Genomic DNA, 52,890 nt, shown 5'->3' on the forward strand with positions numbered 1-52,890 from the left:
GCGGGCCAGTCCGCGTCGATCGCCGGCAGCGCCAGCATCGCCCGCTGCGCCGCCCGTGCGCGGCCGCGCACCACGGCGTCGGCGAGGACCGCCGTGAGGCCCTCCGCCAGCGAGTCGCCGTCGACCTGCCGGCCCAGCCCCAGCGACTCGATCCGCCCGGCGCTCGCGAACTGGTCGCCGAACTGCGGGAACGCGACCATCGGCACGCCGTGCCGGACCGCCTCGCGCACCGTGTTGTAGCCGCCGTGCGTCACGAGCGCATCGGTGACCTGCAGCAGCAGCGGCTGCGGCACCCACCGCTCGAGGTGCACGTGCGGGGCGGGCTCGACGTCGCACTCCAGGCCGCCGGTCGCGACGACGATCTCCGCATCCACCGCGTTCGCGGCCGTGACCAGCGCGCGCAGCCCGGCCGCGGGGTCCGCGGGCGGCCCGCCCGGCGGCGTCCGGCCGGAGTTCTGCATCATCGGCAGCGCCGTCCCCAGCGACGCGAGGACGAGGGGGCGGCCGTCGGGGAGCGCCGCCACCCACTCCGGCAGCCGGCCGCCGCGGTCCACCTCGTCGTCCTGGCGGAAGGCGAACGGCTCCGGCAGCCAGTCCGGGGCGAAGGAGAACGACGGCGGCATGCAGTCCAGCCGGCCGTACGGCGTGAGCGAGTCCGACGTCGGGCGGGGCAGCCCGAGCGCGGTCCGCCGCTCGTCGAGCAGCGGGCCCAGGTGCGCCGGATCGAGGACGTGGGCCGCTCCGGACGGGGCCGGCAGGTGCGGCACGCCTAGCTCCTCGGCGTACAGCAGGCCCGCGAACTCCCCGCCGTCGCGCAGCACGAGGTCCACCGGGCCGCACGCCGACCGCAGCGCCCGCACCTCGTCGACGAGGTGCTCGCCGCCGAACACCCGGGCCACGACGGCGGCCGGATCCGGGTCCGGCCCCAGCGCCTCGATCTGGGGGACGAAGCGTGCCGCGGCCTCGCTCATCGGCGTCAGGACCGGCTCGACCCGCGCCGGGGCGTCGTCGAACACCGACGCCAGGTCCGGCGGGCAGGCGACGACGACCTCGTGGTCGGTGCCCTCCAGCGCCCGGACGAACGGCAGGGCGGCCCGGGCGTGGGAGGGGGAGCCCGTGACGGTCGTGAGCATGCGCACGAAGATGGGGTGCCCCGTTGTCACGATCGCTCCCGCCGCACGTGACCGGGACCTCGTCGTCAACTCTGGTTGACACCAACGGTGTCGTCAACCTAGGTTGACACGGTGAGCGATGCGACGGCGGTGGCCGCGGCGGCGTCCAGTACGGACCCGGCCGTGGGCCTGGCGGCGGTGGCGGCCCTGCGCGGGCTGCAGGAGTCCCTGGAGGAACTGCAGGTGCGGTCGGCCCGCGACCAGGGGTGGTCCTGGCAGCAGATCGCCGACGCGTTGCGGATCAGTCGGCAGGCGGTGCACAAGAAGTACCGCCGCATCCTCGGGTAGACGGGAGACGGACGTGTTCGAGAGGTTCACCGAGGCGGCCCGGCGGGTCGTGGTCCTCGCGCAGGAGGAGGCCCGGCAGCGGCGGGCCGACCGGGTCGCCCCGGAGCATCTCCTCCTCGGCCTCCTGCGGTGCCCGGGGACGCCGGGCGCGGAGCTGCTGCGCGCCGCGGGGGTCGGGACCGAGGAGGTCGAACGCGGGCTCGCGTCGCCCGGTCCGCACGACGCCGCGGCGCTGGCCGCCCTCGGCATCGACCTGGACGCGGTGCGCCGGGCGGCCGAGCGGGCCTTCGGGCCGGGCGCGCTGGACCGTCCCCGTGGACAGTGGCGGGCCGGGCACATCCGGTTCGATCCGCAGGCGAAGAAGACGCTCGAGCTCGCCCTGCGCGAGGCGATCCGGCTCTCCGACCGCCACATCGGCTCCGAACACGTGCTGCTCGCTCTGCTGCACCCCGGGCACACCGCGGCGCGGCTCCTCGCGGACCACGGTGTGACGCTCGCGGCGACGCGCCTGGTCGTCGAGCAGCGTCCCGACCGCTGGGCGGGCTGACGTCAGCGCCGCAGGGCCCGCAGCGCCTCGAGGGTGTCGGTCTCGGACACCGGCTTGTCGTCGCGGTAGCGGACCACCCGGGCGAAGCGCAGGGCCACGCCCCCGGGGTAGCGCGTCGAGGTCTGCACCCCGTCGAGCTCGATCTCGACGACGATCTCCGGGCGCAGGTACACGGTGTAGGCGTCCCGGGAGGTCTCGTACCGCGGGAACGTCTCGGTCTGCCAGCGCAGGGTCTCGTCGGTCATGCCCTTGAAGGTCTTGCCGACCATGACGAACCCGCCGTCGGTGCGCGCGCCGAGGTGGATGTTGGACAACCAGCCCCGCCGTCGTCCGGAGCCCCACTCGCAGCCCAGGACGACGAGGTCGAAGGTGTGCGCGGGCTTGATCTTCTGCCACGACCTCCCGCGGCGGCCCGCGCTGTAGGTCGAGTCGAGCGCCTTGACCATCGAGCCCTCCTGGCCCGCGGCCAGCGCCTCGTCGATCGCCTCCGCCGCGCGCTCGGGCGTGGGCCGCACGACCGACGGGATCACCCGGTCGCCCACCACCTCCGCCAGTTCCCGACGGCGGGTCTCCAGCGGCTCGTCGACCAGGTCGCGGCCGTCGCGGTGCAGGATGTCGAAGTACCAGGGCTGCATGGCGCCGCTGCCCAGCCCCTTCATCGACTCCTGGAACGCCCGTGGCCGGCCGTCCTCGGCGACGGCGAGGGTCTCGCCGTCGAGCACGACGGTGTCGACCGGCAGGTCGCGGGTTAGCGCGACGATCTCCGGGACGGCCTCGGTGATCTCGTGGAGGGTGCGCGACCACACCCGCACCTCGTCGGCCTGCTTGTGCACCTGGATGCGGGCGCCGTCGAGCTTGTGCTCGACGACGATCTCGGTGCCCAGGTCGGCGAGCGTGTCGTCGAGCGAGTCGCCGGGCGAGGCGAGCATCGGGCGGACGGGTCGCATGACCTCGAGCCCGACCGCTGACAGCGCCGCCACCGGGTCGTCGCTGTTCAGCGCCGTCCGGGCGGTCTCCGGCAGCTGCCCGGAGAGCATGAACGCGCGCCGGACGACGTCGGCGGGGACCTCCGCCGCGGCGGCGACGGCCTCCACCATCAGGCCCTCGAGCGCGCCCTGCCGCAGTTCGCCCCCGAGCAGCCGGACCAGGAACCGGGCCTCGTCGGCGGTGGCGGCGCCGAGCAGGGCGGTGAGCTCCGCGGACCGTCGGGCGCCCACCCCGGTGCCCGACCCGGCCAGCTCCGCGAGCCGCTCCAGGGACGCCTCGACGTCGACGACGCCCAGCGACGGCTCCGCGGCCGGCTCGACCTCGACCCCGGACAGCGTGCGCCAGCCGATCCCGGTGCGGCCCTGGAGCATGAACCCGGCCAGCCACGCCGTCACCGGCGCGACCTCCTCGGGGTCCGCGTCGGTCAGGACCGCGGCGAGCGCCGCGGTCTTGGCCTTGCGGGACCGGGTCGCCCCGACCTCGCCCGAGGTCCCGACGACCCGGGAGAAGAGCATGACCGGTCCCTCCCCCGTCGCTCCGCTCGCCCTAGCTGTCCACCCGCGTCATGGCCAGCACGTCCAGCGCGGTGTCCAGCTGCTCCTGGGTGAGCTTGCCGTCGGCGACGTAGCCGTCGTCCTCGATGACCTCGCGGATCGTCTTCCGCTCCTTCATCGCCTTCTTCGCGATCTTCGCGGCCTCCTCGTAGCCGATGAGGCGGTTGAGCGGCGTGACGATCGCCGACGACGACTCGGCGTACCGGCGGCAGGCCTCCTCGTCGGCCTCGGTGCCCTCGAGGACGCGGTCGGCGAGCAGGCGGGCGGCGTTGGCGAGCAGCCGCGCCGACTCCAGGATGTTGCGGGCCATCACCGGCATCATGACGTTGAGCTCGAGGTTGCCCTGGGTGCCGGAGAAGGCGACGGTCGCGTCGTTGCCGATGACCTGGGCGCAGACCATCATCGTGGCCTCGCAGATCACCGGGTTGACCTTGCCGGGCATGATCGAGCTGCCCGGCTGCAGGTCCGGGATGCGGATCTCGGCGAGGCCCGCCGCGGGGCCGGACGACATCCAGCGGACGTCGTTCGCGATCTTGTAGAGGCTGACGGCGACGGTGCGCAGCGCGCCGGAGATCTCGACGAGGCCGTCGCGGGCGCCCTGGGCCTCGATGTGGTCGCGGGCCTCGGTGAGCTCCGGGATGCCGGTGGCCTGGCGCAGCTCCTCGACGACCTTGCCGCCGAAGCCCTCCGGGGTGTTGATCCCGGTGCCGACCGCGGTGCCGCCGATCGGCAGCTCGCCGAGCCGGGGGAGGGCGGAGCGCAGCCGCTCGGTGCCGTGGCTGCACTGGGTCGCCCAGCCGCCGGCCTCCTGGCCGAGAGTGATCGGCACGGCGTCCATGAGGTGCGTGCGGCCGGACTTGACCACGTGCTTCCAGTCCTGGGCCTTGCGGTTCAGCACCGCGGCGAGGTGGTCGATCCCGGGGATCGTGTCCCGGACGACGGCCTCGGTGGCCGCGAGGTGGATCGTCGTCGGGAAGACGTCGTTGCTGGACTGCGAGGCGTTGACGTGGTCGTTCGGGTGGACCTTCTGCCCGCTGGAGCGCGAGGCCAGCGTCGCGATGACCTCGTTGGCGTTCATGTTCGAGCTCGTGCCCGAGCCGGTCTGGAACACGTCGATCGGGAACTCGCCGTCGTGCGCCCCGGAGGCGACCTCGTCGGCCGCCGCGGCGACGGCGTCGGCGATGCCCGCGTCGAGCACGCCCAGCGACTTGTTGACCCGGGCGCACGCGCCCTTGACCAGTCCCAGCGCGCGGATCTGGGCGGGCTCGATCGGCCGGCCGGAGATCGGGAAGTTCTCCACCGCGCGCTGGGTCTGGGCCGCGTAGAGCGCCTCAGCGGGGACCTGGACCTCACCCATCGTGTCGTGCTCGGTCCGGTACTCCTGGGCGCCGTTGCTGCTCATGGTCGTCATTGTGCAGGCACCTACACCCAGGGCGACTCCTGCCCGCCCTCGTCCTCCCCGCCGAGGTCGAACGACGAGTACTCGCGCAGCTTGGACAGCCGGTGGTAGCCGTCGATGAGGCGCACCGTGCCGGACTTCGAGCGCATCACCAGCGACTGCGTGGTGGCCCCGCCGGCGCGGTAGTGCACGCCGCGCAGCAGGTCGCCGTCGGTGACGCCGGTCGCGCAGAAGAAGATGTTCTCGCCGCGGACGAGGTCGCTCGTGTGCAGGACCTGCTCCAGGTCGTGTCCCGCGGCCCGCGCCTTCTCGCGCTCCTCGTCGTCCTTCGGCCAGAGCCGGCCCTGGAACGACCCGCCGAGGCAGGTGATCGCGGACGCGGCGATGATGCCCTCCGGCGTGCCGCCGATCCCGAGCAGGATGTCCACGCCGCTCTCGTGGCGGGCCGCGGCGATCGCCCCGGCGACGTCGCCGTCGGAGATGAAGCGGATCCGGGCCCCGGCGTCGCGGATCTCCTGGACGAGCTGCTCGTGGCGGGGGCGGTCGAGGACGCAGACCGTGACGTCGGGGATGCCGCCGCCCTTGCGCTTCGCGATCGCGCGGAGGTTCTCCTTCACCGATTTCGTGATGTCGACGACGTCGGCGTACTCGGGCCCGACCGCGAGCTTCTCCATGTAGAAGACGGCCGACGGGTCGAACATCGCGCCCCGCTCGGCGACGGCGAGCACGGCGAGGGCGTTCGGCATGCCCTTGGCCATCAGCGTGGTGCCGTCCACCGGGTCGACCGCGACGTCGCACTCCGGGCCGTCCCCGTTCCCGACCTCCTCGCCGTTGAACAGCATGGGCGCCTCGTCCTTCTCGCCCTCGCCGATCACCACGACGCCCCGCATCGACACCGTGCCGATGAGCTTGCGCATCGCGTCCACGGCCGCGCCGTCGCCGCCGTTCTTGTCGCCGCGCCCGACGAACCGCCCGGCCGCCATCGCCGCCGCCTCGGTCACCCGGACGAGTTCGAGGGCCAGGTTGCGGTCCGGGGCCTCGGGACGGCGGGTGGGTGAACTCACCGGGCGCGCTCCTTCTTCCTACGGGGTCGGGGGCCGTCATCCTCCCAGATCAGGGCATGGTCCGGCGGGGCGTCGGGCGCCACTGGAACGATGGAGCGCATGAGTTCCCCGCGGTCCGACCGCATCGGAGGCATCGGTCCGTTCGCCGTCGGGACGATCGTGCTCGCGCTGGTCGTCCTCGCCCTCACCGGTCTGACCCGGGCCTGCTCGGTGTCGCCCCCGGGCGCGGTCGACCGCGCCTCGGTGCCCCGGGTCGACGTCGCCGAGGCCACCCGGGCGGCGTCCGGGTCGCTGCCGTTCCGTGTGCGCGGCCCGGCGATGCCCGCGGACTGGATCGCGCAGTCGACCGACACCCGCGACGTGCCGGGCGGGCGGGCGTTCCGGCTGGGCTGGCTCACGCCCGACGACGCGTTCGTCCGCCTCGTCCAGTCGAACGGCTCCGCCGAGGGCCTCGTCGCCTCGGAGGGGGGCGAGCCGCAGGCCGGGCCGCCGGTGAGCGCGGGCGACCTGACGTGGGCGACGTACCGCGGGCAGCGCGGCGAGCCGATCTGGGTGACCGACGTGGGCGGGGTGCGCTGGCTGGTGACCGGCAACGCCACGCCCGCCCGCTTCGTGCAGCTGATCACGGCGGCGAGGCAGGCGCCGTAGGTCCCGCGTCAGCTCTGGTCCGTCGCTGTCACCTGACGTGCGAACGGGGCCACTCACACCTCACCGCGGGGGCGGGCCCCAGCCGGGTTCGTCGCGGACGGCGTACTCACGTTCGGGCTGGTCGGCCAGCCACGCGTCGGTCGTCGCCGGTGCCGATCGCGGCAGGCCTTCCCGACGACGGGGCGGGACGGCCCCGGCTTCCGGCTCACCCGGTTCGGGGGCCGCCTCGGTGGGTGTCTCCTCCCGCCGTCGGGACGGGGCCGCGGCGGCGTCCGCGTGGGCGGCCGCCGCCACCCCCTCCCGGGCCAGGGAGTGCACGCTCTCCCGCATCGCGCGGGTCGACGCCGCACGCAGCTCCGCCGAGAACACCGGCAGCGGGGCGAAGCGGCCGAAGGTGTCGCGCAGGAAGTGCGCCAGCAGGGTCGCCGTGGACCGGGAGCGCCACATCGTCCAGCCCACGTAGAGGTCGCGGCCGTAGGGCTGCACGAGCAGCATCGCCCGCTCCGCGCGCTGCCGGAACAGCAGCACGGGCACCCCGGCGACCGTGCTCGGCGCCACCTCGGCCGGTGTCCGGCGGGCGCGGGCGGCGCGGGTGACCCAGTCGTAGGCGCCCCGGGCCGCGCCGGCGCGGTTCTCGAGCAGCCGGGAGTACTCGGCGATCGGCTCCTTGGCGGGCGCGAAGAACGCGGCGAGCCCCGCGAGGTAGAGCACGACGACCACGGCCAGCAGGACGTTCATCAGCAGCCGCCCGGTGATCGACGGGCTGGAGGTCGAGGCCAGGTAGTCCAGCAGCAGCCAGATCAGCAGCAGCACCGTCGGGGTGACCAGGAAGGCCAGCGCCCGCATGAGGTGCGGGGAGAGCATCCGCCAGGTGACGACGTCCTCGACGAGCACGTCCGGGTCGCGGTGGCGCCGGGTCTCGTCGTGGTAGCCGTCGTGGGCGTCCGCGATGGCGCGCTCCCAGTCCTCCTCCGGCCCCATGGGAGGTCAGTGTGCCGGACCGGGGGTGTCCTCCGACTCCGCCTCCCGGAGCACCGCGTCCACCTTCGCGCGCGCCCCCGCGAGGTGACGTTCGCACACCCGGGCCAGCGCCTCGCCCCGCTCCCACAGCGCCAGGGAGTCCTCCAGCGACAGGCCGCCGGCCTCGAGCTTCGCGACGACCTGGGCGAGCTCGTCGCGGGCCTGCTCGTAGCCGGGTTCGTCGTCGGCCATGGTCCCCTCCGCGAGCGTGTGCGATTCCTGACGTCCAGTGTCAGCGATGGTCCATCGCCATCACTCGGCGGCCTCCACCCGGGCGGTGACGGCGCCGTCGGCGAGCCGCACGCGCAGGAGGTCCCCGGGCTGCGCGTCCGCCGCGGCACGCAGGACCGGCGAGCCCACCTCGCCGCCCCGCTGCACGATCGCGTAGCCGCGGGTCAGGGTCGCGGCCGGGCCCAGGGCGGTCAGCGAGGCGCGGCGGTGGCGGATGTCGGCCTCCCGCTCGCGCAGGCCCCGATCGACGGTGCGTCGGGCCCGCTCGGTGAGCGCGGCGACCTCGCCCGCGCGGACGTCGATCGTGCGCAGCGGGTCGGCCAGCACCGGGCGGGCGCGCAGCCGGGCGATCAGGGCGTCCTCCCGCTCCACCCACGCGTGCAGGGCCCGCCGGGCGCGGGTGCGCAGCGCCGAGAGGTGGGCGGTCTCCTCGGCGAGGTCGGGGACGATGCGCTTGGCCGCGTCGGTGGGGGTCGCGGCGCGGACGTCCGCGACGTGGTCGACCAGCGGGGTGTCGGGTTCGTGGCCGATCGCGGTGACGACCGGGGTGCGGCAGCGGGCGATCCCGCGGCAGAGGGCCTCGTCGGAGAACGGCAGGAGGTCCTCGACGCTGCCGCCGCCGCGGGCGATGACGATGACGTCGACGGCGGGATCACGGTCGAGCGCGTCGAGGGCGTCGAGGATCTGCGGCACGGCCTGGACGCCCTGGGTCGCGGTGTTCTCCACCCGGAAGTGCACCGCGGGCCACCGGGTCGTCGCGACCGTGACGACGTCGTGCTCGGCGGCGCTGGCCCGGCCGGTGATCAGCCCGACGCAGCCCGGCAGCCGGGGGATCCGGCGCTTGCGGGCGGTGTCGAACAGTCCCTCGGCGGCGAGCAGCGCCCGGAGCCGCTCGATGCGGGCGAGCAGCTCCCCGACCCCGACGGCGCGCACCTCGTCGACGCGCAGCGAGAGCGTGCCCCGGCCGAAGAAGAAGGAGAACTTGCCGTGGACGACGACCCGCTGCCCCTCGGTGAGCGCCTTCTCCCGGACGAGCGGGGTGGGCGCTGTCAGCGAGAGCGAGACGTCGGCGGCCGGGTCGCGCAGCGTCAGGAACGCCGTCCCGGTGCGGGCCGTGAGCTGCGTGAGCTGCCCCTCGACCCACACCGGGCCGAGCCGGTCGATCCACTTCGAGACCTTCAGCGCGACCGTGCGCACCGGCCACGGCGACTCGGGGCTGGTGGCCGGCTCGGGAACCGCTGCGCTCACTGCTCCGCGGTGAGGGTGGCGATCCGGTTGGTCAGCATCGTCACGAACGGCGGCCGGTCGGCGTGGGCGGACTCCCACGCGAGCAGCTCGGTGAGGTCGTCGACCGACAGGGTGCGCAGCCGGGCGCGGAGCTGGGCGATCGTCATCGTCTCGTAGCCGGGCAGGGCGTCCGGGGTGGTGCCCGGGGTGCTCGGCGTGCTCGGGGCCTTCCCGACGGCGGCGATCGCGGGCCGGGAGTGGCCGTTGGTCGCGGCGCGGTCGACCGAGGCCGGCGTGGTGGACACGTCGTCGTCGAACCGGGCCCACGAGGGCGCGTCCTCGACCGGGCGGGCGCCCTCGAGCGCGGTGTCGCCCTTGATGGCCAGCTCGGTGACGACCTGCTGGGCACGCATCGACAGCTGGAGCACGGTGCTGACCGCGGTGATCGGCAGACCCACGATCGTCCGCGGGAGGGCCTGGACCTCCTCGACCGCGGTGACGACCAGTCCGGCGGCGACCCGCACCGGGAACGGGAGGGAACTCATGGCCCCAGCCTGCCAGGATCGTGCGGTCGTGTGCGAATCGCCACGGCCCCGTCGCACCGGCGCTGGTCACATCGCCGTCGGCCGCGCCCGACCTGGTCCGATCCGTACCCTCGGAGACATGTCCGTCACCTCGGGACCCGAGACCCTCGCCGCCACCGGCAAGGTGCTGCTGGCCAAGCCCCGCGGCTACTGCGCCGGGGTCGACCGCGCGGTGATCGCCGTCGAGAAGGCCCTCGAGACCTACGGCCCTCCGGTGTACGTGCGCAAGGAGATCGTCCACAACCGCCACGTCGTCACCACCCTGGCGGCCCGCGGGGCGGTGTTCGTCGAGGACACCGAGCAGGTGCCCGAGGGCGCGACGGTCGTGTTCTCCGCGCACGGCGTCTCGCCCGCGGTGCACGCCGAGGCGGCGCAGCGCGAGCTGAAGACGATCGACGCGACCTGCCCGCTGGTGACCAAGGTGCACCAGGAGGCGAAGCGCTTCGCCCGCGAGGACTACGACATCCTGCTGATCGGCCACGAGGGCCACGAGGAGGTCGAGGGCACCTCCGGGGAGGCCCCGCAGCACATCCAGGTCGTGGACGGCCCCGAGTCGGTCGCCGCGGTCGAGGTGCGCGACCCGGAGAAGGTGATCTGGCTCTCGCAGACCACCCTGTCGGTCGACGAGACGATGCAGACGGTCGCCGCCCTGCGCGAGCGGTTCCCGGCGCTGGCCGACCCGCCGTCGGACGACATCTGCTACGCGACCCAGAACCGGCAGGTCGCGGTCAAGGCGATGGCCCCGCAGTGCGATCTCGTGATCGTCGTGGGGTCGACCAACTCCTCGAACTCGGTGCGCCTGGTCGAGGTGGCGCTGCAGGCCGGGGCGAAGGACTCGCACCTGGTCGACCACGCCGGCGAGATCGACGAGGCGTGGCTCGCCGGAGTGGGCACGGTCGGCGTCACCAGCGGTGCGTCGGTGCCCGAGATCCTCGTCGGCGAGGTGCTGCACTGGCTGGCCGAGCGGGGCTTCGGCGAGGTCGAGGAGATCACCACCGCCAACGAGAAGCTGACGTTCTCGCTGCCGCGCGAGCTCAAGCGCGACATGCGGCCGGACGCGGTGCGCTGACGGAGCCGACTCCCTCGCCGAGTGCGACAGGACGCAGGTCCGGGAGCTCGATGAGCTGCGCGGTGCAGCACTCGGGCTCAGCGGGGCGGGCGCTCCGGGGGGCGCTCCCGGACCGGGTGGACGCCCGGCGGGCGGGGGCCGCCCCGACGCTCCTCGCGCAGCCGTTCCTCCCGCATCCGCTCCTCGCGGGCCGGGGGTTGCTCCTCGCGGCCGGCGCCCTTGAGCGGTGACCGGCGGGCCGCGGGCGCCGCAGAGGGTTCGGCACCGCCGCGGGCCAGCCGGTCGCGGTCGTCCTCGCGGTCCCGTTCCGGCCGGGCCTTCTCGGGGCGCTCCTTCGGCCGCTTGGTCTCCTGGCGCTCGCGACGGGCGCGCTCGCGCTCGGCGAGGTCGCGCTCGCGGCGCTCCCGGTCGGCGCGGTCACGCTCGGCCAGGTCCCGGTCGCGCTCCGCACGAGCCCGCTCCTGGGCCCGGCGACGGTCGCGCTCGGCCAGCTCGCGGCGGTCGGCCGCGTCCCGCCGGTCGGCGGCCTCGCGGCGCTCGGCGGCCTCCCGGCGGTCGGCCGCCTGCCGGCGGCGGCGGTCGCGGAACGACTCCTTCACCGTCCGCTCGTCCCGGTCCGCCGCTCCGCCCGCCGGCCCCGAGCGCACCGGGTCCCGACGCACGTCGGACTCGGGCGGACTCCAGCGCTGCACCTTGATCCGCAGGAACCCGATGACCACGCAGACCACCGTCGTGATCGCCATGGCCGGGAAGCCGTTGATCAGCGGCGCCCCGACGGCGAGCGCGGTGGAGACCGTGCCGCCCGAGCTCGGCAGCGACCCGGTCGCCGCGATGGCCACCGGGACCGACACCGCGAGCAGGAGCGGCGGCTGGACCATCGGCAGGAAGATGTCCCGCCGTTGCACGAGTACGGCCGCGAGGACGCACCCGGCGGGGTAGGCGGCGAGGAAGACGACCGCCAGGCTGCCGGTGCGGACCACGTCCGCGGCGACGCCGCCGGCCGTGAGGACCAGGGCGAGCACCAGGACCGCCCACCACCGCAGGCCCCGCACCCCCGGGAACGCCGAGGCCTCTCCCACCTCGCCGGGCCCGGACGTCGCCGCGCCGTCCCGCATGGTGGTCACCCGATCACGGTAGCGTCCGCGCCGCCGCCTCCCCGCGCCCGGCGCGACCGCGGGACCCGACCGCATCGGTGGAACATCGGGCGTGGACGACCGACCCGCCCGCCCGTCGCAGGTCAGCCCGTCAACCGACGCACCTCGCCCTCGACGCCTACGGCGTCCCCTCGCCCGTCGGCATCCGACGCCTCACCGGGCTCGCCCCCGAACTCCGGGGCGCCGGGCACCCGGGCGCGGCGGTCGACCTGCTCCACCTCGTCGATCGAGCCCCGGGTGACCGCGAGGTCGGAGAAGCGCCGGGCGGTCACCAGCACGCGCGACTCCAGCGAGCCCACCGTCTCGTTGTAGGCGCGCACCCCGGCGTCGAGGGAGCGCCCGAGCTTGCCGAGGTGCCCCCCGAGCGTGGCGAGCCGGGCGTGCAGCTCCCGGCCGAGCGCGTGGATCTCAGCGGCGTCGCGGGCGAGCGACTCCTGCCGCCACGCGTAGCCGACGGTGCGCAGCAGGGCGATCAGCGTGGTCGGCGTGGCCACCACCACGTCGGCGCCGAACGCGTGCTCGAGCAGCCCCGGGTCGGCCTCCAGCGCCGCCGACAGGAACACCTCGCCCGGCACGAACATCACCACGAACTCCGGCGTCGGGTCGAAGCTGCGCCAGTAGGCCTTGGCCGACAGGGCGTCGACGTGTGCCCGCAGCTGGCGGGCGTGCGCGGCCGTGCGCTCGCGCCGCGCCGCGTCGTCGGGGGCCTCCAGCGCCTCCAGGTACGCCGCGCAGGGGACCTTCGCGTCGACCACCACCTGCTTGCCCCCGGCGAGCCGCACCACCAGGTCGGGGCGCTGCGCCGCGCCCTGGTCGCCCGCGGTGGACTGCCGCGTGAAGTCGCAGTGCTCGACCATCCCGGCCAGGTGCACGACCCGCTCCAGCTGCATCTCGCCCCACCGCCCGCGCACGTGCGGCGTGCGCAACGCGGACGCGAGGGCCCGCGCCTCCCCCGCGACGCCCCGGGCGGAGTCGGCCACCGCGCCCATCTGCTCGCGCAGCCCCGCGAAGGCCGCCTCGCGCGCGCCCTCCGCGCTGCGCATCTGTCCCTCGAGCCGCGACAGGGTGGCGGACACCGGGTCGAGCAGCGAGGACACCGCCCGCTCCCGCTCGCGCATCCGCGCGTCGGCCAGCTGCGTGAACCGCTCCGAGTTCGCGGCGAGCGCGTCGGCGGACAGCGCCGCGAAGGACTCGCGCGCGGCCGAGCCCGCCCGCCGCTCCGCCTCGAGCTCCGCGCGGGCCGCGGACGCCGCCGCTCCCGAGCGCCGGGTTGCCTCCGCGATGGCGGCCTCCTGCCGCACGGCTGCGAACCGGGTGGCCACCAGGGCCCCGGCGAGCGCCCCGAGCAGCAGGCCCAGGAGCAGGCCCACCAGGACGCCGGTGATCGTCATGCCGCGCACGGTGGCACAGGGGTCCGACAGTCACGATCACTCCGCAGGTCAGGGCCAGTTGGCCTCCATCTCCAGCAGCTTCGCCTTGACCTCGATGCCCCACCGGTAGCCGCCGAGCGACCCGTCGCCCTTGCGGACCCGGTGGTCGGGCACGAACAGCCCGATCGCGTTCTGCTGGCACGCCTGCGCGGCCCCGCGCGGCGCCAGCGGTCGGCCGGCCAGTGTCGCCATCTCGGTGTAGGAGACCGGCGATCCCGCCGGGATCTCCCGCATCCGCGCCCACACCTCCTGCAGGAACACCCCGCCGTGCTGTCGGACGGGGACGGTCGCGGCCGGCTCCGGGTCGCCGTCGAGCCACGCCCGCACGGCCGCCGTCACCGGCCCGAGCTCGTCGCGCTCGACGATCTCGGCGGGCGCGAGGGTGGCGTGGACGAGGGGGAGGAGCCGCACGTCCGGCTCGGGCGTCCAGCCCGCGGCGAGGACGACGCCGTCGGCGTCCACGACCGCGGTGAACGGGCCGAACGGGGTGTCGAGGGTGGAACGAGATCCGATCACGGGAGTCTCCGCATCCGTCGTCGGGAAGGTGCCGTCAACCCCTCCGACGCACGCCCGCCCGCTCCGGATCCGACGAAATCCCTAGACTGGACCCCCGTGAGCTTGACCCTCGGCATCGTCGGCCTCCCCAACGTGGGCAAGTCGACGATGTTCAACGCCCTGACCCGCAACGACGTCCTCGCCGCGAACTACCCGTTCGCGACGATCGAGCCGAACGTCGGCGTCGTCCCGCTGCGCGACCCGCGCCTCGACCGGCTCGCCGCGATGTTCTCCTCGGAGAAGGTCGTGCCCGCCACGGTCAGCTTCGTGGACATCGCCGGCATCGTCGCGGGGGCCTCCGAGGGGGCGGGGCTGGGCAACAAGTTCCTCGCGAACATCCGCGAGGCGGACGCGATCTGTCAGGTCGTGCGGGTGTTCACCGACGACGACGTGGTGCACGTCGACGGCCGGGTCGACGCCGCCGCCGACATCGAGACGATCGCGACGGAGCTGGTCCTGGCCGACCTGCAGACCGTCGAGAAGGCCCTCCCGCGCCTGGAGAAGGAGGGGCGGACCAAGAAGGAGAACCGGCCCGCGCTGGAGGAGGCGCAGGCCGCGGCGGCGGTGCTCAACGAGGGCCGCACGCTCTTCTCGGCCGGGATGAACTCGCCGCTGCTGCGCGAGCTGAACCTGCTCACGGTGAAGCCGTTCCTCTACGTCTTCAACGCCGACGAGGGCGTGCTCACCGACGACGCGCGGCGCAAGGAGCTGGCCGAGCTCGTCGCGCCGGCCGAGGCGGTGTTCCTCGACGCGAAGGTCGAGCAGGAACTCCTCGAGCTCGACGACGAGTCGGCCCTGGAGCTGCTCGAGTCCATCGGCCAGCCCGAGCCGGGCCTCGACGCGCTGGCCCGTGCCGGCTTCCGCACGCTGGGTCTGCAGACCTACCTGACGGCGGGTCCGAAGGAGTCGCGCGCCTGGACGATCCCGATCGGCGCCACCGCGCCCGAGGCAGCCGGCGTCATCCACACCGACTTCCAGCGCGGCTTCATCAAGGCCGAGATCGTCTCCTACGACGACCTCGTCGCCGCCGGCTCCATGAACGCCGCCAAGACCGCGGGCAAGGTGCGCATGGAGGGCAAGGAGTACGTGATGCAGGACGGCGACGTGGTGGAGTTCCGCTTCAACGTCTAGCAGCAGAGCGTTCCAGCAGCTCACGGCGACGACGCTCTCGACGGCTCCACGGCTCGGCCCGAGGCGGCCACGCCGGCTCGCTTGGGAGAACCGACGTGGCCTGGGCCGACGTTCTACCCATGGGTGTCGGGCCGACCTGCGTCGTACGTACCCCGACGGCTGCCCCTGGTTAACCTCACTGGCCGCTCGTCCCGTCGTGCTTCCTCTGCAGTTCGTCGACGAGCCAGGTCGCCACGACGGAGAGCTTCATGTTCGTCTGCTGGGACGACTGCACCAGCATCGCGAACGCGCGCTCCTGAGGGACACCGAAGCGCTCCATCAGGATGCCCTTGGCCTGCCCGATGACGTCCCGGCTGTCGAGGGCGATGGTCAGTCCCTGGACGCGCTTGGCGCCGTGGAGCGCCAGTGCGGCCTGAGCGGCGAACAGTGCCCCGGTGTCCGCGCTTCCCTCGTTGAAGGCGTGCGGGGCCGAGGCGTACAGATTCAGCGCGCCGGCGCTGCCGCGGCTGGCGAAGAGCTGGAACGACAACAACGACCCGATGCCTCGCTCGAGCGCAGCCGGGGCGTAGCGCGGCCATCGGTCCTTCGCGTCGGCCATGTCGTCGATCAGGGTCCGCTGCTCGTGCCAGATCGAATCCAGGCACGGACCTTCGCCGATCTCGTTCTGGAACTGGTCGAGGTCGCTCACGACGTCGCTGCTCGGCGCGTAGGACTCCACCGTGCCGCTCCGCTCCACCAGCGAGATCCCGGCCTCCTCGACGTGCGGGATCGTCCGGATGGCCCCACGCACGATCAGGCGCAAGGTGTATTCGACACTCTCCTCGTCTCCCCGCTCCATCAGTCCGCGCGCTGCCTCGTCGAGCGCCTGCGCCAGGTCGGCCCCGACGCGCTCGCCGCTGTCGCCCGGTTCGTCGTCGGGCTCCTCGTGCTCTGCGCGCTCACGTGTAGACGCCACACGCACAGCATTACGCATGAAGCGAAGAGATCGGCACCCTCTCCTGCACGATCGCGAGGCGCCCGCTTCCGGACTACGCCGGGGTGCCGGATTCCGGGAGACTCCCGGCATGACCGAGTACCGGGTGCACCTCGTGACCGACCTCATGCGCCTCGACGAGGACGGGCTCGACGACCTCCTCCGGCGCCTCGCCGAGGTCGGCGGCGTGCCGTCGGCCCCGACCGGCGCGCTCGAGGTCACCGGCAGCACCGAGGCGCCGGACGCGCGGGCGGCGGTCGACGTGGTGGGCCGGGTCCTCGAGCACGCTCTGCACGCGATGAACCGCCCGTGCACCGTCGTCGGGGTGCAGGCCGGCGCGGTCGGCCCGCACGACTGACGGGCTCAGCGCCAGCCCAGCTCCGGGGCGAGGTGGGTCAGGACGCTCTCGACGACGTGGGCGTTGTAGTCCACGCCCAGCTGGTTGGGCACGGTGAGCAGCAGCGTGTCCGCGGCGGCGATGGCTTCGTCCTCGGCGAGCTCGGCGACGAGCTTGTCGGGCTCGCCAGCGTAGGTCTTGCCGAACCGCGCGTTGCCGCCGTCGAGGTGGCCGACCTGGTCGGTCGAGTGCCGCTCGCGCCAGAACAGCTGCTTGTCGAGGTCGGAGACGATCGGGAAGACGCTGCGGCTGACCGACACGCGGCCCTCACCCTCGTGGCCGGCGGCCGCCCGCGCGTCCCGGTAGCGCTGGATCTGCTCGGCCTGCAGCCGGTGGAACGGCACGCCGGTGTCCTCGGTGAGCAGCGTCGAACTCATGAGGTTCATGCCCTGCTCGCCGGCCCACTCGGCCGTCGCGCGGCTGCCGGCGCCCCACCAGATGCGCTCGCGCAGCCCCTCCGAGTACGGCTCGATCCGCAGCAGCCCGGGCGGGTTGGCGAACATCGGCCGCGGGTTCGGCTGCGCGAACCCCTCGCCCTTCAGGGCCTCGAGGAAGATGCGGGTGTGCTCGCGCGCCATGTCGGCGTCGGTCTGCCCCTCGGCGGGCGCGTACCCGAAGTAGCGGTACCCGTCGATGACCTGCTCGGGGGAGCCACGGCTGATGCCGAGCTGCAGGCGTCCACCCGCGATGAGGTCGGCCGCGCCGGCGTCCTCGGCCATGTACAGCGGGTTCTCGTAGCGCATGTCGATGATGCCGGTGCCCAGCTCGATGCGGCTGGTCCGCGCCCCGGCCGCCGCGAGCAGCGGGAACGGCGAGGCGAGCTGCTGGGCGAAGTGGTGCACCCGGAAGTAGGCGCCGTCGGCGCCCAGCTCCTCGGCCGCGACCGCGAGGTCGATGGACTGCAGCAGGGAGTCGCGGGCGGACCGCACCATCGAGTGCGACGACGGCGACCAGTGCCCGAAGGAGAGGAACCCGATCTTCTTCACGGTTGAAGCAACAACTCAGGTGGGGTGCTCATTCCCCGATGATTCCTGACGTCGGGGCGGGTCCTACCCGCATGATGCGCGCGGCGATGCCCGAGGACGTGGCGGCGGAACGGCTCGACCTGGCCGACCAGCTGGAGGACCTGACCGACGAGGAGTGGACGACCCCGTCGTTGTGCGCGGGCTGGACCGTCCACGACGTCGTCGCGCACCTGACGCTGTCGACCGGCCAGCCGCTCGTCCGGACCCTCCTCCGCATGATCCCGGCGCGCGGGGACTACGACGCGATCAACCGGTCCGACGCCGTCGAGCGCGCCCGCCGGTACACCCCGGCCGAGCTGATCGCGCAGCTCCGCGCCATGGCCCACGACGACCGCCGCTTCCCACTGGCCGGCGCGCTCGACCCGCTGAACGACCTGCTCGTGCACCGCCAGGACCTCGCGATCCCGCTCGGGCGGGCCGTGGACGCCCCGGCGGCACGGGCCGAGCCGTGCCTGGCCCACACCTGGTCGGCGCCGTTCGTCGGTGCGGCGAGGCGCTTCGCGGGTCTGCGGCTGGTCGCGACCGACGGCACGTGGACCGCGGGGGAGGGGCCCGAGCTGCGCGGCCCGTCGTCGGGAATGCTCCTGGCGCTCAACGGTCGCGTGGCCGGGCTGGACCGGCTGGACGGTCCGGGCCTCCAGGAGGCCAGGACCCGATACTGACCAGGTGTTCGCGGCGATCCACCACGTGCAGCTCGCGATGCCGGCCGGTCGGGAGGAGGAGGCCCGGGCGTTCTTCGTCGGGGCGCTCGGGATGACCGAGGTCGACAAGCCGCCGGTGCTCGCCGCCCGCGGCGGGGCGTGGTTCCGGGGCGGCGGCGTGGAGCTGCACCTGGGGGTGGAGGAGCCGTTCGCCCCCGCGCGGAAGGCCCACCCGGGCCTCGTGGTGGACGACATCGCCGAGGCGGCGCGACGGGTGGCGACGACGGGTCAGGACGTGGCGTGGGACAGCGACTTCCCGGGTTTCCGCCGCTTCTACGCGCACGACCCGTTCGGCAACCGGCTCGAGTTCCTGCAGCCGCTGTGAGCGGCGACCTGGGTGCCCTGCCCAAGGCCCACCTGCACGTCCACCTCATGGGTTCGATCCGCCCGTCGACGTACGCCGAGCTCGGCGGCGACCTCGCCTTCCCGCCGCGGTTTGAGTCGTGGGACGGGTTCGTCGCCGCCTACCGCGCGACGAAGGGGGTGCTGCGCAGTCCCGAGGACCTGCACCGGCTCGTCGTCGAGCTCGTGGAGGACTCGGCGGCCGACGGGGCGGTGTGGACCGAGGTGAGCATCTCCCCGTCGGGGCGGCACCGGGCGCTCACCGGCTCGGACGAGGCGACGATGGAGATCGTCTGCGACGCGGTCACGACGGCGGGGCCCGCGGCCGGGGTCGTCGTCGGGATCGACCGGGAGCGCGACGCCGCCGACCCGGACCGGATGGCGCTGCTGGCGGCGGCGTGGGCCGACCGCGGGGTGACCGGGCTCGGGGTCGCCGGGGACGAGACCGCCCCGGTCGCGCCGTTCGCCCGGGCGGCCGCGATCGCCCGTGACGCCGGCCTGCTGGTCGTGCCGCACGCCGGGGAGCTGTGCGGCCCGGAGTCGATCCGGGAGGACCTGCGCGTGCTGCGGCCCGACCGGCTGATGCACGGCGTCCGGGCGGTCGAGGACCCGGAGCTGGTCCGCGAGCTGGCGGGCCGCGGGATCACGCTCGACGTGGGGGTGAGCTCGAACGTCGCGCTCGGCGTCGCGCCGTCGGCCGCCGAGCACCCGTTGCCCGCACTCGTGCGCGCCGGGGTGCCCTGCTCCATGAACGCCGACGACACGCTGCTCTTCTCGACCACGCTCGCGCGCGAGTACGAGATCGCCCGAGACCTCGGCCTGTCCGACGACGAGCTCGCGGGGATCGCGCACGCCTCGATCGCCGGATCGGCCGCGCCCGCTGCGGTGCGGGACGCGGCACTGGCCGGCGTCCGGGCGTGGCGTGCTGCGGCGGCTCATGGTCCGTCGCGGCTGGTGTAGGTGTGTCCGGTGGGGGTGGTGGTCCGGACTTCGTGGGGGTGCTCGCCGAGGCCGTCGTCGATGAGGTCGGTGGACCAGCCGGGGAGTTCCTTGACCTGGTTGCCGCGCACACAGGTCCGGCGGCCGTTGCCGAGGCTGGTCGGCCCGCCGGCGGTCTTGCCGCGGATGTGGTCGGTGTGTCTCGCGGGGGCGCCGCAGTACGGGTCGCGGCAGCGGCCGTGGTCGCGGTAGTGGATCAGGGCGGCCAGGAACCCGTCGAACAACCGGCGGGTGGGGTCGCCGCCGACGAGGCGCCCGGAGCGGGGGTGGCTGAACAGCCGCCGCCACCACTTCTTTCCCTGGGTGGTGTTGAGCAGGTCCGCGACGATCCCACTGGGTAGCGGCCCATACCCGACGACCTCGCCGGTGGTGGGGCTGTCGGGGTCGGTCAGGGCGTCGAGGGGCAGCACGATCCCGACCTCGACGTTGACGTCCTCGGCGAAGGTCTGCCCGGTGACCCGCTCGACCAGGGTGTCCGCGACGATCTGATCCCGGCTGCGCCCGTCGGCGTCCCCACCGGCGATCAACGTGTCGGCGTGGCGGCGCAGCGCGGTGATGCACGCGACGCCCTGCTCGACCGGCAGCAGCCCGGACAGCACGCTCATGGTGTCCGGCGCGGGGCCCAGCGTGACCCGCCGCTGTTTGCGGGCGGTCCGCCCGCGGTCGGTGAACCCGGCCGGGTCCGCCTCGTACGCGAGCCGCTTGATGGTCGCCTCGGCCTGGAATCGGCTCTGCGCCTCGATCCCCGCCTCGGTGACCTGCTGGTCGACGTGTCGGCGGTGTTCGGGGTCGAGGTGGCTGGTCCAGGACACCACCAGCTCCGCGACCCGCTCCGACACCCGACCCGCCACCAACAACGCCCGCGTGCACGGCAGGTCGTCGGCCAACGCCTGCGCGACCCCCAACCGCCGAGAGCCCACTGTCGGGGAGACGTGGCAGGCCAGGGCGATCTGGTCGGCGATGCCCTTGCCGAGGTCGCGGGGGTCGAGTTCGTGGACGGCGACCAGGTCGGCCTGGGCCTCCACGTGGGCTTTGGCGAAGGCGACCATCTCGGTGTGCTGGGCGGCCGCCAGCGCGGCGCGGGCCTGTTCGAGCAGCGCGATCCGGTCGATCCGCGCCGTGTCGGTGATCCCGCACGCCGGGTCGGTGGCGGTGTCGGCGAGTTCGGAGAGGCGGGTGAGCAGCGCGGTCAGCTCGTCGCTGACCGCGTCCCCACCACCGTCCGAACTCATGTTCGAAGGATAGCGCGACCCCCCGACAGTCACGCCGAGGTCGACCCGTCTCGCTCGGCGGCCGAGCTCTGGCCGAGATCGGGCGATGTATCTACCGACGCGACGGTGCCGTCTCTCCTGTCGCTGGGTGCACGCAGTGACGCATTGCTGGCACCGGGAGGCGGTCAGGAGCGCCGCTCGTACCCCCGGCGCGCCCAGAGGTAGCCGCCGACGCCGATCAGCGCGCACCACCCGAGGGCGAGGAGCCACGTCGACGGCGGCACCGGCGCGGCGAGCAGGAACCCGCGGAGCGTCTCGGTGACCGGGGTGAAGGGCTGGTACTCGGCGAACACGCGCAGCGGGCCGGGCATGGAGTCGGTCGGGACGAAGCCGGACCCCAGGAACGGCAGCAGCGTGAGCGGCAGCCCGACGTTCGACGCCGTCTCCACGGAGTCGGCCGCCAGCCCCATCGCCACGGCCAACCAAGTCAGGACGGCGCCGAACGCGACGACCAGGCCGAGGACGCCCGCCCAGCCCGCGAGCCCGGCGTCGGGGCGGAACCCGATCGCCACCGAGACCCCGAGCACCACGACGACGCCCAGCACGGCCTGCAGCAGTCCGCCCAGGACGTGCCCGGCGAGCACCGACGGACGGAAGATCGCCATGGTGCGGAACCGGGCGATGATGCCCTCGCTCATGTCCTGGGCCACGGAGATGATCGGGCCCTGCACCACGCTCGCGACCGTCATGGCGAGCACACCGGGCACCACGTAGTCGACGTAGGACGACCCGCCCAGCCCGCCCGACAGCGTCCCGCCGAGCACGAACACGAAGAGCAGGAGGAAGACCACCGGGAGCCCGACGAGCATCACGGTGAGGGAGGGGTAGCGGCGGATCCGGCGGAGCTGTCGGCGCGACATCGTCCAGACGTCGGCGACGGGCGCGGTGGCGGCGGTCATGACGTGACCTTCCCGGTCAGGGTGAGGAAGACGTCGTCGAGATCGGGCGTGTGGACCGACAGGTCGACCGCGACGAGGCCGGCCGTCTCGAGGAGGTCGACCACCTCGCGGACGGCGCCGAAGCCCTCGCCGGGGACGCGGACGGTGAGCGTCGCGGGGTCGGCCACCGCGGCGGGGAGGACGGATCCCGCCCGGGCCACGTCGTCGGGATCGGCGAAGCGCAGCCGCACGTGCCCGCCGCCGACGAGCCGCTTGAGCTCCTCGGGCGTGCCCTCGGCGACGATCCGCCCGCCGTCGAGCACGGCGACGCGCTCGGCGAGCTGGTCGGCCTCCTCGAGGTACTGGGTGGTCAGCAGGACGGTGACCCCGTCCGCGGCGAGTTCGCGGACCAGGTCCCACAGCCCACGGCGGGTCCGCGGGTCGAGCCCGGTCGTCGGCTCGTCGAGGAACAGGATCTCCGGTCGGCCCATCAGCCCCATCGCCAGGTCGAGCCGGCGTCGCATCCCGCCCGAGTAGGTCGACGCGGGGCGGTCCGCGGCGTCGACGAGGTCGAAGCGGCGCAACAGCTCCGTCACGCGGGCCCGTCCGAGCCGGCCCAGGTGGTGGAGATCGGCCATGAGCTGCAGGTTCTCGCGCCCGGTGAACAGGTCGTCGACGGCGGCGAACTGGCCCGTCACGCCGATCGCGCGGCGGACGGCATCGGGTTCCGACGACGGGTCGTGCCCGGCCACGAGCACCTCCCCGCCGTCGGCGGTGAGCTGCGTCGCGAGGATGCGCACGGTGGTCGTCTTGCCCGCCCCGTTCGGGCCGAGCAGCGCGAACACCGAGCCGCGCCGGATCTCCAGGTCGAGCGACTCCAGGACGGTGTGGTCGTCGAAGGCCTTGCGCAGGCCGCGGACGAGGACGGCGGGGGTCATGCGGTCTCCTCGACAGGGGTGTCCGCGTGGCGCAGGACGATGTCGCCCAGCGAGGTCCGGGCGCGAACCGCGGCGGTCTCACCCGCGTCGCCGGGCGCCGCGATCTCGTCGAGCCGGTTGTCGATGCGTCCGAAGCGGGTGGAGACGTCGAGGTGGGCGGCGCTGCCGCGGCGCAGCGCGAGCTCCACGCGGCCGTTGCTCGTCTCGACGTCGACCTCGCCGCGGGTGATGCCGTCGACGACGACGTCCCCGTTGGCCGTCCGGGCCTGGACGTCCGAGCCGGGATCGGTGACGGTGATGTCGCCGTTCGCGGACCGGGCGGTGACCACCGCCCCGGCGCCGCCCACCACGGTCGGACCGTTGTTGTTCGTGACGGCGACCCGGCCACCGACCCGACCCACCTGGATGCGGCCGGTGCCGACGAGCGTGGCGTCGTGCTCGACGCGGCCGATCGTCATCGTCCCCGTGGTCGACAGCTCGGCGTCCTCGACCACCTCCAGGGCGAGGGCCCCGACGGACGTCTTGACCCGGCACGCGCCGAGGCGGCCGGTGGTGCGGACGTCGAGGACCTGGGCCTCGGCCTTCACGGCGGACCCGGCGGGGAGGTCGACGGTGACGTCGATGCTGCCGCCCCCGCTCGTCGGGCTGAAGCGACGCAGCAGTCGGGCGCCGGTGATCATCAGGGTGGTGCCGGTCAGGTCGACCCGGGTGCGCTCGGCGGCGGCGAGGTCGTCGTCGTTCCCGAGGTCGCTCGGGGTCACGACCACCACGGTGTCCTCGCGGTCGGAGGCGCGGACGGTCAGGTCCGCCGAGACCGCGGTCAGGGCCAGCTCGACGGGGCCGGGGGTGTCGTAGTGGGTCATGGGGCCCTCCTGGTCCCGGGTCATCGGACCCATCCGGTGAAGCTCTGCCCGCGGCGGCCCCGACCTCGGGCCGCATCGCCGGTGCCGGTGGCCAGGGCGCCGGACACGGCGCGGACGAGCCAGGCGTTGATGGACAGGTGCTCGCGGCCGGCGGCCTCCTCGACCCGGGCCTTCAGCGCATCGGGCAGACGGAGGTTGATCCGGGTGGTCGGGCCGGCGTCGAGCTCGAGGGTGCTCTCGACCTCCGGCTCCGCATTGGCTCCGGCTGGTGCCACGGGTGGCTCGGAGGCGGGAGGGTTCACGACGAAGCCCGGCTCCCGCCCGCGCAGGCGGACCTCCACCGAGCCGGGCGCGAGGTCGCGCGTGATCTCGTCGGCGGCCTCGGCGAGCGCCTCGAGCAGCACCAGGCGCACGGAGGAGGCGAGTGACGAGGACAACCGCGCCGCCACGGCCCGGGCCTCGTCGCCGCCGGCCTCGGCGGCGAGCGTGAGTTCGTCGGCCAGGCGGTCGACGAAGGGGGACAGGTCCATGTGAGCCACGGTGGCTCACATTGGCTCACACTGTCAACCCGCGGCCGACTCAAGCCGTCGCGGTGGCCCGGGTGAAGACGTAGCGGAACCTCCCGTCGGGCTCCGCGGTCCGACGGAGGTCCGCGAGGCCCTCGTCGAACGCCTCCTCGGTCGTCAGACCGGCGGCGACGGCAGGCGCCCGCACGCCCTCGATCATCGCCGTGAACGTGCGCAGCACGAACGCGTCCGCGGACCCGCCGTCGCCGACCAGGACCTCCCGGGGCGAGGTGGCCACGTCGGCGAACCCCGCCTCCGTGAGCAGGTCGGCGAGCCGGCCGCCGATCATCGCGTCGCCACCCGCCTGGCGCTGGAGGACCACCTGGCACTCGATCGCCGCCCGGGCGGCTGCGCTGTCCGGGGTGAAGGCGGTGGTGGAGTGGTCCCCCTCGATGACGGTGATCGTGCCGCCGGGGCGCAACGCCTTCCGGAGTCCCCGCAGGACCTCCGGCGGGTCGGACAGGTGCTCGAGCACGAAGCAGACGACGACGTGGTCCACCGGGCCGAGCGCGGCGTCGGGAAGGGCCCGGACGTCGAGCCGGCGGAACGTCACCCGCCGGTCGCGCACCCGCCGTCGGGCCCGCGCCAGGGAGTCGGCGGAGACGTCGATCGCGGTGATCCGGGCGCCCGGGCTGCGGCGGGCGATGACGGCGGTCTGGGCGCCGACGCCGCAGCCGACCTCGAGGACGTGGCTCCCGGCGGCGAAGGCCGTGTCGTGGTGCAGCAAGTGCTCGAGGGCGTCGGCCTGGTCGGCGAGGCGCGCACCCTCCTCGGCGCGGTAGCCGTGGACGTACCCGTCCACCATCGTCATCGCGGAGATGACCGCCATGAGCGACGAGTCGCCGTCGAGCGCGGACCGGAGCAGGTCCCGCAGCCGCGACGACCGGGCGATCTCGGCCTCGAGCCGGTCCAGGTGGTCCCGCAGCACCGTCGTGGAGTCGCCGGCCTGCTCGTCGAGGGCCACCCGGATCGCCTCGAGCCCGAGGCCCGTCCGCCGCAGGGCGAGCGCACGGTAGAGACGGGTGACGGCCTCGGGCCCGTAGCGCCGGTGCCCGCTCGCGGTGCGGCCCGGCGAGACGATCCCGACCTCGTCCCAGTGCCGCAGCACCCGCACCGACAGGCCCGAGGCCGCCGCCAGCTCTCCGACCGACCACGTCCGCTCGTCCACGGCGCGGACCGTAGGTCCTCACACCGTGTGAGGTGCTAATTCAGCTTGCGCACGCCCTCGGCGAGCCCGCCGCCGTCGTAGGCGCGCTCGGCGAGCTCCGCGAGAGCGGTCAGTGCGGTGTTCTGCGACCACGGGCCGAACGAGATCCGGGCGAGCCCGATCCGCTGCGCCGCTTCCTGGGAGATCGACCCGGGGATGCCGATCATGTTGACCTTGCGCTCCCCGAGGGCGCCGACCAGCTCGGTCCACTGCGCCTCGTCGAGCTTGCCGGGGACGAAGAAGTTCGAGGCGCCGGCGTCCAGGTAGGCGCGGCCGCGCTCGATCGCGTCCTTCAGCACCTCGGCGGGGTCGCGGTCGCCGGCCTTGACGAACGCGTCCGTGCGCGCGTTCAGGACGAAGTCGACGCCCTCGGCCTGCGCAGCGGCGACGGCGGCCTCCACGGCCCTGACCGACTCGGCCAGCGGCTTCATCTGGTCCTCGAGGTTCGCCCCGACGATCCCGACGCCGATCGCCCGGGCGATCGTGCCGCCCGGGTCGCCGTACCCGCCCTCGAGGTCGGCGGAGACCGGCAGGGAGGTCTGGCGGGCGATCAGCCCGACCTCGGCGATCATCTCGTCGCGGGGGATGTTCTCGCCGTCCTCGTACCCCCGCGAGGCCGCGATGCCGTGGCTGGCGGTGGCGAGGGCCTTCGTACCGGGGATCTCGGAGACCACCTTCGCGGTGATGGCGTCCCAGACGTTGACGACGCGCAGCAGCTCCGGGGCGGCGTGCAGTGCCTGCAGGTCCCGGGCCTTGTCAGCGGTGCTCATGCCGGTCGGAACCCAGGTTGTGTGCAACCGATTCCTGGTGTGCGGGCGGTCACACGTCCGGGCCTGGTGAGGTCGCAGCCATGCCTCCTTCCCGACGACGGGTCCTCGCGCTCGGCGCGGCCGCTCTCGCGGCGGGATGCACGCCCGCGCCCACCCCGGCCCCACCCGCCGTCGGGAACGAGGATCCCTTCGCGCCGATCGAGGCCGGGTTCGGTGGCCGGCTGGGGGTCTTCGCGCTGGACACCGCGACCGGCCGGACGGTCGGGCACCGCGCGGACGAGCGCTTCCTCCTGTGCTCGACGTCGAAGATGCCGACGGCCGCCGCGATCCTGGCCGCGAGGGTGCCGCTCGACGAGGTCGTCCGGTACTCGGCCGCGGACCTGGTACGGAACTCGCCGACGACCTCGCGCGCCCGGGAGATGACGGTCCGGGACCTCTGCGCCGCGGCGATCACGGTCTCGGACAACGCCGCGGAGAACCTGCTGCTGCGCCGGCTCGGCGGTCCGAAGGCGGTCGAGGCGTACGTGCGCTCGATCGGGGACGGCGTCTCGAGCTTCGACCGGACCGAGCCGGAGCTGAACGTCCGCTCCGGCACCCTCGACACCTCCACCCCGCGGCAGATGGCCCGGACGCTGCAGGCCTGCACGCTGGGGACGGGGCTCGACGACGCCGGGCGGGCGCAGCTGACCGACTGGCTCGTCGCGAACACCACCGGCGGGCAGCGCGTCCGTGCGGGGCTGCCGGCCGGCTGGCGCACCGGGGACAAGACGGGCAGCGGCGACGGCGGGGAGGTCAACGACGTGGCGATGACGTGGCCTCCCGGCAGGTCGCCGGTCCTGCTCGCCGTCTACACCGAACCGACGGACCCGGCCGCGCAGCGCAACGTCCCGGCCGTCCCGGCGGCCGCTGCGGCCGCGGTCCGGGCCCTCGGCCTCTGACTCGGCGTGTCGCCGGGCGCGGCGCGGACGGGTGGCGGACCCCGTGCGGTGACCGGTCGACCGGGTGGAACGACGACGAACGGTGAGATGAGCGGTCGATCGCGGCGCCCGACCGGGTGAGGTCGAGCGGGGTCGTGTGCCTACGCTGTCCGACGTGCGTTCCGAACGATGGTCGGCCCCCACCCGGGAACTGACTCTGCCCGAGCGCATCGCCTGGGTCCTCGGCAACGAGGACGGCCGGCCCGTCTCCAGCCTCACCGAGCCGGCCGGGCTGCTCGTCGCCGCCGCGATCGTGGAGCTCCTGCTGGACGCGTCCGTGCTCGACGCCGGGTCGTCCTACCGGTACGGCCCCGTCGAGCCGACCGACCCGCTGCTGTGCTGGGTCGCGGACGGGCTGGTGCGCCCGGGCGGCCGCAAGAGCGACCTCGGGCACGCCGTCACCGGTCCGCGCGGGGCCCAGATGATCCGCCGGACGATGGACCGGCTCGTCGAGCGCGGCCTGGCCCACCGGGAGCCGCGCCGCGTGTTCGGCTACCTCGCCATGCCGGTGTTCGGCTCCGCGCTGCGCGTGCACGAGACCGGGGCGCTGCACCACGACCGGAGCGTGGTCCGGCAGGTCCTCGACGGGGCCGACCCGGACGAGGACACCGCGATGGTGACCGTGCTGCTCCACCACGGACGGCGGGTCCGCGCCCTGCACCCGCTCGACCTGCCCGCCGCGAGCGAGCGCGCGCGGGCGATCGCGTCCGGCCGGCACGTGCCGCCGGGGATCGACCAGGACATCGTGCGGCTCGTCAGCCCGACCGTGCGGACCGTGCTCGCGGCGCTGACCGCGACCGAGGTGATGAGCCCCGGGGCCTGAGCTCCGTTACCACTCGCTCCGTGGGCTGATCGCCAGGGGTCCCGATCGGGGCTCCGGCGGTCTACTCTCGTCCCTTGTTCCGCGCGCAGCGTTCTTCAGGGGGCAGCCATGCCGACCACGCAGCCGACGTCCGCCACACCCGAGGGGCTCCCGATCCTGGAGGCCGGCGCCCATCGCGACGCCCGGTCGGGGAGCTGCGTCATGGAGTACGTCTCCGTGCTCGCCGGCGAACGCTTCACCGACCGTCCGCAGTGCACCCACCCGGCCGTGGCCGCCCTCGCCTGGCAGGTGAACGACGCGGTCTCGCACGACGTCCGCCAGGCGCTCGCCCTCCGCGCGGTCGACCTCGTCGGCGCGGGCCGCGACCACGACGGGCCGGTGCGCCCGCTGGTCCTCGCGGCCATCGCGCGGGCGGGGCTCGCGCTCGACCCGCTGAACCGCTTCTTCCTGCGCCTGGAGCGCCGGGTTGAGGCCGCCTACGCCCGGGCCGCCGCCCGCCGCGCGGCGGGGTCCGACCCCGGTGACGGCTCCGGGGGCCGCATCTCGACCCTGCTGCACGTCGGCCCGGTCAACCACGCCTGCGCGCACCTGCTGGTCGCTGCTCGGGCGGCCGGCCTGGACGGTGCCGCCCGCGACGCCGCGTTGCTGGCCCTGCTCGACGACTGCCTCGCCGCCGTCCGCACCGCACCCGCGGCGGACCGGGCCCCGGCTCCCGCGGGCTGACCTCAGCCGACCTGCACGCACACCCCGCCGACGAGCTGCAGGCACACCCTCGCCAGCGGCGCCGGCTCCCGCGTGGCGGGGGCCGGAGCCGCCGGCGCGCTCCGCGGTGCGGGCGCCGTCGTCGGGGCAGGGCCCGTTCCCGACGACGGGTCGGGGCTCGGCTCGGCGTCGGGCGTCCCGGTGCGGGTCGCCGGGTCCTCCCGGGGCACCGCGCGGACGGTCGGCGGCGGCACCGCGGCGGCGGAGGAAGCCGTCGGCGGCACCGGCGCGGGCGCGGGCCCGACGACCGCCAACGGCGCGAGCGGGACCGGCGCCGCGGGGCCCTCGACGGCGGGAGTCTGCGGGGTGGCCGCGACCTCGTCGGCCAGGCCCTCCGGGACGCGCGTGAGCACCGTCGCCACGTGCGCGAGGAGCATCATCGCGAGGGCGCCGCAGGCGACGGCGAGCAGGAACCGCCGCACGTCCGCCTCCCCTCGCCGCTCCCGACGACCAGGGAGTCGGTGCCCGACCGCGCGCCATTACGGCCCGACGGGGACACGCCGCGGGTTCACCCCGACGTCCGAGTGCTGCCTACTCCCCGCCACGGTGCTGCTCCGAGCGCGAGCACGCATCCCAGCGCCGCGACCGCGAACGACCACGGGGCGCCCGCGACACCCAGCACGGCCGACAGCGCCGTCGCGCCCACCCCGGTCCCGGCGTCGTAGGCGGTGTTCCAGACGCTGCTCGCCGTACCGGACCGTCCGGGGCCGGCGCGGTCGAAGAGCGTGACCAGGGTGTCGTTCTGGACGGCACCGAACCCGAGGCCGATCAGGGCGGCGCCGAGCACGACGGCCGGCGTCGCGCCACCCTCCAGCCCCCACGCCGCGGTCCCCGCGCCGACCGCCGTCACCGCCAGCGCCGGCCCCGTAACTCGGCCGGCGAGCCCGAACCGGTCGCCGAGCTCGCCGGACCCGGCCCGCCCCACCAGCTGGGCGATCGTCAGCGCGAACAGCGCCACCGCGGCCACTCCCGGGGCGCCGGCCAGCGGCAGCACCGTGATGACCCCGCCCGCGCTCGCGGCGCACACCAGCATGACCAGCCACGGCCCGGCGGCACTGCGCGCGCGGAGCCCTGCCGGTTCGGTACGAACGGGCCGTTCGTCACCTTCTTCCGTGACGAACGACCCGTTCGTACCGTCCGGGGCGGGCTCCGGGACCGGCTCCGGCGCGGGGTCCAGGCTTGCCGGCACCACCCGCCGCGGCAGCAGCGTCATCGCGGGCAGCGCGAGCAGCGGGAGGGCCGCCCCGGCGAGCAGCACGGGCGCCGGCCCGAGCCGTGACCACGCCCAGACCCCGCCGGTGAGCAGGACGAGCTGCGGGAGCCCGATCGCGATGCCGTAGACCCCGGTGGCGCGGCCGCGGATGCGGGCGGGCACCAGGTCGGAGACCAGGGCGGCGCCGGTGACGGTGAGGATGCCGAAGCCGATCCCGCGCACGACCGCGACCGGCATCGTCAGGACCAGGTCGGGGCTCAGCGGCAGCAGCGCGGCCGGGAGTCCGAGCGCGAGGGCGCCGAGGGCGAGGGCCGCCCGGTGCCCGACCGCGCGCAGCAGGGCCGGCACGCCGAGCTGGGAGACGACGGTCGCGGCCATGAACACGCCCGTGACCGACCCGGCGAGCCCCGGCCCCGAGCCGCCCGCGGCCGCCCACAGGGGCAGGACCGGCAGCAGCAGCGCGTACCCGCCGAACGCCGCGACGGTCGCGGCGAGGACCGCGAGGAAGGGGCCCGAGCGCAGCGCGCTCAGGAGTGCCGGTCGATCGCCGCCGAGATCCGGCCGGCGAGGTCGGGGTCCTTCGCCGTCAGACCACCCTCGGAGTGGGTCGACAGGCGGAACGTCAGCGTGTTGTACCGGATGTCGATGTCCGGGTGGTGGTTCGCGGCCTCGGCCGCCGCGGCGACCTCGTCGACCACGGAGATCGCGGCCGGGAAGCCCGGCAGCTCCGCGGTGCGGACGATCGAGTCGCCGTCCCGGTCCCAGCCCGGGAGGTCGGCGAGGGCCTGCGAGACGGCGTCGTCGGACAGCAGTTCGGCCATGACACGTCATGATGCACGCGTGCGGGTCGTGGTGGGGGCGGCGGTGGTGCGCGACGGGCGGCTGCTCGTGGCACAACGGGCGGAGCCGCCGGACATGCGCGGCCGCTGGGAGCTCCCGGGCGGGTCCGTGGAGGACGGCGAGTCCGAGACCGACGCCCTGGCGCGGGAGCTGCGCGAGGAACTGGCGTACGCCGTCGTCGTCGGGGAGCGGCTCGGCCCGGACGTGCCGGTGATCGGGCGGGCCGGGCAGGAGCTCGTGCTGCGCTTCTACCGCTGCCGCCCGGAGAACGGGGCGGAGCCGGTCGCGCTGGAGCACCTGGCCCTGCGCTGGGTGGACGCCGACGAGCTCGACGGCGTCGACTGGCTGCCGGCCGACGAGGTGCTGCTCCCGGCCCTGCGGGAGGCGCTCGGCGGCTGACTCGTCAGGCCGCGCGGGCGCGCTTGACCGCGCGGGCGAGCTCCTTGCCGGTCAGCCCGGACTCCGCGGCGCGGGCGGCGCGCATGAGCACCACCGGGCAGCCCTTGCAGCGCGGGGTGGAGCGGCAGCACTTCTTCTTGGCGCGCTTGGCCCCGGTGATCGCGCAGGCCCGGGCCGGGTCGACCACCAGCCGGGTCGGTGCCGGGCCCGCCGGCACCGGCACGGGCCGGTCACGCGGGCGCAGTCGCGCCAGGGCGTCCACCCACGTCGTCGCGGCCCGCCTGCCCATGAGGGCAGGCTAACCTGAGCGGACTCGGGCGGGGAAGGGCCGCACGCGGGTCCCACGGCCCGCCGTGCCACGATGCCCCGGTCCGTCCGCTGCTGCACGAGAGGCACCCGCACACCGCCACGTCATGAGAGCCCTCCTGGTCGTCGTGCTCGCCGGTCTGCTGGTGCTGGCCGGGTGCTCCTCGTCGCCCCCGCCGGTGGTGGGTCAGGCCCCGACGACGGCACCGCGCCCGCAGCCCCAGCTCGAGCCGGACCCGACCCAGCTGCGCATCGGCGTCGACGACCTCGGTGTCGGGTTCAACCCGCACCGGATCGCGGACCTCACCCCGACGAGCCGGGCCATGGCCGCCCTGGTGCTGCCCAGCGCCTTCCGGCTCGGGCCCGACGGGGTGCGCCGACCCGACACCACGGTGGTCACCTCGGCGCGCGTGACCTCCACCCGGCCCTACGTCGTCTCCTACGAGATCGCGCCGGCCGCGGCCTGGAGCGACAACGCCCCCATCGCCGCCGAGGACTTCGTCTACCTGTGGCAGCAGATGCGCTCGCAGCCCGGGGTGGTCGACGCGGCGGGCTACCGCGCGATCTCCGACGTCCGCTCCCGCGCGGGCGGGAAGGCCGTGGACGTCGTGTTCGACCGGCCGTACCCGGCCTGGTCGACGCTGTTCGACAGCCTGCTGCCGGCCCACCTGCTCAAGGACGCCCCCGGCTCGTGGGGCGGCGCGCTGCAGGACAGCATCCCGGTCTCCGGCGGCCCGTACGCGGTCCGGCTGGTGGACCGCATCCGCGGGCAGGTCACCCTGGTCCGCAACAGCGTCTACTGGGGCACCCCCGGCGCCTCCGACCAGATCGTCCTGCAGGCCGCCGACCACGCCTCGCTGATCGACCGGGTCCGCACCGGCGACGTCCAGGCCACGCAGTTCCGGGCCGACGGCAGCGACCTGGCCGCCCTGCAGGCGCTGGCCGCGGCGGCTCCGGGCCCGGCAGGCCCGCTCGCGGTCCGCACCGTGGCGGAGTCGCAGCTCGTCCAGCTCGCGCTGCGCTCCGACGACGGCCCGCTCGCCGACCCCCGGGTGCGGCGCGCGGTGGTGTCGCTGCTCGACCGGGACGCCCTGGTCGAGGCCGGCGCCGGCGGCGGACCGGGTCGGGCCCTGCGCGCCGACGCCTTCGCCACCGCCCCGAGCGAGCCCGGCTACCGCCCCACGCTGACCGCCGACTCGCCGGTCCGCGCCCCGGACCCCGCGGCCGCGTCCCGGCTGCTGGGGCAGGCCGGGTACCTGCGCGGTCCCGACGGCCGGTGGGTCCGCGACGGCACGCCGCTGCGGCTGCGGCTCTCCGCCCCCGCGCAGGCCTCGCCGTACGGGCGGCTCGTCGAGACCGTCGCGACCCAGCTGAACGCCGCCGGGATCGGCACGACCACGGTCGCCGACGCCGGGTCCAACCCGTTCCCGCCCGGCCGCGGGCCGATCCCGTCGGACACGCCGTCCGTCGTCGCCACCCCCTCCACCCCGGGCCCGTTGACGTCCTCGGCGGTGCCCGGCACCACGACCACCTCGCCGCCGCCCGAGTCGACGGCCCCCGCCACCACCTCGACGCCGCCGACCGGGACCACCACCTCCGTGCCGCCGATCCCGAAGTCGCCGTCGGACATGGCGGTCGCGGACCTCACCGTGCTCGCGCTGCCGGTGGGCGCGGACCCGGTGGCCGGGCTGGACTCGCTCATCGGCTGCCCGGGCCGCCAGGCGCCCACCAGCTCCGGGGTCTCGCCCGCGGTCCCGCGGACCACGACGAGCACCCCGGTCGCCCCGTCGACCGCCCCGGCCGTCCCGCCCACCACGAGCGCGGCGCCCACGTCGACCCCGGCCCCGACCACGGGCGCCGGGCCCGCCACCACGACGGCCGCCCCGCTCGCCCAGGACGGCACCCCCGAGGCGTCCGAGGCGCTCTCGGTGACCGGCTTCTGCGACCCGACGCTGCAGTCGGTCCTGGACGGTGCGTCCTCCGGGTCGATCGACCAGGACACCGCGCTCGCCCTGGTGGAGCCCATCCTCTGGCGCGCGACGCCGCTGGTGCCGCTGTTCCAAGCCGCGACCACGCTGGTCGCCCCGGCCGACCGGACGGACGTGGTCGTCCCGCCGTTCGGCGTGAGCCCGTTCGCCTCGGCGGACCGCTGGAGCCCGCCCGCGCGGCAGGGCCAGGCGAACGGCGACGCGAACAACTGAACGGGAGCTGACGAAATCGTGAGCTTCCGGAAACACCCCGGGGTGGCGCGAGAGGTCCAGACCACTTAGGTTGCCCGCGGGCGGCGATCCCGCCTGTCAAACCATTTCAGGAGGTGTGGTGACCAGGTTCACCAGGCGCGGTCGGTCGCGCTGGATCGCTGTCGGCGCGCTCGTGGCGGCCGGGGCTCTCGTCCTCTCCGCCTGCGGCGGTGGCGGCGGGGGCGGCGACCAGGCGCAGACCGTCTCGATCGAGTGGGGCGAGCCGGAGAACCCGCTCATCCCCGGCTCGACCAACGAGCAGAACGGCGGCGACGCGATCGACGCGCTGTTCACCGGGCTCGTGAAGTACGACCCGAAGACCGGGCAGCCGTCGAACGCCATGGCCGACTCCATCACGTCGACCGACAACACGACGTTCACCGTCAGGATCAAGCCGAACTGGACCTTCCACGACGGCACCCCGGTCACGGCGCAGAGCTACGTCGACGCGTGGAACTGGACGGCCTTCGGCCCGAACGGCGCGCAGAACCAGTCGTTCATGGAGAAGATCCAGGGCTACGACCAGGTGAGCGCGGAGAACGCCACCGTCAACCAGCTCTCGGGCCTGCGCGTGGTCGACCCGACCACGTTCACCGTGACCCTGACCCAGCCCTTCACGATCTTCCCGGTGACGCTGGGCTACACGGCGTACTTCCCGATGCCGCAGAAGTTCTTCGCCGACCGCGCCGGCTACGAGTCCGCCCCGGTGGGCAACGGCCCGTTCCGCTTCGTGTCGCGGACGCCGAACCAGGAGCTCGACGTCACGCGCTACGACCAGTACGCGGGCGACGACAAGCCGCAGGTGCAGAACCTGCAGTTCCGGGTCTACTCCGACCTGAACACCGCCTACTCCGACGTGGTGTCGGGCAGCCTCGACCACATCCGGCAGATCCCGTCGTCGGCGCTCGCCGGCGACCGGTGGCGTCAGGACCTCGGCCCGGGCGCCCAGCTGGTGCCGGGTCTGGTGACGACCGCGCTGACGTTCCCGACCTACGACCCGCGCTTCCAGAACCCGCTGCTGCGCAAGGCGTTCTCGATGGCGATCGACCGCCAGGCGATCATCAACCAGCTCTTCAACGGCATCTACACGCCGGCGGACGGCTACGCGACCCCGTCCGTGCAGGGCTACGTCCCGAACCAGTGCGGCCAGACCTGCACGTTCGACCCGAACGGTGCGAAGGCGCTGCTCGCGCAGGCCGGCGGCGTCCAGGGGCCGATCACGCTCGTCGCCAACTCCGACGGCGGCAACGACGAGTGGATGCAGGCAATCACCAACCAGCTGCGGCAGAACCTGGGGATCGACGTCCGGTACTCGCCGGTGCCGACCTTCCAGGAGGCCCGCCGCCTGGCCAACGCCAAGCAGTACACCGGTCCGTTCCGCGCGGCGTGGCAGGGCGACTACCCGAACATCGAGACGTTCCTGAGCCAGCTCTACCGCACCGGGGCGTCCGCCAACGACGCCGGCTACTCGAACCCGGCGTTCGACGCGGCGATGACCGCCGGTGACGCGGCCCCGACGATCGAGGCGGCCAACCAGGCCTACGCGAACGCCGAGAAGATCGCCCTGAACGACATGCCGGCCATCCCGCTGTGGAGCCGGCCGGTGATCTGGGGCGACGGGCAGCGGGTGCAGACCGGTCTGCAGACGCCGCTGAACCGCATCGACGCCTCGGCGTTCGTGCTCAAGCCCCAGGGCTGACGGGCACCGACGACCACCACCACCGGACGCGGCCGGCTCCCCGATGACGGGGAGCCACCGCGGCCGGGTCTCGTCGGAGTGTCTGGGAGGACCGATGGGCCGCTACACCCTGCGGCGCCTGCTGCAGCTCGTCCCCGTGTTCCTGGGGACCACCCTGATCATCTACTACCTCGTCTGGGGCCTGTCCGACGATCCGTTCGCGGGCAAGTGCGGCCAGCGGGAGTGCCCCGCGTCCTACGTCGCCACCATGACCGAGCGGCTGAACCTCGACGACCCGGTGCTCCTCCAGTGGCTGAAGTACCTGGGCGGACTGCTCACCGGTGACTTCGGCCGGACGTTCAGCGGCAACGAGGTCTCCGAGCTCATCGCGAACGCCGCCCCGATCTCCTTCCGGCTGGCGCTGGTCGCCGTCGTCATCGAGATCGTCATCGGCATCACCGCCGGCCTCGTCTCCGGCCTGCGCGGCCGGGGCTACGTGGACTCGCTGATCCTGGTCTCGACGCTCTTCCTGATCTCGCTGCCGGTGTTCGTCACCGGCCTCGTCGTCAAGCAGGTCTTCGGGGTGGAACTGGGCTGGATCCGGACCTCGGTGCCGCCCGACCCCACGATCCTCGACCTCTTCGTGCCCGGCCTGGTGCTCGGCAGCCTCTCCATGGCCTTCGTGGCCCGGCTGACCCGCACCAGCCTCATGGAGAACGCCCGCGCCGACTTCGTCCGGACCGCGGTCGCGAAGGGCCTGTCCCGACGGCGGGTCGTGCTGGCCCACATGCTGCGGACCTCGCTCATCCCGGTGGTCACCTTCATCGGCACCGACCTCGGCGCCCTCATGGGCGGCGCCGTCGTCACCGAGGGCGTGTTCAACATCCGGGGGCTCGGCGGGCTCGTCTTCACGGGCATCCAGCGCCAGGAGCAGACTCAGGTCGTGGGCGTCGTCGCCCTCCTGGTGATCATCTACCTCGTCGTCAACCTGATCGTGGACCTGCTCTACGCGGTCCTCGACCCGAGGATCCGCTATGACTGACACGCTGCGTCAGGAACCGTCCCTCGCCGGACACGACGACGGGGCCGTGGTCAGCCCGCAGGCCGAGTCCGGGCTCTGGTCGGACGCGTGGAAGCAGCTGCGGCGCCGGCCCCTGTTCATCGTCTCCGGGATCGTCATCGTCGTCCTGCTGGTGATGGCGCTGTTCCCCTCGCTGTTCACCGGCGCCGACCCGACGTTCCAGGTGCTGGACCGCTCCGGGGAGGCGCCGTCGGCCGGCTCCTGGTTCGGCCGCGACCTCTTCGGCCGCGACGTCTACGCCCGGGCGATCTACGGCGCGGGCCCCTCGCTCGCCGTGGGGCTCCTCGCGAGCCTCGGCACGGTGCTGGTGGGCTCGCTGGCGGGCCTCACCATGGGCTACTTCCGGGGGCTCACGGACTCCGTGATGTCCCGCATCGCCGAGATCTTCGCGGGCATCCCGTTCGTGCTCGGCGGCATCGTCATCTTGACGAGCCTCAACAAGCCGGGCGAGATCGTGGGCTCCACGCGCCTCGTCGTGCAGGTCGTCCTGACGATCGTGCTGCTGTCGTGGCCGCTCGCGATGCGCATCATGCGGGCGGCCGCCCTGGCCTCCTCGCAGCAGGACTACGTCAAGGCGGCGCGCGCGCTCGGCGCCGGGCCGCTGCGGATCATGTTCCGCCACATGCTGCCCAACTGCCTCGCTCCCGTGCTGGTCTACGGCACGATCCAGCTCGGCGTGTTCATCGGCGCCGAGGCGACGCTGTCCTACCTCGGCATCGGCCTGAAGGACCCCGTCGTCTCGTGGGGCGTGATGATCTCCGAGGTGCAGGCGCGCATCATCCAGATGCCGCACGCCCTGTTCTTCCCCGCCGCGTTCCTGGTGGTCACCGTCCTCGCCTTCGTGATGATGGGGGACGCCCTGCGCGACGCACTCGACCCGAGAGGACGGTGACCGGCATGGCTCCGCTGTTGGAGGTCGACGACCTGCGCGTGGAGTTCGGCAGGGGCGCCGACACCGCGTCCGTGCTGAACGGCGTGAGCTACCGCGTCGAGGCGGGCGAGACGCTCGCGGTGCTCGGCGAGTCCGGGTCGGGCAAGAGCGTCACGGCCCAGACGATCATGGGCATCCTGGACACGCCCCCGGGGCGGATCACCGGCGGGGCGGTCCGCTTCAAGGGCGAGGAGCTCCTGGGCGCGGACCGGGAACGGCGCCGGCTGCTGCGTGGCGAGTCGATGGCGATGATCTTCCAGGACGCGCTGTCGGCGCTGAACCCCGTCTACACCGTCGGGGCCCAGATCGCCGAGCAGTTCCGGTTCCGGCGGGGGATGTCGAAGAAGGACGCGATGGTGCGGGCGGCCGAGCTGCTCGACCAGGTGAAGATCCCGAACGCGTCGCAGCGGGTCCGGGAGTACCCGCACCAGTTCTCGGGCGGCATGCGCCAGCGCGCCATGATCGCGATGTCGCTCGCGCTCGACCCCGAGTTGCTCATCGCCGACGAGCCGACCACCGCGCTCGACGTGACGGTGCAGGCCCAGATCATGGAGCTGCTCGACGAGCTCCGGCGCGAGCGGGACATGGGGATGATCCTGATCACCCACGACCTCGGTGTCGTCGCCGAGGTCGCCGACCGGATCGCCGTCATGTACGCGGGCCGGATCGTCGAGGAGGCGGACGCGGCCACGCTCTACGCCCATCCCGCGCACCCCTACACGCGCGGCCTGATGGCCTCGGTGCCGCGGCTGGACTCCTCGCGCGGGCAGCTCGACCCGATCCCGGGCCTGCCGCCGTCGCTGACGAACATCCCGCCCGGCTGCCCGTTCCACCCGCGGTGCGCGCACGCGGAGGACCGCTGCCGCACCGAGGTGCCGGCGCTGCGCCAGCTCGACGACCCGGCCGCAGGCCCGGAGGGCCACCGCGCCGCGTGCCACTTCGCCGAGCGCTTCGTGGCCGCATCCCCCGAGGAGGTGCTCACGCCGTGAGCGATCCCATCCTGTCCGTGCGCGACCTCGTCAAGCACTTCCCGATCACCCGGGGCGTCCTGTTCCGGAAGACGATCGGCCAGGTCCACGCCGTCGACGGCGTCTCGTTCGACCTGCACCCGGGGGAGACCCTCGGGGTGGTCGGCGAGTCCGGCTGCGGCAAGTCGACCCTCGCCCAGGTCCTCATGCGCCTCGAGCCCCCGACGTCGGGGACGGTCACCTTCGACGGCGAGGACCTGTTCGCGAAGTCGGGCGCGGCGCTCAAGGCGTGGCGCCGCGACATGCAGATCGTGCTGCAGGACCCGTACACCTCGCTGAACCCCCGCAAGACGGTCGGCGACATCGTCGGCGAGCCCTTCGAGATCCACCCCGAGGTGGCCCCGAAGGGCGACCGCCGGCGCAAGGTGCAGGAGCTCCTGGAGGTGGTCGGCCTCAACCCCGAGCACATCCGGCGCTACCCGCACCAGTTCTCCGGCGGTCAGCGCCAGCGCATCGGCATCGCCCGGGCCCTCGCGCTGCGCCCTCGGGTGATCGTCTGCGACGAGCCGGTGTCGGCCCTCGACGTCTCCATCCAGGCCCAGGTGATGAACCTGCTCGGTGAGCTGCAGACGGAGTTCGGGCTCTCGTACATCTTCATCGCGCACGACCTGGGCGTCGTGCGCCACCTCTCCGACCGGGTCGCCGTGATGTACCTCGGCAAGATCGTCGAGACCGGGGACAGCGAGTCGATCTACGAGCGGGCCACGCACCCCTACACCCAGGCGCTGCTGTCCTCGGTGCCCGTGCCCGACCCGTCGTTGCGGGGCAAGCGGGAGGTCATCCGGCTGACCGGCGACGTGCCCAGCCCGGCCGACCCGCCGTCGGGATGCCGCTTCCGCACGCGGTGCCCGAAGGCGGAGGCGATCTGCGCCGAGCAGGAGCCGCCGCTGGTGCCGGGTGGGTCGAGCGACCACCCGTCGGCGTGCCACTTCGCCGAGGTGCGGCAGATCCTGCCGGTCGCGTGACCGACGGGGGTGGGGCCCTCGCGGCCTCACCTCCCGTCGAGCGACTTCGCCATCTGCTGGGCGGTGACCGTGAAGCCGGCCGACCGGTACAGGGCGATGGCGGCATGGTTGTCGCCGAGGACGTTGAGCCCGAGCCGGGCCGCGCCGAGCCCGCGGGCGAGGGGTTCGGCCGCCTCCATGACCGCCCGCCCGTGACCCTGCCCGCGCTCGTCCTCGGAGATGCGGAGGTCGTAGAGCCAGAGCATGTCGTCGGCGTCCTCGGAGGGCCCCAGCCACACCTGCCCGACCACCCGGCCGTCGTGCTCCGCGGTGAGGACGTGGTGACCCGGGCCCGGCCCGCCGTCGGGAAGGAGCCGGCCGAGGTCCTCCCGTGCCTTGCGGCGCGCCGCCTCCGCCGAGCGGGACCGGCGCAGCGACTCGACGTACTCGCGTTCCTGGCGCTCCCGGAAGTGCTCGAACTCGGCGTCCGTCATCGGCCGGAGCGTGATGTCCATCCGGTGAGCATGACGCCGCCCGCAACCCGAACCAGGGTGTCCGACCCACCTGGCACGATGATCGGCGTGGACCCGATCGAGGAGTGGGGCGGGGCCCAGCGGCGGGTGATCGCGCTGCTGGCGAACGCGACCGAGGAGCAGGTGGGGCGTCGGGTGCCGGCGTGCCCGGACTGGACGGTGCGCGACCTGTTCAGCCACATGGTCGGGCTCGGGTCGGACGTCGTCGCCGGCGACGAGCCCGACGACCACAACGCGGCGTGGACGGCCCGGCAGGTCGAGGCCCGCCGGGACTCCTCGGTCGCGGAGCTGATCGCGGAGTGGGAGGCCACGGCCGAGCCGTTGCAGGCGTGGATGCGCGAGCACGGACCGCGGCCGCTCGGCGACGTGATCATCCACGAGCAGGACCTCCGCGGCGCCCTGGGCGTGCCCGGCGGCAAGGACTCAGCGGGGGTCGCGGCCATCCGGGACCGGTTCGCGCCCCGCGTCGGCGCCCGCCTGCCGGAGGGGACCACGCTGGGTCTCGTCGGGCGGCACTGGTCCTGGGCGTCCGACGGGGGAGACCCGGAGCAGGCCGACGTCGTGCTGCACGCGGACGAATTCGAGCTGCACCGGGCATGCCTGGCGCGGCGCTCGGCCGCCCAGCTCCGCTCGTGGACCACGAAGGGCGACGTGGAGCCGGTCCTCGGCGCCTTCGCCACGCTCGGGGACCTCCCGGAGGAGGACCGGAGCGAGTGAGCCGCCTGGTGCTGGTCCACGCCCACCCCGACGACGAGACGATCACCTGCGGCGGGCTGATGGCCCGGGCGGTCGACGCGGGCTGGGACGTCACGCTGGTCACCTGCACGCTGGGGGAGCTGGGCGAGGTCATCCCGGCGGAGCTCCGCCACCTCGAGGGGTCCGACGAGCTCGGGCCGTTCCGGGAGAAGGAACTGGCCGCCGCGTGCTCCGCGGTCGGGGTGACCGACCACCGACTCCTCGGCGGGCGGGGCCGCTGGCGCGACTCGGGCATGGTGGCCACCGGTGAGGGCATCCGGGCCGCCGCGCCCGCCGACCTCGGTCCGGGGGCGTTCGCCGTGCGCGCGGACGTCGACCTGCAGGTCCACCAGCTCGTCGAGGTGCTGGCCGAGGCCGAGCCCGACGTCGTCGTCAGCTACGACGCCTCGGGCGGCTACGGCCACCCCGACCACGTGCGCGCCCACGAGATCACCGGCGGCGCCGTGGAGCGGATCGATCCGCTCGGGGCCCGCGTCGCGCTCTACGCGACCGCGGCCGCCCACGACGAGGTGGCGCGCGGGCTGGACGCGCTGCGCCGACGGTCGTGGCTGCCGCTGCCCGTGCCGCCGGTCGAGGACCTCCCGACGGTGCCCGACGACGCGGTGACCGTGCGGATCGCCCTCGGCGCGGCCCGGGTGCGCAAGCTCGCGGCGCTGCGGGCGCACGCGACGCAGATCGGCGTGCACGACGACGGGTCCGAGCCGCCGGCGTTCGCGCTGTCCAACGGGCTCGCGCAGCCGGTGACCGCCTCCGAGGGGTTCGTGCTCCTGCGGGGCCCCGACGGCGGTCTCGCGGCGCTGTCGGCATGAGGGTCGCGGTCCTGGCCGTGGTGCTGCTGGACGTGGCGCTGCTGGCGCTGACCGAGGTGGCGTGGCTGACGCTGCAGGTGGGGACGGTGCCGCTCCCGGTCTCGATCCTCGTGGCGGCCGTGACCACGCCGCTGGCCGTCCGGGTGGTCGACCGCTGCTTCCCCGGCTCGCGGGTGGTGTTCGCACCGCTCGTGGTGTGGACGGTCGTGGTGGTGGTGTTCGGCTTCTGGAGCCCCACCGGCACCGGGACCTTCCCGCCGGACTGGCGCCCGCTGGTGCTCGTCGCCTCCGGGCTGTTCCCGGCGGTGTGGGTGGCGAGCCGCCCGGTGGGGGCCGACTCGACGCCGAGTGCGACGTAGCGCAGGTCCCGGAGCCGCCGGACCTGCGTGACGTCGCACTCGTGGGACGGCTCAGCGCCGCCGGTGCTCCGCCCCGGACAGCCCGATCAGTGTCCACACCGCGGACACGCCGAGCAGCGCCACCGCGAAGGCCGCGATGTTCGGCGCCAGGTCGATGTCGATCCGGCACGCCGCGAGCAGGGCGACCGCGACGACCATGCCGAGCACCCCGTCCGCCACACGCACCGACCGGGGCGGGGGCGGCGGCCGGCGGGCCGAGGCCGCGGCGGCCGCCGCCCGCGGCCCGGGAGCGGCGCCGTCGACGAGCGGGGCACGATCCCCGTCGTCGGGAAGGAGGCGGCCGGGACGGCGCGGCAGGCCCCCGGCGACGAGCTCGTCGACGGCCGCGCCGAGCCCCGCGCGCGAGCTGCGCACCGAGCGGGTGCCGTGGACGAAGGTGCGGCGGCCGTCCGCGGAGTGCTCGGCGTACTCGACCTCCCACTCGTCGAGGCCCTGCACCGGGCGGAAGAGCAGCCGTCGCTCGCGCCGGCCGGACGCCGGGAACCACCACGAGACCGCGCCGCCGCGCGTCGAGCCGTAGTGCGCGCCGAGCGCGGCCAGCTGCGGCCCGACCTCGGCCCGCACCGCGTTCGACCGGATCCCCCCACTCATGCGGTCCACTGTGACCCGGAGCACGCGGTGTGACCACCCCGCCGATCGGGCAAGAGGGCGGCATGGCCGCCGTCTCCGACCAGTACATGATCAGCGTGCTCCGCCCGTTCGTCGCGGCGACGGGGCCGGTGCTGGGCGGACTGCGGGACGCCGACCCGTTCCGCCTGGGCAAGCTCGCGCAGCGTCGTTCCCTCGAGCTGGAGGGACCGCCGCGGGAGGAGCCGCCGGCCACGAACCGCCGGCAGCGGGTCGGCCGGTTCGTGCGCCGGGTGCGGGGCCGGGCGCTGGACCGCCTGGCCACGTCACGGCTCCCCGGCACCCCGCGCTGGGCGGTGATGAGCCCCGAGGAGCGCGACCACTGGTGGGTCGGCCGGGTCGGGCGCTTCACCTCCGCGATCGCGGCGTTCCCCGGGATCGGCGGGGCGCTGGCCCGGCGGCTGCCCGTGTCGGACATCCTCGGGCTGTCGGCGCAGGGCCTGGTGATCTGCGCGATCGCGGGCGAGCACGGCATGACCGGCCGGGACGAGCAGGTCCGGTTGCTCGCCGCGGTGCTCTTCGACCGCGACCTCGACCCGCAGGGCGACGCCCACGACGCCCAGGTGGAGCGCGACGCCGCGGACCTCACCGGCGACCTCCACCGGGAGCGCTCCGGGGACGGCCGGCTGCGCGCCCTGGCCCGGGCGGTGTGGCGCATGGGACGCTCGCTGTTCGCGCTGCACGACGAGCTGGGCCGCCGGCCGCAGGGCCGCTGGGCCTGGCGCACGCTCGCGAACCTGCCGGTGGTGGGGGCGCTCGGGGCCTACAAGTCCGAGCGCTCCGGGCTGAAGCGTGCGGCGCGACGGGCGGCCGCGTGGGTCGCCCGCGAACACGGGTAGCCGGGACACGGCCCGCGACGGCGGCCCGACCGACTGTGGCCGCCGACACGTCGTGGCACTCCCGACCCGCCCGGGCGCGACGCGCCGCCGAACGGAATACTGCGGGAGCGTTTCATCGCCGTGTGCGGGCCGACCACCACCGGCCCGGTGGTGACACCCACAGCTGAGGTAGGGAGCAGGAGCCGACGTGACGTACGTGATCGCCGAACCGTGTGTGGACGTGCTCGACAAGGCGTGCATCGAGGAGTGCCCCGTCGACTGCATCTACGAGGGCGGGCGGATGATGTACATCCACCCGGACGAGTGCGTCGACTGCGGTGCGTGTGAGCCGGTCTGTCCGGTCGAGGCCATCTACTACGAGGACGACGTGCCGGACCAGTGGTCGGTCTACACCCAGGCCAACGTCGACTTCTTCGACGAGCTGGGCTCGCCGGGCGGGGCCTCCAAGGTCGGCAAGGTCGACCGGGACGCCGGCCCGGTGCCGAGCCTGCCGCCGCAGGGCGAGTGAGTCCGGGCCTCCCGGCCCTTCCGGACTTCCCCTGGGACAGTCTCGCCGCGGAGACGGCGACGGCGCGGTCGCACCCCGACGGCGTCGTCGACCTCTCCGTGGGGACGCCGGTCGACCCGGTACCCGCGGTCGTCGCGACCGCCCTGCGGGAGGCCTGGAACTCACCGGGCTACCCGCAGACCCACGGCACGCCCGGGCTGCGGCACGCCGTGGTCGACGCCCTCGGGCGTCGCTACGGCGTGACCGGGCTGGAGCCGGACGCGGTGCTGCCGACGATCGGCTCCAAGGAGCTGGTCGCCTGGCTGCCGACCCTGCTCGGGCTGCGCGGGACGACCGTCGCCATCCCGTCCCTGGCGTACCCGACCTACGAGGTCGGGGCGCTGCTGGCGGGCGCGACGGCGGTCCGCGTTCCCGACGACGAGCCGCTGCCGCGCGACACGCGGCTGGTGTGGCTGAACTCGCCGTCGAACCCGACCGGCCGGGTCCTCCCGGTGGAGGCGCTGGCCGCGCGGGTGGCCGAGGCGCGGTCGGTGGGCGCGGTGGTGGCCTCGGACGAGTGTTACCTGGGCCTACCCGGCCCGGGCTCCGACCCCGTGTCCGTGCTCGACCCGCGGGTGCACGGCGGGTCGCTCGACGGCCTGCTCGCGGTGCACTCGCTGTCGAAGACCTCGCAGCTCGCGGGCTACCGGGCGGCGTTCGTCGCGGGGGATCCGGCGCTGGTGTCGGGCCTGCTCGCCGTCCGGAAGCACGCCGGGATGATCGTGCCGCGCCCGGTGCAGGAGGCGATGACGGCGGCGCTCTCGGACGACCTGCACGTCGCCGAGACCCGGCAGCGCTACGACGCCCGCCGCGCCCTCCTGCGCACGGCGCTGACGCGCGCGGGCTTCGGTCTCGACCACTCCGAGGCCGGCCTCTACCTCTGGGCCACCCGGGGCGAGCCGTGCCGGACGACCGTGGCCTGGTTCGCCGAGCGCGGCATCCTCGTCGCGCCGGGGGAGTTCTACGGGCCCGACGGCGGGCAGCACGTGCGGGTCGCGCTCACCGCGTCCGACGAGCGCATCGAGGCCGGCGCGGCCCGGCTGGGCACCTGATGCTGATCTTCGGGACGCGCCGGACCGCCCGGCAGCTGGCGGTGCTGATGCTGACCTGCCCGCAGGGACACGCGGCGGCGCACACCGTGACCGGGCTCGTCACGCGGTTCACGCTGTTCTTCGTGCCGACCTTCCGGGTGCGCACCCGCCACGTCGTGCAGTGCACGCTGTGCGGGCTGTCCGGGGACGTGTCGAAGGAGCGGGCGCAGGAGCTGGTCACGCAGGCCGCGAGCACGTGACGAGCCGGTAGCCGGAGAGGCCGACGGCGCGGCCGAGGCGGTCGGCCAGGGCGGGGTCGAGGACGCCTCGCCGCCCGAGGACCCGGACGGCCTCGGCGTTGGTGCCGGGCGCTCCCCACGACTCGGAGGCCGCCAGGTGCTGGGCGATGTCGACGCAGCCCTCGATCGCCGTCACGAAGGCGTACTTGATCCCGCGCAGCCAGGCCTCGTCGGACCGTCGGCCCTCGTCGGCGTCGGCCTCGCGGTCGAGGAACGCGAGGTCCGCCCGGATGGACCGCAGGAGCGCCAGGACCCGTGCCTCATCAACCACGCAGGACGCTCCGGCGGAAGTCCTCGTCGGCCCGCTGCATCCGCGGCAGCTCGTCGAGGAAGATCTTGCGGGTGGTCGCGGTCCAGCGGACCCGGGCCACGGGGTCGTCGTCGAACAGCAGCACGCCGTGCATGGCGACCCGGCCGGCCAGCAGCAGCGGCGCGTCGTCGAGGACGAGGAGGTCGACATCCGCCGGGAGGTCGACCTCGAACGCGGGAGGGGCGTGCTCGCCCCACCAGCCGGCGACGTCGACGTCGGAGTCCGGATGGTGCGTCCCGGCCGCGCGACTCCCGTGCAGGAAGCCGAACCGTGCGCCCGCCGACCGCAGGGCCGCGACGATCCCGGCGCGGCGCTCGTCCAGAAGGGCGTCGGTCACGACGACGAGTGTGGCACCGCCTCCACCCGTGGGTGGAGGCCGAGGTGGGGCCCACGGACCGACGATCGTCCGGCCCGACCCGCGCACGCTTCTCCCGGACCGAACGGCGGTTCACCAAGACGTGAGGAGGAGATCGTGGACGAGGCGACGACGAGGACGTCCGGGCTGCGCAGGCGACTCGTGCGGGGCCTGCTGGCGACGGTGATCGCGGCCGGGGGAGTCGGACTCGTGCCGGGCACCGCCCTCGCCATGCCCTGCGCGGACTGCAACTCCCCGAGCGGGAACGGGTGGAGCGTCGAGGAGAGCGGGGGCAACGGGTTCGAGGTGTCGGGGTTCCCGTCGATCCCCACCGGTGAGCGCCCCGAGCACCCGAGGATCGTCACGGTCCTGGAGCCCAACGAGAACCCCGCGGACCTCGGACCCTGCGCGCCGGGGCAGGTCTGGAAGGGCACGGTCGTGCGCTACGACCAGGACGGGGACGTGCTCTCCGCGACGCCGGTCTGCGCCTGACGCGGTCCCGACGGTGGGTCCGGCTGCCGGACCCACCGTCGGGGCTCAGTTCTTGTGCAGCGCGGAGTTCAGCTCGACCGTCGCGCCCTCGGAGCGCGGCAGCGCCTCGACGGCACCGGAGGTGGAGTTCCGCCGGAACAGCAGCCCGGAGCGACCGGAGAGGTCGGCGGCCTTGACCACGTTCCCGTCGTCGAGCGAGACGCGGGTGCCCGCGGTGACGTAGAGCCCGGCCTCCACGACGCAGTCGTCGCCGAGGGAGATCCCGATGCCGGCGTTGGCGCCCAGCAGGCAGCGCTCGCCGATCGAGACGACCTCCTTGCCGCCCCCGGAGAGCGTGCCCATGATCGACGCGCCGCCGCCGACGTCCGAGCCGTCCCCGACGACGACGCCGCCCGAGATCCGGCCCTCGATCATCGACGCACCGAGGGTGCCGGCGTTGAAGTTGACGAAGCCCTCGTGCATCACGGTCGTGCCCTCGGCGAGGTGCGCGCCGAGCCGCACACGGTCGGCGTCGCCGATGCGCACGCCGGTGGGGATCACGTAGTCGACCATCCGCGGGAACTTGTCGACGGAGTACACGGTGACCGGCCCGCGGGCCCGCAGTCGTGCACGGACGCGCTCGAACCCCGGGACCGGGCACGGCCCGTGGTTGGTCCAGACGACGTTGGCGAGCAGGCCGAACAGGCCGCTCAGGTCGACGCCGTGGGGCCGCACGAGGCGGTGCGAGATCAGGTGCAGTCGCAGGTAGACGTCGTAGGCCGACGCGGGCGGGCCGGTGAGGTCGGCGACCGTGCGGACCGCCACGACCTCGACGCCCCGGTCCTCATCGGTGCCCAGCGCGTCGACCAGCGACGGCTCGAGCTCACCGGCGGGCACGACGACGGTGCCGGGCTCGGCGGCCATGTCGTCGGCGTCGGAGGACACCTCGGGCAGCGGGTACCAGGTGTCGAGGACGGTGCCGTCCAGGGCGACGGTCGCGAGGCCGAGTCCGACGGCCCTCGTCGGGGCGGTGTCAGCGGTGCTCATCGCCGACCAGCCTAGTCTGGGTCGTCGTGCGCATCGATCTCCACGCCGACCCCGTCGACCTGACCGCCGCGCTGGTCGACGTGCCGTCGGTCTCGGGGGAGGAGAAGACGCTCGCGGACGCCGTCGAGGCGGCCCTGCGCGGGCACGACCACCTGGAGGTCGTGCGCTCCGGCGAGGCCGTGCTCGCCCGCACGCTGCTCGGGCGCGACCGGCGCGTGCTGCTCGCGGGCCACCTCGACACCGTGCCGATCGCCGACAACGTGCCCTCGCGGCGGGTGGGCGACCTGCTCTACGGCTGCGGGACCTCGGACATGAAGGCCGGGGTCGCGGTGATGGCCCACCTGACGGCGACCCTGCGCGAGCCCGCCCACGACGTCACCCTCGTGCTCTACGACTGCGAGGAGATCGAGGCCGCGCGCAACGGGCTGGGCCGCATCGAGCGGACGCTGCCGGACTGGCTCGACGCCGACCTCGCGGTCCTCGGGGAGCCGACGTCGGGCCTCGTGGAGGGCGGCTGCCAGGGCACGATGCGCGCGGTGCTCACGCTGACCGGCCGGCGGGCGCACAGCGCGCGGTCCTGGCTGGGCGACAACGCGATCCACGCCGCGGCGCCGGTGCTCGAGCGGCTCGCGCGCTACGAACCGCGCGTGGTCGACATCGACGGCTGCGTCTACCGCGAGGGACTGCAGGCGGTGCGGATCGACGGGGGCGTCGCCGGCAACGTCGTCCCGGACCACTGCGCGGTGACGGTGAACTTCCGCTTCGCCCCGGACCGCTCGGTGGAGCAGGCCGAGGCGCACGTGCGCGAGGTGTTCGACGGGGTGGACCTCGAGATCACCGACCGCTCCCCGGGCGCGCTGCCGGGCCTGTCCGCCCCGGCCGCCGCGGAGTTCGTGGCGGCCACGGGCGAGACGCCGGTGGCCAAGTACGGCTGGACGGACGTGTCGCGGTTCTCCGCACTCGGCATCCCCGCCGTGAACTTCGGCCCGGGCGACCCGAACCTCGCGCACACCCGGGACGAGCACGTCGACGTCCGGCGCATCACGGCCGGCACGGCGACCTTGCGGCGGTACCTGACGTAGCTCCGGGAACGGACGAACGGGTCGTTCGTCACGCAAGAAGGTGACGAACGACCCGTTCGTGCGGATCGAGCGGTGTCAGCTGGCGGCCAGCGCCGCGTCCCGGCCCGCCAGCAGCTGGGCGGTGACGCCCGCGACGCGCTCCCCGGCGAACCGGGCGGCCTGGCGGGTCTCGTCGGCGATCGGGATCGAGCCCTGCCCGTCGACGTGCGAGACGCCGTACGGGTTGCCGGTCGCGAACATGACCGGGTCGGTGTAGCCCGGCGACACGATGAAGCCGCCGAAGTGGTGGATCGTGTTGTAGAGCGCCAGCAGCGTCGACTCCTGGCCGCCGTGCGCGGTCGAGCTCGAGGTGAAGCCCGAGTAGACCTTGTCGGCGAGCAGGCCCTGCGCCCACTGCGGGCCGAGCTGGTCGATGAACTGCTTGAGCTGCGCGGCGACGTTGCCGTAGCGCGTCGGCGACCCGAAGATGACGGCGTCCGCCCACAGGATGTCGTCGGCCGTGGCGTCGGGCACGTCCGCGGTCTGCTCGCGGTGCGCCTTCCACTTCTCGTTCGAATCGATGGCGGCCTGCGGGGCCAGCTCCGCGACCGACCGCAGCCGGACCTCGGCGCCCGCCTTCTCGGCACCCGCGGCGTACTCCTGGGCCAACTGGTGGATCGTGCCGGTCTGGCTGTAGTAGATGACGGCGACCTTGGTGGCCATCGGAAATCCTTCCCGACGTCGGATGTGGTTGCTCCTTCAACCATGTACCCGCCCTGCCGGGTGGCACACGCAGGAATCTCCGGTGACCGGTGTGCGTCCGGCGCGAGCCCCACGACCGGGCGTCCCTACGCTGGATCGCATGACCGGGTCCCACTTCGACGATCTGACGACGCCGCGACCGACCACGGTCGACAAGCGTCCCCCCGAGCACAAGGACCCGGCGCGCCTGTCCTCCACGACCGACCAGCGCCTGCTCGACTCGCGCGGACCCGCCGACTGGGTGCACTCCGACGCGTGGCGCGTGCAGCGCATCCAGGCCGAGTTCGTCGAGGGGTTCTCGGTGCTCGCCGAGATCCCCCGGGCGGTCACCGTCTTCGGCTCCGCCCGCACGGCACCCGACCACCCCGATTACGCCACGGGCATGGCCCTCGGCGCCGCCCTCGCGCGTGCCGGCTACGCGGTGATCACCGGCGGCGGCCCCGGGATCATGGAGGCGGCCAACCGCGGCTGCTCCGAGGCCGGCGGGATGTCGGTGGGTCTGGGCATCGAGCTGCCGTTCGAGCAGGGCCTCAACCCGTGGGTCGACCTCGGCGTCGGGTTCCGCTACTTCTTCGCCCGCAAGACGATGTTCGTCAAGTACGCCCAGGCCTTCGTCTGCCTGCCCGGTGGCTTCGGCACCCTGGACGAGCTGTTCGAGGCGCTGGTGCTGGTGCAGACCGGCAAGGTGACGCGCTTCCCCGTCGTCCTGCTGGGCTCGGCGTACTGGGGCGGGCTGGTGGAGTGGCTGAGGACGAGCGCCCTCGAGCACGGCGTCATCAGCCCGAAGGACGTCGACCTGATCCACATCGTCGACGACGTCGAGGAGGTCGTCGCCATCGTGGAGCAGCGGTTCCACGAGCTGGTGGAGAAGTGAGTACGAAGGCCGTCTGCGTCTTCTGCGCGTCCGGCCCGGTCGGCGAGGAGTACCTGGCCCTGGCCCGCGAGGTCGGCACCGGGATCGCCGCGCGGGGCTGGACGCTGGTCTCCGGCGGCGGGCGGGTCGGGATGATGGGCGAGGTGACCCGCGCGGCCCGCGCGGCCGGTGGTCACACCGTCGGGGTGATCCCCGAGGGACTCGTGCACCGCGAGGTGGCCGACGAGGAGTCGACCGAGCTCGTCGTCGTGACCGGCATGCGCGAGCGCAAGGCGGAGATGGACGCCCGCTCGGACGCGTGGATCGCCCTGCCCGGCGGCCTGGGCACGCTCGAGGAGCTGTTCGAGGCGTGGACCTCGCGCTACCTGGACATGCACGCGAAACCGGTGGTCGTCTGCGACCCGGGCGGGTTCTACGACGGGCTCCTGGCCTGGCTCGACGGGCTGCGCGGCACCGGCTTCGTCGGGGAGCGCGCGCTGACGGCGTTGGTCCGAACGACGACGGTGGCCGCGGCCCTGGACGCCTGTGGCTGACTGGTTCGCGCGCCGCACGTGGGCGGAGCCGCCGTGGACGGTCGCGGAGCTCGTCGCCGCGAAGGCCGGCCGCACGGTGTCGGTGGTGCTGCCCGCGCTCGACGAGGAGGCCACGGTCGGCGGCGTCGTCGCGGTCGTGCGCCCGCTGCTGGGGTCGTTGGTGGACGAGCTCGTCGTCGTCGACTCGGGCTCGACCGACGCGACGGCCGCGGTCGCCCGGGCCGCGGGCGCGCGGGTGGTCAGCCGCGAGGAGGCCCTGCCCGACGTCGAGGTGCGCCCCGGCAAGGGCGAGGTCCTCTGGCGCGCGCTGGCCGCGACGACCGGCGACCTCGTGGTCTACCTGGACGCCGACCTCGTCGAGGCGGACCCGGCGTTCGTCCCCTCGCTGCTCGGGCCGCTGCTCACGGTGCCCGGGGTGGAGCTGGTCAAGGGCTTCTACCACCGGCCGCTGCGCATCGGGGAGGACGACGCCGTGCGCGACGGCGGCGGCCGGGTCACCGAGCTCGTCGCCCGGCCCGCGCTCGCGGCGCTGCGCCCGGAGCTGGCGGGCATCGTGCAGCCGCTGGGCGGGGAGTACGCCGCGACCCGCGCGCTACTCGAGTCTCTGCCGTTCGCCGGCGGCTACGGCGTGGAGATCGGGCTGCTGCTCGACACCCTCGACCGCCGCGGCCGGGACGCGATCGCCCAGGTCGACCTCGGGGTGCGCAAGCACCGCCACCGCTCGCTGCGCGAGCTCGGGGTGACGGCCGCGGAGGTCCTGGGCGCGGTGCTGCGCCGCAGCGGTCTTCCCGGGGCCCTTCCCGACGGCGGGTCGGGCCGGCTGACCCAGTTCGTCCCCGTGGGCGGCCACTGGCTGCCCGAGGACCACCCCGTGGCGGACCACGACCGGCCGCCGATCCGGGAACTGGCCCGCCGCTGACGCGCGCTGTCGGACCCCTCTGCCACGATCGCAGCATGGGCAGTGCTCTGGTCTACGTCCTCGTCGTCGGGGTCGTCGCGGCCGTGATCTACCTGGCGACCGCGCTGCTGGCGGGGCGCGGCGAGGAGCTCGCGCCGATGCCCCCCGGGGCGACGCCCACGCGCCTGCCCGCGCGCGACCTGCTCGGGTCGGACGTGCGGGGGCTGCGGTTCCAGCAGGCGTTCCGCGGATACCGCATGAGCGAGGTGGACTGGGCGCTCGACCGGCTCGCCGCGGAGGTCGACACGCTGCGGGCCCGGCTCGCGGTGTACGAGGGGCCGCCGCGCGCCGACGACGTCGGGGACGCGGACGCCCCCACCGGGGTGGACGGCGTCGACCCCAGTCCCACCGACCCGACCGTCGGAGTCGGTGGTGCGCTGAAGGGAACCGCAGATGGCAACGCGTGACATCACGGTGGGCGTCGACGTCGAGGCGCCCGCCGACGTCGTCTGGAAGGCCGTCACCGACTGGGAGGGCCAGAGCGAGTGGATGCTCGCCACCACGGTGAAGGTGACCGCGGGCGACGGCGTCGGCACCGGATCCGAGCTGGCGGCGACCACCGGCCTCGGCCCGCTCGGGGTCACCGACACGATGCGCATCGTCGGGTGGGACCCGCCGCACCGCGCCACGGTCGTGCACACCGGGTCGTTCGTGCGCGGCTCCGGCACCTTCACGGTCGTCGAGCTCGGCCCGTCGCGGTCCCGCTTCGAGTGGGGCGAGCGGCTGGACCTGCCGCTGGGCGTGCTCGGGGCGATCGGCTGGCCGCTGGTGTCGCCCGTGTTCCGGCTGGCCCTGCTCTACTCGCTGCGCAAGCTGGCGGCCCGCTGCCAGCACGAGCGATGACGGGCGCGGTCGTCGGCGAGGACGGCGTCGGCCGCTGCCCGTGGGGCGCGCAGGATCCCCTGCTGCGCGAGTACCACGACACCGAGTGGGGGCACGTGCTGCACGGGCGCGACGCGCTCTTCGAGCGGCTGTGCCTGGAGGCGTTCCAGTCCGGGCTGTCGTGGCTGGTGATCCTGCGCAAGCGGCCCGCGTTCCGGGCGGCGTTCGCGGACTTCGACGCCGAGGCGGTGGCGGGGTTCGGCGAGGCCGACGTCGCGCGGCTGCTGGCCGACGCCGGCATCGTCCGGAACCGGCAGAAGATCGAGGCGGCGGTCTCGAACGCCGCGGCGGTGCTCCGCGTCGAGGCCGAGGGCCCGGGGCTGGACGCCCTGTTGTGGTCGTTCGCGCCCGATCCGCCCGCCCCGCCGCCGGCGACCCTCGAGGACGTCGCCGCGACCACGCCGGCGTCGGCCGCGATGGCGAAGGAGCTCCGCCGGCGGGGTTTCCGGTTCGTCGGCCCGACCACCGCGCACGCGTTGATGCAGGCCACCGGCATGGTCGACGAACACCTCGCCGGGTGCTTCCGCGCGACGCGCTGAGCGACACACCGGCGCCGATGATCGCT

Annotated in this window: 64 protein-coding genes (1 of these 64 running past the window's edge); 34 read left to right on the forward strand and 30 right to left on the reverse strand. The window is 74.3% G+C overall.

Translation table 11 applies throughout. The features are described 5' to 3' along the window. Positions 1-1,133, reverse strand: partial view of a glycosyltransferase gene (locus tag WCD74_RS06750; RefSeq protein ID WP_337694060.1) — the 5' portion only. 34 nt of this gene lie to the left of the window's left edge; only the first 1,133 of its 1,167 coding nucleotides appear in the window; the start codon lies at positions 1,131-1,133; the stop codon falls past the left edge of the window. A gap of 111 nt (positions 1,134-1,244) precedes the next feature. On the opposite strand from WCD74_RS06750, the gene WCD74_RS06755 reads away from it, so the two are divergent. Both WCD74_RS06755 and WCD74_RS06760 read left to right on the forward strand, forming a co-directional pair. Further along, positions 1,245-1,460, forward strand: coding sequence for a helix-turn-helix transcriptional regulator (locus WCD74_RS06755; protein WP_337694061.1), 216 nt, complete (start codon positions 1,245-1,247; stop codon positions 1,458-1,460). Positions 1,461-1,473: 13 nt separating this feature from the next. Continuing rightward, positions 1,474-2,007, forward strand: a complete 534-nt coding sequence (locus WCD74_RS06760) for a Clp protease N-terminal domain-containing protein (RefSeq protein WP_337694062.1) — start codon at positions 1,474-1,476, stop codon at positions 2,005-2,007. Between the two features lie 2 nt (positions 2,008-2,009). Here WCD74_RS06760 and WCD74_RS06765 read toward each other — a convergent pair whose 3' ends face one another. Genes WCD74_RS06765 through glpX form a run of 3 tightly spaced genes read right to left on the reverse strand, consistent with a single transcriptional unit; the run spans position 2,010 to position 6,011 of the window. Continuing rightward, entirely contained in the window at positions 2,010-3,509 is a 1,500-nt protein-coding gene (locus WCD74_RS06765) for an ATP-dependent DNA ligase (RefSeq protein ID WP_337694063.1), read from the reverse strand. 31 nt (positions 3,510-3,540) lie between these two features. Continuing rightward, the gene (locus WCD74_RS06770; RefSeq protein ID WP_337694064.1) at positions 3,541-4,950 is read right to left on the reverse strand and encodes a class II fumarate hydratase; all 1,410 of its coding nucleotides are present in this window, start codon (positions 4,948-4,950) and stop codon (positions 3,541-3,543) included. Positions 4,951-4,970: 20 nt separating this feature from the next. Beyond that, on the reverse strand, positions 4,971-6,011 hold the full coding sequence (gene glpX / locus WCD74_RS06775) for a class II fructose-bisphosphatase (RefSeq protein ID WP_337694065.1): 1,041 nt from the start codon (positions 6,009-6,011) through the stop codon (positions 4,971-4,973). A gap of 99 nt (positions 6,012-6,110) precedes the next feature. Between glpX and WCD74_RS06780 the strand changes: the two genes are divergently transcribed. Beyond that, complete coding sequence (locus WCD74_RS06780) at positions 6,111-6,659, forward strand: DUF4245 domain-containing protein (protein WP_337694066.1); 549 nt, start codon at positions 6,111-6,113, stop codon at positions 6,657-6,659. A 60-nt stretch (positions 6,660-6,719) separates the two neighbouring features. On the opposite strand, the gene WCD74_RS06785 is transcribed toward WCD74_RS06780, so the two are convergent. Genes WCD74_RS06785 through WCD74_RS06800 form a run of 4 tightly spaced genes read right to left on the reverse strand, consistent with a single transcriptional unit; the run spans position 6,720 to position 9,682 of the window. Beyond that, positions 6,720-7,640, reverse strand: coding sequence for a hypothetical protein (locus tag WCD74_RS06785; RefSeq protein WP_337694067.1), 921 nt, complete (start codon positions 7,638-7,640; stop codon positions 6,720-6,722). A gap of 6 nt (positions 7,641-7,646) precedes the next feature. Beyond that, complete coding sequence (locus WCD74_RS06790) at positions 7,647-7,871, reverse strand: exodeoxyribonuclease VII small subunit (protein WP_337694068.1); 225 nt, start codon at positions 7,869-7,871, stop codon at positions 7,647-7,649. Positions 7,872-7,931: 60 nt separating this feature from the next. Continuing rightward, positions 7,932-9,158: an exodeoxyribonuclease VII large subunit gene (xseA, locus tag WCD74_RS06795; protein WP_337694069.1), complete on the reverse strand. Its 1,227-nt coding sequence runs from the start codon at positions 9,156-9,158 to the stop codon at positions 7,932-7,934. Continuing rightward, positions 9,155-9,682, reverse strand: a complete 528-nt coding sequence (locus tag WCD74_RS06800; protein ID WP_337694070.1) for a lipid droplet-associated protein — start codon at positions 9,680-9,682, stop codon at positions 9,155-9,157. Before WCD74_RS06800 ends, xseA begins: the two co-directional genes overlap by 4 nt. 118 nt (positions 9,683-9,800) lie before the next feature. On the opposite strand from WCD74_RS06800, the gene WCD74_RS06805 reads away from it, so the two are divergent. Next, complete coding sequence (locus tag WCD74_RS06805) at positions 9,801-10,790, forward strand: 4-hydroxy-3-methylbut-2-enyl diphosphate reductase (protein ID WP_337694071.1); 990 nt, start codon at positions 9,801-9,803, stop codon at positions 10,788-10,790. A gap of 77 nt (positions 10,791-10,867) precedes the next feature. On the opposite strand, the gene WCD74_RS06810 is transcribed toward WCD74_RS06805, so the two are convergent. The 3 genes from WCD74_RS06810 to WCD74_RS06820 all read right to left on the reverse strand — a co-directional run bounded on the left by WCD74_RS06810 (position 10,868) and on the right by WCD74_RS06820 (position 13,890). Further along, positions 10,868-11,905: a DUF6542 domain-containing protein gene (locus tag WCD74_RS06810; RefSeq protein ID WP_337694267.1), complete on the reverse strand. Its 1,038-nt coding sequence runs from the start codon at positions 11,903-11,905 to the stop codon at positions 10,868-10,870. Between the two features lie 122 nt (positions 11,906-12,027). After that, positions 12,028-13,335 (reverse strand): DNA recombination protein RmuC, encoded by a 1,308-nt coding sequence (locus tag WCD74_RS06815; RefSeq protein WP_337694072.1) that lies wholly within the window; start codon positions 13,333-13,335, stop codon positions 12,028-12,030. A 48-nt stretch (positions 13,336-13,383) separates the two neighbouring features. Continuing rightward, a complete protein-coding gene (locus WCD74_RS06820) occupies positions 13,384-13,890 on the reverse strand; it encodes a methylated-DNA--[protein]-cysteine S-methyltransferase (protein ID WP_337694073.1) in 507 nt (168 codons plus the stop codon). 96 nt (positions 13,891-13,986) lie between these two features. Between WCD74_RS06820 and ychF the strand changes: the two genes are divergently transcribed. Continuing rightward, complete coding sequence (gene ychF / locus WCD74_RS06825) at positions 13,987-15,060, forward strand: redox-regulated ATPase YchF (protein WP_337694074.1); 1,074 nt, start codon at positions 13,987-13,989, stop codon at positions 15,058-15,060. A gap of 175 nt (positions 15,061-15,235) precedes the next feature. Here the strand turns inward: ychF and WCD74_RS06830 are convergent, their stop codons facing one another. Next, a complete protein-coding gene (locus WCD74_RS06830; protein ID WP_337694075.1) occupies positions 15,236-16,033 on the reverse strand; it encodes an ANTAR domain-containing protein in 798 nt (265 codons plus the stop codon). 91 nt (positions 16,034-16,124) lie between these two features. Here WCD74_RS06830 and WCD74_RS06835 point away from each other — a divergent pair, with 91 nt between their 5' ends. After that, the gene (locus WCD74_RS06835; RefSeq protein WP_337694076.1) at positions 16,125-16,391 is read left to right on the forward strand and encodes a hypothetical protein; all 267 of its coding nucleotides are present in this window, start codon (positions 16,125-16,127) and stop codon (positions 16,389-16,391) included. Positions 16,392-16,396: 5 nt separating this feature from the next. On the opposite strand, the gene WCD74_RS06840 is transcribed toward WCD74_RS06835, so the two are convergent. Next, positions 16,397-17,416: an LLM class flavin-dependent oxidoreductase gene (locus WCD74_RS06840; protein ID WP_337694077.1), complete on the reverse strand. Its 1,020-nt coding sequence runs from the start codon at positions 17,414-17,416 to the stop codon at positions 16,397-16,399. Positions 17,417-17,502: 86 nt separating this feature from the next. Here WCD74_RS06840 and WCD74_RS06845 point away from each other — a divergent pair, with 86 nt between their 5' ends. From WCD74_RS06845 to WCD74_RS06855, 3 genes are read left to right on the forward strand one after another with little or no spacing between them, the layout of a single operon-like run. Then, entirely contained in the window at positions 17,503-18,117 is a 615-nt protein-coding gene (locus WCD74_RS06845; RefSeq protein WP_337694078.1) for a maleylpyruvate isomerase family mycothiol-dependent enzyme, read from the forward strand. Between the two features lie 4 nt (positions 18,118-18,121). Beyond that, positions 18,122-18,481, forward strand: a complete 360-nt coding sequence (locus WCD74_RS06850) for a VOC family protein (RefSeq protein WP_337694079.1) — start codon at positions 18,122-18,124, stop codon at positions 18,479-18,481. Next, positions 18,478-19,458 carry an adenosine deaminase family protein gene (locus tag WCD74_RS06855; protein WP_337694080.1) on the forward strand — a complete coding sequence of 327 codons (981 nt, stop codon included), beginning with the start codon at positions 18,478-18,480 and terminating at the stop codon, positions 19,456-19,458. The genes WCD74_RS06850 and WCD74_RS06855 overlap by 4 nt, the downstream gene beginning before the upstream one ends. On the opposite strand, the gene WCD74_RS06860 is transcribed toward WCD74_RS06855, so the two are convergent. From WCD74_RS06860 to WCD74_RS06890, 7 genes are all read right to left on the reverse strand, one after another. Further along, a complete protein-coding gene (locus WCD74_RS06860; protein WP_337694081.1) occupies positions 19,434-20,729 on the reverse strand; it encodes a DUF222 domain-containing protein in 1,296 nt (431 codons plus the stop codon). The genes WCD74_RS06855 and WCD74_RS06860 overlap by 25 nt on opposite strands. 164 nt (positions 20,730-20,893) lie before the next feature. Next, entirely contained in the window at positions 20,894-21,667 is a 774-nt protein-coding gene (locus WCD74_RS06865) for an ABC transporter permease (RefSeq protein WP_337694082.1), read from the reverse strand. Continuing rightward, complete coding sequence (locus WCD74_RS06870) at positions 21,664-22,584, reverse strand: ATP-binding cassette domain-containing protein (protein WP_337694083.1); 921 nt, start codon at positions 22,582-22,584, stop codon at positions 21,664-21,666. Before WCD74_RS06870 ends, WCD74_RS06865 begins: the two co-directional genes overlap by 4 nt. After that, positions 22,581-23,447: a DUF4097 family beta strand repeat-containing protein gene (locus WCD74_RS06875; RefSeq protein WP_337694084.1), complete on the reverse strand. Its 867-nt coding sequence runs from the start codon at positions 23,445-23,447 to the stop codon at positions 22,581-22,583. Before WCD74_RS06875 ends, WCD74_RS06870 begins: the two co-directional genes overlap by 4 nt. Before the next feature lie 20 nt (positions 23,448-23,467). After that, positions 23,468-23,977, reverse strand: coding sequence for a toxin-antitoxin system HicB family antitoxin (locus WCD74_RS06880; protein WP_337694085.1), 510 nt, complete (start codon positions 23,975-23,977; stop codon positions 23,468-23,470). A gap of 49 nt (positions 23,978-24,026) precedes the next feature. After that, a complete protein-coding gene (locus tag WCD74_RS06885; protein WP_337694086.1) occupies positions 24,027-25,181 on the reverse strand; it encodes a methyltransferase in 1,155 nt (384 codons plus the stop codon). Between the two features lie 35 nt (positions 25,182-25,216). Next, complete coding sequence (locus WCD74_RS06890) at positions 25,217-25,990, reverse strand: isocitrate lyase/PEP mutase family protein (protein WP_337694087.1); 774 nt, start codon at positions 25,988-25,990, stop codon at positions 25,217-25,219. 80 nt (positions 25,991-26,070) lie between these two features. Between WCD74_RS06890 and bla the strand changes: the two genes are divergently transcribed. The 3 genes from bla (at position 26,071) to WCD74_RS06905 (ending at position 28,513) form a co-directional block, all read left to right on the forward strand. Further along, positions 26,071-26,928 carry a class A beta-lactamase gene (gene bla / locus WCD74_RS06895; protein ID WP_337694088.1) on the forward strand — a complete coding sequence of 286 codons (858 nt, stop codon included), beginning with the start codon at positions 26,071-26,073 and terminating at the stop codon, positions 26,926-26,928. 154 nt (positions 26,929-27,082) lie between these two features. After that, positions 27,083-27,790, forward strand: coding sequence for a GPP34 family phosphoprotein (locus WCD74_RS06900; protein WP_337694089.1), 708 nt, complete (start codon positions 27,083-27,085; stop codon positions 27,788-27,790). Between the two features lie 108 nt (positions 27,791-27,898). Next, positions 27,899-28,513, forward strand: a complete 615-nt coding sequence (locus tag WCD74_RS06905; RefSeq protein ID WP_337694090.1) for a hypothetical protein — start codon at positions 27,899-27,901, stop codon at positions 28,511-28,513. A 2-nt stretch (positions 28,514-28,515) separates the two neighbouring features. Here WCD74_RS06905 and WCD74_RS06910 read toward each other — a convergent pair whose 3' ends face one another. From WCD74_RS06910 to WCD74_RS06920, 3 genes are all read right to left on the reverse strand, one after another. Further along, positions 28,516-28,974, reverse strand: coding sequence for a hypothetical protein (locus WCD74_RS06910; RefSeq protein WP_337694091.1), 459 nt, complete (start codon positions 28,972-28,974; stop codon positions 28,516-28,518). 86 nt (positions 28,975-29,060) lie between these two features. Continuing rightward, a complete protein-coding gene (locus WCD74_RS06915; protein WP_337694268.1) occupies positions 29,061-30,296 on the reverse strand; it encodes an MFS transporter in 1,236 nt (411 codons plus the stop codon). After that, entirely contained in the window at positions 30,293-30,586 is a 294-nt protein-coding gene (locus WCD74_RS06920; RefSeq protein ID WP_337694269.1) for a 4a-hydroxytetrahydrobiopterin dehydratase, read from the reverse strand. The genes WCD74_RS06915 and WCD74_RS06920 overlap by 4 nt, the downstream gene beginning before the upstream one ends. A 19-nt stretch (positions 30,587-30,605) precedes the next feature. Here WCD74_RS06920 and WCD74_RS06925 point away from each other — a divergent pair, with 19 nt between their 5' ends. Beyond that, positions 30,606-31,004: a (deoxy)nucleoside triphosphate pyrophosphohydrolase gene (locus WCD74_RS06925; RefSeq protein WP_337694092.1), complete on the forward strand. Its 399-nt coding sequence runs from the start codon at positions 30,606-30,608 to the stop codon at positions 31,002-31,004. Between the two features lie 4 nt (positions 31,005-31,008). On the opposite strand, the gene WCD74_RS06930 is transcribed toward WCD74_RS06925, so the two are convergent. Then, positions 31,009-31,293 carry a hypothetical protein gene (locus WCD74_RS06930; protein WP_337694093.1) on the reverse strand — a complete coding sequence of 95 codons (285 nt, stop codon included), beginning with the start codon at positions 31,291-31,293 and terminating at the stop codon, positions 31,009-31,011. A gap of 124 nt (positions 31,294-31,417) precedes the next feature. Here WCD74_RS06930 and WCD74_RS06935 point away from each other — a divergent pair, with 124 nt between their 5' ends. The 6 genes from WCD74_RS06935 to WCD74_RS06960 all read left to right on the forward strand — a co-directional run bounded on the left by WCD74_RS06935 (position 31,418) and on the right by WCD74_RS06960 (position 39,233). After that, positions 31,418-33,511 (forward strand): ABC transporter substrate-binding protein, encoded by a 2,094-nt coding sequence (locus tag WCD74_RS06935; protein ID WP_337694094.1) that lies wholly within the window; start codon positions 31,418-31,420, stop codon positions 33,509-33,511. A 118-nt stretch (positions 33,512-33,629) separates the two neighbouring features. Next, positions 33,630-35,249, forward strand: coding sequence for a peptide ABC transporter substrate-binding protein (locus WCD74_RS06940; protein WP_337694095.1), 1,620 nt, complete (start codon positions 33,630-33,632; stop codon positions 35,247-35,249). Positions 35,250-35,343: 94 nt separating this feature from the next. Next, entirely contained in the window at positions 35,344-36,270 is a 927-nt protein-coding gene (locus WCD74_RS06945) for an ABC transporter permease (RefSeq protein ID WP_337694096.1), read from the forward strand. Continuing rightward, positions 36,263-37,201, forward strand: a complete 939-nt coding sequence (locus WCD74_RS06950; protein ID WP_337694097.1) for an ABC transporter permease — start codon at positions 36,263-36,265, stop codon at positions 37,199-37,201. The genes WCD74_RS06945 and WCD74_RS06950 overlap by 8 nt, the downstream gene beginning before the upstream one ends. A gap of 5 nt (positions 37,202-37,206) precedes the next feature. Beyond that, positions 37,207-38,229, forward strand: a complete 1,023-nt coding sequence (locus WCD74_RS06955; protein WP_337694098.1) for an ABC transporter ATP-binding protein — start codon at positions 37,207-37,209, stop codon at positions 38,227-38,229. Further along, positions 38,226-39,233, forward strand: a complete 1,008-nt coding sequence (locus tag WCD74_RS06960; protein WP_337694099.1) for an ABC transporter ATP-binding protein — start codon at positions 38,226-38,228, stop codon at positions 39,231-39,233. The genes WCD74_RS06955 and WCD74_RS06960 overlap by 4 nt, the downstream gene beginning before the upstream one ends. A 26-nt stretch (positions 39,234-39,259) precedes the next feature. Here the strand turns inward: WCD74_RS06960 and WCD74_RS06965 are convergent, their stop codons facing one another. Beyond that, entirely contained in the window at positions 39,260-39,727 is a 468-nt protein-coding gene (locus tag WCD74_RS06965) for a GNAT family N-acetyltransferase (protein ID WP_337694100.1), read from the reverse strand. A gap of 57 nt (positions 39,728-39,784) precedes the next feature. Between WCD74_RS06965 and WCD74_RS06970 the strand changes: the two genes are divergently transcribed. From WCD74_RS06970 to WCD74_RS06980, 3 genes are read left to right on the forward strand one after another with little or no spacing between them, the layout of a single operon-like run. After that, positions 39,785-40,462 carry a maleylpyruvate isomerase family mycothiol-dependent enzyme gene (locus WCD74_RS06970; RefSeq protein WP_337694270.1) on the forward strand — a complete coding sequence of 226 codons (678 nt, stop codon included), beginning with the start codon at positions 39,785-39,787 and terminating at the stop codon, positions 40,460-40,462. Beyond that, on the forward strand, positions 40,459-41,310 hold the full coding sequence (gene mshB / locus WCD74_RS06975) for an N-acetyl-1-D-myo-inositol-2-amino-2-deoxy-alpha-D-glucopyranoside deacetylase (RefSeq protein WP_337694101.1): 852 nt from the start codon (positions 40,459-40,461) through the stop codon (positions 41,308-41,310). The genes WCD74_RS06970 and mshB overlap by 4 nt, the downstream gene beginning before the upstream one ends. Beyond that, positions 41,307-41,669, forward strand: a complete 363-nt coding sequence (locus WCD74_RS06980) for a hypothetical protein (RefSeq protein ID WP_337694102.1) — start codon at positions 41,307-41,309, stop codon at positions 41,667-41,669. Before mshB ends, WCD74_RS06980 begins: the two co-directional genes overlap by 4 nt. Before the next feature lie 51 nt (positions 41,670-41,720). Here WCD74_RS06980 and WCD74_RS06985 read toward each other — a convergent pair whose 3' ends face one another. Then, a complete protein-coding gene (locus tag WCD74_RS06985; RefSeq protein WP_337694103.1) occupies positions 41,721-42,320 on the reverse strand; it encodes a hypothetical protein in 600 nt (199 codons plus the stop codon). 29 nt (positions 42,321-42,349) lie between these two features. Here WCD74_RS06985 and WCD74_RS06990 point away from each other — a divergent pair, with 29 nt between their 5' ends. From WCD74_RS06990 to WCD74_RS07005, 4 genes are all read left to right on the forward strand, one after another. Then, on the forward strand, positions 42,350-43,195 hold the full coding sequence (locus tag WCD74_RS06990; protein ID WP_337694104.1) for a hypothetical protein: 846 nt from the start codon (positions 42,350-42,352) through the stop codon (positions 43,193-43,195). 187 nt (positions 43,196-43,382) lie between these two features. Next, positions 43,383-43,703, forward strand: coding sequence for a ferredoxin (fdxA, locus tag WCD74_RS06995; protein ID WP_337694105.1), 321 nt, complete (start codon positions 43,383-43,385; stop codon positions 43,701-43,703). Beyond that, a complete protein-coding gene (gene dapC / locus WCD74_RS07000; protein WP_337694106.1) occupies positions 43,700-44,794 on the forward strand; it encodes a succinyldiaminopimelate transaminase in 1,095 nt (364 codons plus the stop codon). Before fdxA ends, dapC begins: the two co-directional genes overlap by 4 nt. Then, positions 44,794-45,033 carry a zinc-ribbon domain-containing protein gene (locus tag WCD74_RS07005; protein ID WP_337694107.1) on the forward strand — a complete coding sequence of 80 codons (240 nt, stop codon included), beginning with the start codon at positions 44,794-44,796 and terminating at the stop codon, positions 45,031-45,033. Before dapC ends, WCD74_RS07005 begins: the two co-directional genes overlap by 1 nt. Here the strand turns inward: WCD74_RS07005 and WCD74_RS07010 are convergent. Further along, positions 45,011-45,343 carry a DUF86 domain-containing protein gene (locus WCD74_RS07010; protein WP_337694108.1) on the reverse strand — a complete coding sequence of 111 codons (333 nt, stop codon included), beginning with the start codon at positions 45,341-45,343 and terminating at the stop codon, positions 45,011-45,013. The genes WCD74_RS07005 and WCD74_RS07010 overlap by 23 nt on opposite strands. Continuing rightward, positions 45,336-45,719, reverse strand: coding sequence for a nucleotidyltransferase domain-containing protein (locus WCD74_RS07015; RefSeq protein ID WP_337694109.1), 384 nt, complete (start codon positions 45,717-45,719; stop codon positions 45,336-45,338). The genes WCD74_RS07010 and WCD74_RS07015 overlap by 8 nt, the downstream gene beginning before the upstream one ends. 135 nt (positions 45,720-45,854) lie before the next feature. On the opposite strand from WCD74_RS07015, the gene WCD74_RS07020 reads away from it, so the two are divergent. Further along, a complete protein-coding gene (locus tag WCD74_RS07020; protein WP_337694110.1) occupies positions 45,855-46,229 on the forward strand; it encodes a hypothetical protein in 375 nt (124 codons plus the stop codon). A gap of 45 nt (positions 46,230-46,274) precedes the next feature. On the opposite strand, the gene dapD is transcribed toward WCD74_RS07020, so the two are convergent. Then, positions 46,275-47,255 (reverse strand): 2,3,4,5-tetrahydropyridine-2,6-dicarboxylate N-succinyltransferase, encoded by a 981-nt coding sequence (gene dapD / locus WCD74_RS07025; protein WP_337694111.1) that lies wholly within the window; start codon positions 47,253-47,255, stop codon positions 46,275-46,277. 26 nt (positions 47,256-47,281) lie between these two features. Here dapD and dapE point away from each other — a divergent pair, with 26 nt between their 5' ends. Then, a complete protein-coding gene (dapE, locus tag WCD74_RS07030) occupies positions 47,282-48,337 on the forward strand; it encodes a succinyl-diaminopimelate desuccinylase (protein WP_337694112.1) in 1,056 nt (351 codons plus the stop codon). A 75-nt stretch (positions 48,338-48,412) separates the two neighbouring features. On the opposite strand, the gene wrbA is transcribed toward dapE, so the two are convergent. Next, entirely contained in the window at positions 48,413-49,039 is a 627-nt protein-coding gene (wrbA, locus tag WCD74_RS07035) for an NAD(P)H:quinone oxidoreductase (protein ID WP_337694113.1), read from the reverse strand. 139 nt (positions 49,040-49,178) lie between these two features. Here wrbA and WCD74_RS07040 point away from each other — a divergent pair, with 139 nt between their 5' ends. From WCD74_RS07040 to WCD74_RS07065, 6 genes are read left to right on the forward strand one after another with little or no spacing between them, the layout of a single operon-like run. Then, positions 49,179-49,952 (forward strand): LOG family protein, encoded by a 774-nt coding sequence (locus WCD74_RS07040; RefSeq protein ID WP_337694114.1) that lies wholly within the window; start codon positions 49,179-49,181, stop codon positions 49,950-49,952. Continuing rightward, positions 49,949-50,485 carry an LOG family protein gene (locus WCD74_RS07045; RefSeq protein WP_337694115.1) on the forward strand — a complete coding sequence of 179 codons (537 nt, stop codon included), beginning with the start codon at positions 49,949-49,951 and terminating at the stop codon, positions 50,483-50,485. Before WCD74_RS07040 ends, WCD74_RS07045 begins: the two co-directional genes overlap by 4 nt. Continuing rightward, positions 50,478-51,404, forward strand: a complete 927-nt coding sequence (locus tag WCD74_RS07050; RefSeq protein WP_337694116.1) for a glucosyl-3-phosphoglycerate synthase — start codon at positions 50,478-50,480, stop codon at positions 51,402-51,404. The genes WCD74_RS07045 and WCD74_RS07050 overlap by 8 nt, the downstream gene beginning before the upstream one ends. Before the next feature lie 35 nt (positions 51,405-51,439). Next, on the forward strand, positions 51,440-51,850 hold the full coding sequence (locus tag WCD74_RS07055) for a DivIVA domain-containing protein (protein WP_337694117.1): 411 nt from the start codon (positions 51,440-51,442) through the stop codon (positions 51,848-51,850). Beyond that, positions 51,837-52,286 carry an SRPBCC family protein gene (locus WCD74_RS07060; protein ID WP_337694118.1) on the forward strand — a complete coding sequence of 150 codons (450 nt, stop codon included), beginning with the start codon at positions 51,837-51,839 and terminating at the stop codon, positions 52,284-52,286. Before WCD74_RS07055 ends, WCD74_RS07060 begins: the two co-directional genes overlap by 14 nt. Beyond that, complete coding sequence (locus WCD74_RS07065; protein WP_337694119.1) at positions 52,283-52,864, forward strand: DNA-3-methyladenine glycosylase I; 582 nt, start codon at positions 52,283-52,285, stop codon at positions 52,862-52,864. Before WCD74_RS07060 ends, WCD74_RS07065 begins: the two co-directional genes overlap by 4 nt. Positions 52,865-52,890 lie beyond the last annotated feature (26 nt).

The sequence above is a fragment of the Actinomycetospora aurantiaca genome (genome assembly GCF_037401875.1).
In the GTDB taxonomy this organism is placed as follows: domain Bacteria; phylum Actinomycetota; class Actinomycetes; order Mycobacteriales; family Pseudonocardiaceae; genus Actinomycetospora; species Actinomycetospora aurantiaca.

Excerpts from the sequence above, each read along its gene's own strand:
- WCD74_RS06830 (WP_337694075.1), bottom strand. The coding sequence starts at position 16,033 with ATGCGTAATGCTGTGCGTGTGGCGTCTACACGTGAGCGCGCAGAGCAC.
- WCD74_RS06875 (WP_337694084.1), bottom strand. The coding sequence starts at position 23,447 with ATGACCCACTACGACACCCCCGGCCCCGTCGAGCTGGCCCTGACCGCG.
- WCD74_RS06835 (WP_337694076.1), top strand. The coding sequence starts at position 16,125 with ATGACCGAGTACCGGGTGCACCTCGTGACCGACCTCATGCGCCTCGAC.
- WCD74_RS06880 (WP_337694085.1), bottom strand. The coding sequence starts at position 23,977 with ATGGACCTGTCCCCCTTCGTCGACCGCCTGGCCGACGAACTCACGCTC.
- WCD74_RS07060 (WP_337694118.1), top strand. The coding sequence starts at position 51,837 with ATGGCAACGCGTGACATCACGGTGGGCGTCGACGTCGAGGCGCCCGCC.
- WCD74_RS06955 (WP_337694098.1), top strand. The coding sequence starts at position 37,207 with ATGGCTCCGCTGTTGGAGGTCGACGACCTGCGCGTGGAGTTCGGCAGG.
- WCD74_RS06935 (WP_337694094.1), top strand. The coding sequence starts at position 31,418 with ATGAGAGCCCTCCTGGTCGTCGTGCTCGCCGGTCTGCTGGTGCTGGCC.
- WCD74_RS06785 (WP_337694067.1), bottom strand. The coding sequence starts at position 7,640 with ATGGGGCCGGAGGAGGACTGGGAGCGCGCCATCGCGGACGCCCACGAC.
- WCD74_RS07040 (WP_337694114.1), top strand. The coding sequence starts at position 49,179 with ATGACCGGGTCCCACTTCGACGATCTGACGACGCCGCGACCGACCACG.
- WCD74_RS06800 (WP_337694070.1), bottom strand. The coding sequence starts at position 9,682 with ATGAGTTCCCTCCCGTTCCCGGTGCGGGTCGCCGCCGGACTGGTCGTC.
- WCD74_RS06945 (WP_337694096.1), top strand. The coding sequence starts at position 35,344 with ATGGGCCGCTACACCCTGCGGCGCCTGCTGCAGCTCGTCCCCGTGTTC.
- WCD74_RS07005 (WP_337694107.1), top strand. The coding sequence starts at position 44,794 with ATGCTGATCTTCGGGACGCGCCGGACCGCCCGGCAGCTGGCGGTGCTG.
- WCD74_RS06810 (WP_337694267.1), bottom strand. The coding sequence starts at position 11,905 with ATGCGGGACGGCGCGGCGACGTCCGGGCCCGGCGAGGTGGGAGAGGCC.
- WCD74_RS06930 (WP_337694093.1), bottom strand. The coding sequence starts at position 31,293 with ATGGGCAGGCGGGCCGCGACGACGTGGGTGGACGCCCTGGCGCGACTG.
- WCD74_RS06860 (WP_337694081.1), bottom strand. The coding sequence starts at position 20,729 with ATGAGTTCGGACGGTGGTGGGGACGCGGTCAGCGACGAGCTGACCGCG.
- WCD74_RS06805 (WP_337694071.1), top strand. The coding sequence starts at position 9,801 with ATGTCCGTCACCTCGGGACCCGAGACCCTCGCCGCCACCGGCAAGGTG.
- dapD (WP_337694111.1), bottom strand. The coding sequence starts at position 47,255 with ATGAGCACCGCTGACACCGCCCCGACGAGGGCCGTCGGACTCGGCCTC.
- WCD74_RS07065 (WP_337694119.1), top strand. The coding sequence starts at position 52,283 with ATGACGGGCGCGGTCGTCGGCGAGGACGGCGTCGGCCGCTGCCCGTGG.
- WCD74_RS06970 (WP_337694270.1), top strand. The coding sequence starts at position 39,785 with ATGATCGGCGTGGACCCGATCGAGGAGTGGGGCGGGGCCCAGCGGCGG.
- bla (WP_337694088.1), top strand. The coding sequence starts at position 26,071 with ATGCCTCCTTCCCGACGACGGGTCCTCGCGCTCGGCGCGGCCGCTCTC.
- WCD74_RS06950 (WP_337694097.1), top strand. The coding sequence starts at position 36,263 with ATGACTGACACGCTGCGTCAGGAACCGTCCCTCGCCGGACACGACGAC.
- WCD74_RS06770 (WP_337694064.1), bottom strand. The coding sequence starts at position 4,950 with ATGAGCAGCAACGGCGCCCAGGAGTACCGGACCGAGCACGACACGATG.
- WCD74_RS06905 (WP_337694090.1), top strand. The coding sequence starts at position 27,899 with ATGCCGACCACGCAGCCGACGTCCGCCACACCCGAGGGGCTCCCGATC.
- WCD74_RS06865 (WP_337694082.1), bottom strand. The coding sequence starts at position 21,667 with ATGACCGCCGCCACCGCGCCCGTCGCCGACGTCTGGACGATGTCGCGC.
- WCD74_RS06870 (WP_337694083.1), bottom strand. The coding sequence starts at position 22,584 with ATGACCCCCGCCGTCCTCGTCCGCGGCCTGCGCAAGGCCTTCGACGAC.
- WCD74_RS06980 (WP_337694102.1), top strand. The coding sequence starts at position 41,307 with ATGAGGGTCGCGGTCCTGGCCGTGGTGCTGCTGGACGTGGCGCTGCTG.
- WCD74_RS06965 (WP_337694100.1), bottom strand. The coding sequence starts at position 39,727 with ATGGACATCACGCTCCGGCCGATGACGGACGCCGAGTTCGAGCACTTC.
- WCD74_RS06920 (WP_337694269.1), bottom strand. The coding sequence starts at position 30,586 with ATGGCCGAACTGCTGTCCGACGACGCCGTCTCGCAGGCCCTCGCCGAC.
- WCD74_RS06780 (WP_337694066.1), top strand. The coding sequence starts at position 6,111 with ATGAGTTCCCCGCGGTCCGACCGCATCGGAGGCATCGGTCCGTTCGCC.
- WCD74_RS07055 (WP_337694117.1), top strand. The coding sequence starts at position 51,440 with ATGGGCAGTGCTCTGGTCTACGTCCTCGTCGTCGGGGTCGTCGCGGCC.
- WCD74_RS06790 (WP_337694068.1), bottom strand. The coding sequence starts at position 7,871 with ATGGCCGACGACGAACCCGGCTACGAGCAGGCCCGCGACGAGCTCGCC.
- WCD74_RS06765 (WP_337694063.1), bottom strand. The coding sequence starts at position 3,509 with ATGCTCTTCTCCCGGGTCGTCGGGACCTCGGGCGAGGTCGGGGCGACC.
- wrbA (WP_337694113.1), bottom strand. The coding sequence starts at position 49,039 with ATGGCCACCAAGGTCGCCGTCATCTACTACAGCCAGACCGGCACGATC.
- WCD74_RS06845 (WP_337694078.1), top strand. The coding sequence starts at position 17,503 with ATGCCCGAGGACGTGGCGGCGGAACGGCTCGACCTGGCCGACCAGCTG.
- WCD74_RS06815 (WP_337694072.1), bottom strand. The coding sequence starts at position 13,335 with ATGACGATCACCGGCGTCCTGGTGGGCCTGCTCCTGGGCCTGCTGCTC.
- WCD74_RS06985 (WP_337694103.1), bottom strand. The coding sequence starts at position 42,320 with ATGAGTGGGGGGATCCGGTCGAACGCGGTGCGGGCCGAGGTCGGGCCG.
- WCD74_RS06890 (WP_337694087.1), bottom strand. The coding sequence starts at position 25,990 with ATGAGCACCGCTGACAAGGCCCGGGACCTGCAGGCACTGCACGCCGCC.